This is a genomic window from Bradyrhizobium canariense, from assembly GCF_900105125.1.
Lineage (GTDB): Bacteria > Pseudomonadota > Alphaproteobacteria > Rhizobiales > Xanthobacteraceae > Bradyrhizobium > Bradyrhizobium canariense_A.
The window spans coordinates 617747-674988 of the sequence record NZ_LT629750.1 but is presented as its reverse complement, the minus strand read 5'-3'; the positions used below and the strand labels follow the sequence as shown (position 1 = coordinate 674988).

The 57242-nt window shown below is 60.3% G+C and carries 50 protein-coding genes and 1 tRNA gene (2 of these 51 running past the window's edge); 10 read left to right on the top strand and 41 right to left on the bottom strand.

The features are described from left to right. From rplD to rpsL, 7 genes are all read right to left on the bottom strand, one after another. On the bottom strand, positions 1–420 hold the 5' portion of the coding sequence (rplD, locus tag BLV09_RS03285) for a 50S ribosomal protein L4 (protein ID WP_100382417.1). 201 nt of this gene lie to the left of the window's left edge; the window shows 420 of its 621 coding nt (coding positions 1–420); its start codon is at positions 418–420; the stop codon falls past the left edge of the window. 1 nt (position 421) lies between these two features. Further along, positions 422–1147 (bottom strand): 50S ribosomal protein L3, encoded by a 726-nt coding sequence (gene rplC / locus BLV09_RS03280; protein WP_146686302.1) that lies wholly within the window; start codon positions 1145–1147, stop codon positions 422–424. Between the two features lie 93 nt (positions 1148–1240). Next, positions 1241–1549: a 30S ribosomal protein S10 gene (rpsJ, locus tag BLV09_RS03275; RefSeq protein ID WP_002712302.1), complete on the bottom strand. Its 309-nt coding sequence runs from the start codon at positions 1547–1549 to the stop codon at positions 1241–1243. 93 nt (positions 1550–1642) lie between these two features. After that, the gene (gene tuf, locus BLV09_RS03270) at positions 1643–2833 is read right to left on the bottom strand and encodes an elongation factor Tu (RefSeq protein ID WP_100382419.1); all 1191 of its coding nucleotides are present in this window, start codon (positions 2831–2833) and stop codon (positions 1643–1645) included. A gap of 39 nt (positions 2834–2872) precedes the next feature. Continuing rightward, complete coding sequence (gene fusA, locus BLV09_RS03265; protein ID WP_146686301.1) at positions 2873–4945, bottom strand: elongation factor G; 2073 nt, start codon at positions 4943–4945, stop codon at positions 2873–2875. A 32-nt stretch (positions 4946–4977) separates the two neighbouring features. Continuing rightward, positions 4978–5448: a 30S ribosomal protein S7 gene (gene rpsG / locus BLV09_RS03260; protein WP_100382421.1), complete on the bottom strand. Its 471-nt coding sequence runs from the start codon at positions 5446–5448 to the stop codon at positions 4978–4980. A gap of 15 nt (positions 5449–5463) precedes the next feature. Next, positions 5464–5835, bottom strand: a complete 372-nt coding sequence (gene rpsL / locus BLV09_RS03255) for a 30S ribosomal protein S12 (RefSeq protein ID WP_011473880.1) — start codon at positions 5833–5835, stop codon at positions 5464–5466. A gap of 659 nt (positions 5836–6494) precedes the next feature. Here rpsL and BLV09_RS03250 point away from each other — a divergent pair. Next, a complete protein-coding gene (locus tag BLV09_RS03250; RefSeq protein WP_146686300.1) occupies positions 6495–7706 on the top strand; it encodes an FAD-dependent oxidoreductase in 1212 nt (403 codons plus the stop codon). On the opposite strand, the gene BLV09_RS03245 is transcribed toward BLV09_RS03250, so the two are convergent. The 13 genes from BLV09_RS03245 to BLV09_RS03185 form a co-directional block, all read right to left on the bottom strand. Beyond that, positions 7661–9676, bottom strand: coding sequence for an ABC transporter ATP-binding protein (locus tag BLV09_RS03245; protein ID WP_146686299.1), 2016 nt, complete (start codon positions 9674–9676; stop codon positions 7661–7663). The genes BLV09_RS03250 and BLV09_RS03245 overlap by 46 nt on opposite strands. Before the next feature lie 146 nt (positions 9677–9822). Beyond that, positions 9823–11877, bottom strand: a complete 2055-nt coding sequence (locus BLV09_RS03240; protein WP_146686298.1) for an FAD-dependent oxidoreductase — start codon at positions 11875–11877, stop codon at positions 9823–9825. A 186-nt stretch (positions 11878–12063) separates the two neighbouring features. Beyond that, on the bottom strand, positions 12064–16263 hold the full coding sequence (rpoC, locus tag BLV09_RS03235) for a DNA-directed RNA polymerase subunit beta' (protein ID WP_100382424.1): 4200 nt from the start codon (positions 16261–16263) through the stop codon (positions 12064–12066). Positions 16264–16420: 157 nt separating this feature from the next. Further along, a complete protein-coding gene (gene rpoB, locus BLV09_RS03230) occupies positions 16421–20545 on the bottom strand; it encodes a DNA-directed RNA polymerase subunit beta (RefSeq protein ID WP_100382425.1) in 4125 nt (1374 codons plus the stop codon). Positions 20546–21005: 460 nt separating this feature from the next. Then, positions 21006–21383, bottom strand: coding sequence for a 50S ribosomal protein L7/L12 (rplL, locus tag BLV09_RS03225; protein ID WP_100382426.1), 378 nt, complete (start codon positions 21381–21383; stop codon positions 21006–21008). Between the two features lie 53 nt (positions 21384–21436). After that, positions 21437–21955, bottom strand: a complete 519-nt coding sequence (gene rplJ / locus BLV09_RS03220; RefSeq protein WP_100382427.1) for a 50S ribosomal protein L10 — start codon at positions 21953–21955, stop codon at positions 21437–21439. A 571-nt stretch (positions 21956–22526) separates the two neighbouring features. Next, complete coding sequence (locus tag BLV09_RS03215) at positions 22527–23480, bottom strand: 2-hydroxyacid dehydrogenase (RefSeq protein WP_146686297.1); 954 nt, start codon at positions 23478–23480, stop codon at positions 22527–22529. A gap of 78 nt (positions 23481–23558) precedes the next feature. Further along, a complete protein-coding gene (gene rplA / locus BLV09_RS03210; RefSeq protein ID WP_100382429.1) occupies positions 23559–24251 on the bottom strand; it encodes a 50S ribosomal protein L1 in 693 nt (230 codons plus the stop codon). Between the two features lie 6 nt (positions 24252–24257). Then, a complete protein-coding gene (gene rplK / locus BLV09_RS03205; protein WP_100382430.1) occupies positions 24258–24686 on the bottom strand; it encodes a 50S ribosomal protein L11 in 429 nt (142 codons plus the stop codon). 153 nt (positions 24687–24839) lie between these two features. Beyond that, positions 24840–25370 (bottom strand): transcription termination/antitermination protein NusG, encoded by a 531-nt coding sequence (gene nusG / locus BLV09_RS03200; protein WP_100386935.1) that lies wholly within the window; start codon positions 25368–25370, stop codon positions 24840–24842. A gap of 23 nt (positions 25371–25393) precedes the next feature. Further along, entirely contained in the window at positions 25394–25585 is a 192-nt protein-coding gene (gene secE / locus BLV09_RS03195) for a preprotein translocase subunit SecE (RefSeq protein WP_079603871.1), read from the bottom strand. Between the two features lie 264 nt (positions 25586–25849). Beyond that, on the bottom strand, positions 25850–26221 hold the full coding sequence (locus tag BLV09_RS03190) for a hypothetical protein (protein WP_146686296.1): 372 nt from the start codon (positions 26219–26221) through the stop codon (positions 25850–25852). Positions 26222–26292: 71 nt separating this feature from the next. Then, positions 26293–26368, bottom strand: a tRNA-Trp gene (locus tag BLV09_RS03185). A 209-nt stretch (positions 26369–26577) separates the two neighbouring features. Between BLV09_RS03185 and BLV09_RS03180 the strand changes: the two genes are divergently transcribed. Further along, complete coding sequence (locus BLV09_RS03180) at positions 26578–27801, top strand: serine hydrolase domain-containing protein (protein WP_146686295.1); 1224 nt, start codon at positions 26578–26580, stop codon at positions 27799–27801. Between the two features lie 104 nt (positions 27802–27905). On the opposite strand, the gene BLV09_RS03175 is transcribed toward BLV09_RS03180, so the two are convergent. After that, positions 27906–28673, bottom strand: coding sequence for an SDR family NAD(P)-dependent oxidoreductase (locus tag BLV09_RS03175; RefSeq protein WP_100382433.1), 768 nt, complete (start codon positions 28671–28673; stop codon positions 27906–27908). Between the two features lie 84 nt (positions 28674–28757). Continuing rightward, positions 28758–29498 (bottom strand): histidine phosphatase family protein, encoded by a 741-nt coding sequence (locus BLV09_RS03170; RefSeq protein WP_146686294.1) that lies wholly within the window; start codon positions 29496–29498, stop codon positions 28758–28760. Between the two features lie 121 nt (positions 29499–29619). Here BLV09_RS03170 and BLV09_RS03165 point away from each other — a divergent pair, with 121 nt between their 5' ends. The 3 genes from BLV09_RS03165 to BLV09_RS03155 all read left to right on the top strand — a co-directional run bounded on the left by BLV09_RS03165 (position 29620) and on the right by BLV09_RS03155 (position 33342). After that, positions 29620–30405: an SDR family NAD(P)-dependent oxidoreductase gene (locus tag BLV09_RS03165; RefSeq protein ID WP_146686293.1), complete on the top strand. Its 786-nt coding sequence runs from the start codon at positions 29620–29622 to the stop codon at positions 30403–30405. Between the two features lie 964 nt (positions 30406–31369). Continuing rightward, positions 31370–31831 (top strand): SRPBCC family protein, encoded by a 462-nt coding sequence (locus tag BLV09_RS03160; RefSeq protein WP_100382436.1) that lies wholly within the window; start codon positions 31370–31372, stop codon positions 31829–31831. Positions 31832–32022: 191 nt separating this feature from the next. Then, positions 32023–33342 (top strand): serine hydrolase domain-containing protein, encoded by a 1320-nt coding sequence (locus BLV09_RS03155; protein WP_146686292.1) that lies wholly within the window; start codon positions 32023–32025, stop codon positions 33340–33342. 189 nt (positions 33343–33531) lie between these two features. Here BLV09_RS03155 and BLV09_RS03150 read toward each other — a convergent pair whose 3' ends face one another. The 4 genes from BLV09_RS03150 to BLV09_RS03135 form a co-directional block, all read right to left on the bottom strand. Beyond that, positions 33532–34497, bottom strand: a complete 966-nt coding sequence (locus BLV09_RS03150) for an NAD(P)H-dependent flavin oxidoreductase (RefSeq protein WP_146686291.1) — start codon at positions 34495–34497, stop codon at positions 33532–33534. A 41-nt stretch (positions 34498–34538) separates the two neighbouring features. Continuing rightward, a complete protein-coding gene (locus BLV09_RS03145; RefSeq protein WP_146686290.1) occupies positions 34539–35192 on the bottom strand; it encodes an HAD family hydrolase in 654 nt (217 codons plus the stop codon). 516 nt (positions 35193–35708) lie between these two features. Beyond that, the gene (locus tag BLV09_RS03140) at positions 35709–36203 is read right to left on the bottom strand and encodes a DoxX family protein (protein ID WP_146686289.1); all 495 of its coding nucleotides are present in this window, start codon (positions 36201–36203) and stop codon (positions 35709–35711) included. A 109-nt stretch (positions 36204–36312) separates the two neighbouring features. Then, positions 36313–36768, bottom strand: a complete 456-nt coding sequence (locus BLV09_RS03135) for a VOC family protein (RefSeq protein ID WP_146686288.1) — start codon at positions 36766–36768, stop codon at positions 36313–36315. A 483-nt stretch (positions 36769–37251) separates the two neighbouring features. On the opposite strand from BLV09_RS03135, the gene BLV09_RS03130 reads away from it, so the two are divergent. Continuing rightward, positions 37252–37662, top strand: a complete 411-nt coding sequence (locus tag BLV09_RS03130) for a DoxX family protein (RefSeq protein WP_146686287.1) — start codon at positions 37252–37254, stop codon at positions 37660–37662. Between the two features lie 408 nt (positions 37663–38070). On the opposite strand, the gene BLV09_RS03125 is transcribed toward BLV09_RS03130, so the two are convergent. From BLV09_RS03125 to BLV09_RS03115, 3 genes are all read right to left on the bottom strand, one after another. Then, a complete protein-coding gene (locus BLV09_RS03125; protein WP_146686286.1) occupies positions 38071–39201 on the bottom strand; it encodes an FAD-dependent monooxygenase in 1131 nt (376 codons plus the stop codon). A gap of 38 nt (positions 39202–39239) precedes the next feature. After that, the gene (locus tag BLV09_RS03120) at positions 39240–39977 is read right to left on the bottom strand and encodes an SDR family oxidoreductase (RefSeq protein ID WP_146686285.1); all 738 of its coding nucleotides are present in this window, start codon (positions 39975–39977) and stop codon (positions 39240–39242) included. A gap of 642 nt (positions 39978–40619) precedes the next feature. Further along, positions 40620–41495 (bottom strand): aldo/keto reductase, encoded by an 876-nt coding sequence (locus tag BLV09_RS03115; RefSeq protein ID WP_146690965.1) that lies wholly within the window; start codon positions 41493–41495, stop codon positions 40620–40622. A 441-nt stretch (positions 41496–41936) separates the two neighbouring features. Here BLV09_RS03115 and BLV09_RS03110 point away from each other — a divergent pair, with 441 nt between their 5' ends. Continuing rightward, positions 41937–42692 carry a hypothetical protein gene (locus BLV09_RS03110; protein WP_146686284.1) on the top strand — a complete coding sequence of 252 codons (756 nt, stop codon included), beginning with the start codon at positions 41937–41939 and terminating at the stop codon, positions 42690–42692. 653 nt (positions 42693–43345) lie between these two features. Here the strand turns inward: BLV09_RS03110 and BLV09_RS38705 are convergent. The 3 genes from BLV09_RS38705 to BLV09_RS36960 all read right to left on the bottom strand — a co-directional run bounded on the left by BLV09_RS38705 (position 43346) and on the right by BLV09_RS36960 (position 44826). Next, positions 43346–43969: a GFA family protein gene (locus tag BLV09_RS38705; RefSeq protein WP_433994375.1), complete on the bottom strand. Its 624-nt coding sequence runs from the start codon at positions 43967–43969 to the stop codon at positions 43346–43348. Between the two features lie 128 nt (positions 43970–44097). Beyond that, positions 44098–44292 carry a hypothetical protein gene (locus BLV09_RS03100; RefSeq protein ID WP_100382449.1) on the bottom strand — a complete coding sequence of 65 codons (195 nt, stop codon included), beginning with the start codon at positions 44290–44292 and terminating at the stop codon, positions 44098–44100. A gap of 153 nt (positions 44293–44445) precedes the next feature. Beyond that, positions 44446–44826 (bottom strand): hypothetical protein, encoded by a 381-nt coding sequence (locus tag BLV09_RS36960; protein WP_167558611.1) that lies wholly within the window; start codon positions 44824–44826, stop codon positions 44446–44448. Between the two features lie 400 nt (positions 44827–45226). Here BLV09_RS36960 and BLV09_RS37675 point away from each other — a divergent pair, with 400 nt between their 5' ends. After that, complete coding sequence (locus BLV09_RS37675; protein WP_174556520.1) at positions 45227–45658, top strand: hypothetical protein; 432 nt, start codon at positions 45227–45229, stop codon at positions 45656–45658. 523 nt (positions 45659–46181) lie between these two features. Here the strand turns inward: BLV09_RS37675 and BLV09_RS03090 are convergent. Together BLV09_RS03090 and BLV09_RS03085 are read right to left on the bottom strand one after the other, a co-directional pair. Further along, positions 46182–47258: a phosphotransferase family protein gene (locus BLV09_RS03090; protein ID WP_146686283.1), complete on the bottom strand. Its 1077-nt coding sequence runs from the start codon at positions 47256–47258 to the stop codon at positions 46182–46184. 60 nt (positions 47259–47318) lie between these two features. After that, the gene (locus tag BLV09_RS03085; protein WP_100382453.1) at positions 47319–48557 is read right to left on the bottom strand and encodes an acyl-CoA dehydrogenase family protein; all 1239 of its coding nucleotides are present in this window, start codon (positions 48555–48557) and stop codon (positions 47319–47321) included. Positions 48558–48776: 219 nt separating this feature from the next. Here BLV09_RS03085 and BLV09_RS03080 point away from each other — a divergent pair, with 219 nt between their 5' ends. Then, positions 48777–49436, top strand: coding sequence for a TetR/AcrR family transcriptional regulator (locus BLV09_RS03080; protein WP_146686282.1), 660 nt, complete (start codon positions 48777–48779; stop codon positions 49434–49436). Between the two features lie 9 nt (positions 49437–49445). On the opposite strand, the gene BLV09_RS03075 is transcribed toward BLV09_RS03080, so the two are convergent. The 6 genes from BLV09_RS03075 to BLV09_RS03050 form a co-directional block, all read right to left on the bottom strand. Next, the gene (locus BLV09_RS03075) at positions 49446–49838 is read right to left on the bottom strand and encodes a RidA family protein (protein WP_100382457.1); all 393 of its coding nucleotides are present in this window, start codon (positions 49836–49838) and stop codon (positions 49446–49448) included. Between the two features lie 86 nt (positions 49839–49924). Then, positions 49925–51154 (bottom strand): CaiB/BaiF CoA transferase family protein, encoded by a 1230-nt coding sequence (locus tag BLV09_RS03070; RefSeq protein ID WP_146686281.1) that lies wholly within the window; start codon positions 51152–51154, stop codon positions 49925–49927. Between the two features lie 167 nt (positions 51155–51321). Then, a complete protein-coding gene (locus BLV09_RS03065; RefSeq protein ID WP_146686280.1) occupies positions 51322–52209 on the bottom strand; it encodes a 3-keto-5-aminohexanoate cleavage protein in 888 nt (295 codons plus the stop codon). A gap of 102 nt (positions 52210–52311) precedes the next feature. After that, entirely contained in the window at positions 52312–53073 is a 762-nt protein-coding gene (locus BLV09_RS03060) for an MBL fold metallo-hydrolase (RefSeq protein WP_146686279.1), read from the bottom strand. Continuing rightward, a complete protein-coding gene (locus tag BLV09_RS03055; protein WP_146686278.1) occupies positions 53063–53836 on the bottom strand; it encodes an N-acyl homoserine lactonase family protein in 774 nt (257 codons plus the stop codon). Before BLV09_RS03055 ends, BLV09_RS03060 begins: the two co-directional genes overlap by 11 nt. 3 nt (positions 53837–53839) lie before the next feature. Further along, positions 53840–55168 (bottom strand): MFS transporter, encoded by a 1329-nt coding sequence (locus BLV09_RS03050; protein WP_146686277.1) that lies wholly within the window; start codon positions 55166–55168, stop codon positions 53840–53842. 183 nt (positions 55169–55351) lie between these two features. Between BLV09_RS03050 and BLV09_RS03045 the strand changes: the two genes are divergently transcribed. Further along, on the top strand, positions 55352–56281 hold the full coding sequence (locus BLV09_RS03045) for a LysR family transcriptional regulator (protein ID WP_100382463.1): 930 nt from the start codon (positions 55352–55354) through the stop codon (positions 56279–56281). Between the two features lie 109 nt (positions 56282–56390). On the opposite strand, the gene BLV09_RS03040 is transcribed toward BLV09_RS03045, so the two are convergent. Then, positions 56391–57242, bottom strand: partial view of a TAXI family TRAP transporter solute-binding subunit gene (locus BLV09_RS03040; protein WP_146686276.1) — the 3' portion only. The gene runs 633 nt beyond the window's last position; the window shows 852 of its 1485 coding nt (coding positions 634–1485); the start codon falls outside the window, past its right edge; its stop codon occupies positions 56391–56393.

The window sequence follows — 57242 nt, the reverse complement described above, 5'->3', positions numbered from 1 at the left end:
CCCGACCAGAGACTTGGTCTTGGCGTCCTTGATCTGGGCGTTGTCGATCACGATCAAGCCGCCGTCCTTGGCCTTCGCCGACAGCGCATGCTTGAGCGCAAGCGCCCGCACCTTCTTCGGCAAATCGGTGGCATGGGAACGAACCACCGGACCGAAGGCGCGACCGCCGCCACGGAACTGCGGCACACGAGCCGAGCCGTGACGCGCACCGCCGGTGCCCTTCTGCTTGTACATCTTCTTGCCGGTGCGCCACACATCGGCGCGACCTTGCGTTTTGTGGGTGCCGGACTGGCGCTTGTTGAGCTGCCACTGCACACAGCGCTGGATGATGTCCTTGCGCGGCTCGAGACCAAAAATCTCGTCCGAGAGCTGGACCGAACCGGCTTCCTTGCCTTCAAGGGTCGTGACTTTCAGTTCCATCTCACGCGCCCTCCTGCTCGGCCGGCGCTTCAGCCGCCTGCTCGCTGCCGCCAGCGACCTTGAACTTGCCGGGCTTGGGAGCTTCCTTCGGCAACGGCTTCTTCACGGCGTCACGCACCGAGATCCATCCGCCCTTGGAGCCGGGAACGGCGCCTTCGACCAAGATCAGGCCGCGCTCGACGTCGGTCTGAACCACGCGCAGATTGAGCGTGGTGATGCGATCGACACCCATATGGCCAGGCATCTTCTTGTTCTTGAAGGTCTTGCCGGGATCCTGACGGCCGCCGGTCGAACCGATCGACCGATGCGAGACCGACACACCGTGGGTGGCGCGAAGACCGCCGAAATTCCAGCGCTTCATGCCGCCGGCAAATCCCTTACCCTCGGAGGTGCCGGTGACATCGACGAATTGCCCGACGACGAAATGGTCGGCCTGAATCTCGGCGCCGACCGGGATCAGCGCGTCCTGCGACACGCGAAATTCCGTGACCTTGCGCTTGGGCTCGACCTTGGAGACCGCGAACTGGCCGCGTTCTGCCTTCGGCATATAGACCGACTTGCGGGAGCCCGAGCCGAGCTGAAGGGCGACGTAGCCGTTCTTCTCGGTCGTGCGGTGACCTAACACCTGGCAATTGCCCAGCTTCAGCACGGTCACAGGGATATGTTCGCCAGTCTCCGTAAAGACCCGCGTCATCCCGACCTTTTGTGCGATCACTCCGGAGCGCATCGGCGTGCTTCCTGTTCTTTCTGTCCCGAGGGACTAGCTAATCTTCTTCGTGGGCATGATCCGGTCCGAAAACCGGTGCCCACTTTCGGGGGCTCAGAGCTTGATTTCGACGTCGACGCCGGCAGCGAGATCGAGCTTCATGAGGGCATCGACGGTCTGCGGGGTCGGATCGACAATGTCGAGAAGACGCTTGTGCGTGCGCATCTCGAATTGCTCGCGGCTCTTTTTGTCAACGTGCGGTGAACGGTTGACGGTGAACTTCTCGATGCGGGTCGGCAGCGGAATGGGTCCGCGAACCTGAGCACCGGTCCGTTTCGCCGTGTTCACGATCTCACGGGTCGACGTATCGAGGATTCGATGGTCGAACGCCTTGAGACGGATGCGAATATTCTGGCCGTTCATTGCCGTGTCTCTTTCTTCGTCGCGTGTCGCGAGCAGTGGGTAGCGAACAGCGAATGGATTTGATCCACTCGCTACTCGCCATTCCCTATTCGCTTATTCAATGATGGCGGCGACGACGCCGGCGCCCACGGTGCGGCCACCTTCGCGGATCGCGAAGCGCAGCTTTTCTTCCATCGCGATCGGCACGATCAGGTGCACTTCCATCGCGATGTTGTCACCCGGCATCACCATTTCGGTGCCTTCGGGCAGATGCACGACACCGGTCACGTCGGTGGTGCGGAAGTAAAACTGCGGCCGGTAGTTGGTAAAGAACGGGGTGTGACGACCGCCCTCTTCCTTGGTCAGGATGTAGGCCTCAGCCTTGAACTTGGTGTGCGGCTTGACCGAACCCGGCTTGCACAGAACCTGACCGCGCTCGACTTCCTCGCGCTTGGTGCCGCGCAGCAGTGCGCCGATGTTGTCGCCGGCCTGGCCCTGATCGAGCAGCTTGCGGAACATTTCAACGCCGGTGACGATGGTCTTCTGCGTATCGCGCAGACCGACGATCTCGATTTCCTCGCCGACCTTGATGATGCCGCGCTCGACACGACCGGTGACGACCGTACCGCGGCCCGAGATCGAGAACACGTCTTCCACCGGCATCAGGAACGGCTGGTCGATCGGGCGCTCCGGCTGCGGAATGTATTCGTCGACATTCTTCATCAGCTCGAGGATCGCGTCGTGACCGAGCTTCTTGTCCTTGTCTTCAAGGGCGGCAAGCGCCGAACCCTTGACGATCGGAATCTTGTCACCCGGGAAGTCGTACTTCGAAAGCAGTTCGCGAACTTCGAGCTCAACCAGCTCGAGCAGTTCCGGATCGTCGACCATGTCGCACTTGTTCAGGAATACGACGAGCGCCGGCACGCCGACCTGACGGGCAAGCAGGATGTGCTCGCGGGTCTGCGGCATCGGGCCGTCGGCAGCCGACACAACCAGGATCGCGCCGTCCATCTGCGCGGCACCCGTGATCATGTTCTTCACATAGTCGGCGTGGCCGGGGCAGTCGACGTGAGCATAGTGACGGTTCGCGGTTTCGTATTCGACGTGCGCGGTCGAGATCGTGATGCCACGCGCCTTCTCTTCCGGCGCCTTGTCGATCTGGTCGTACGCCGTGAACGTCGCACCGCCGGTTTCCGCCAGCACCTTGGTGATCGCTGCGGTCAGCGAGGTCTTGCCATGGTCGACGTGACCGATGGTTCCGATGTTGCAGTGCGGTTTATTACGTTCAAATTTTGCTTTGGCCATTTGACTCTCCGTTCAGTCGTTAGTTGTCGCCAACGACAATCAGGCAAACTTCTTCTGGACTTCTGCCGACACGTTCGCCGGCGCTTCAGCGTAGTGATCGAATTGCATCGTAAAGGTCGCGCGACCCTGGCTCATCGAGCGCAGGTTATTCACGTACCCAAACATGTTCATGAGCGGCACCATCGCATTGATGACGTTGGCGTTGCCGCGCATGTCTTGACCCTGGATCTGGCCGCGCCGCGAATTCAGGTCGCCGATGACCGAACCGGTGTAATCTTCCGGGGTCACCACTTCGACCTTCATGATCGGCTCGAGCAGAACAGACTTGCCCTTCTGCAGCGCTTCGCGGAACGCCGCGCGCGATGCGATTTCGAAGGCCAGCGCCGAGGAGTCGACGTCGTGATACTTGCCGTCGACCAGTTGAACCTTGACGTCGACCACCGGGAAGCCGGCAACGACGCCCGAACCCATGACGCTGTTGAGGCCCTTTTCGACGCCGGGGATATATTCCTTTGGCACCGCGCCGCCAACGATCTTGGACTCGAACTCATAGCCCTTGCCGGGCTCGTTCGGCTCGACCACGATCGACACTTCGGCAAACTGACCGGTACCACCGGTCTGCTTCTTGTGGGTGTACTTGACCTCGGCGCGCTTGGTGACGCGCTCACGGAACGCCACCTGCGGCGCGCCGATATTGGCATCGACCTTGTAGGTACGCCGAAGGATATCGACCTTGATGTCGAGATGGAGTTCGCCCATGCCCTTGAGAATGGTCTGGCCAGACTCCTGGTCGGTCGACACCCGGAACGACGGATCTTCGGCGGCAAGCTTCGCCAGCGCGACGCCGAGCTTTTCCTGGTCGGCCTTCGACTTCGGCTCGATCGCGATTTCGATCACCGGCTCCGGGAATTCCATCTTTTCAAGGATGACCGGCTTGTTCGGATCGCACAGCGTGTCACCGGTGCGCGCTTCCTTCAGGCCTGCCAAGGCGACGATATCGCCGGCATAGGCTTCCTTGATGTCTTCGCGGTTGTTCGCATGCATCAACAGCATGCGGCCGATGCGCTCTTTCTTGTCGCGGGTCGAATTGACGACGCCGGTGCCGCTGGCAAGAATGCCGGAATAGATGCGGCAGAAGGTGATGGTGCCGACAAACGGGTCGTCCATGATCTTGAACGCGAGCAGCGCCAGCGGTTCCTTGTCGTCAGCCCTGCGGATCACTTCGTTGCCGTCTTCATCGACACCCTTGATCGCAGGCACATCGACCGGCGACGGCAGATAGTCGACGACGGCGTCGAGCAGCGGCTGCACGCCCTTGTTCTTGAACGCCGAACCGCACAGCACCGGATAGAACGCGCCAGTCAGCACCGCCTTGCGGATCAGCCGCTTCAGCGTCGCCTCGTCCGGCTCCTTGCCGTCGAGATAGGCAGCCATCGCGTCGTCATCGAGTTCGACGGCGGCTTCGATCATCTTCTCGCGATATTCCTTGGCCTGATCGACCAGGTCAGCGGGAATGTCGACATAGTCGAACTTCGCACCAAGGGATTCGTCGTTCCAGATGATGCCCTTCATGACCACGAGGTCGACGAGGCCCTTGAAATTGTTCTCGGCGCCGATCGGAAGCTGGATCGCGATCGGCTTGGCGCCGAGGCGGTCAACGATGTCGGCGAGGCACTTGAAGAAGTCGGCGCCGGTCTTGTCCATCTTGTTAGCGAAGACGATGCGCGGCACCTTGTACTTGTCGCCCTGGCGCCAGACGGTCTCGGTTTGGGGCTCAACGCCCTGGTTGGAATCGAGCACGCATACCGCGCCGTCGAGCACGCGCAGCGAACGCTCGACTTCGATGGTGAAGTCGACGTGGCCGGGGGTGTCGATGATGTTCAGACGCTTGCCGTTCCAGAACGCGGTCGTCGCGGCCGACGTGATGGTGATGCCGCGCTCCTGCTCCTGCTCCATCCAGTCCATCGTCGCGGCACCTTCGTGCACTTCCCCGATCTTGTGGCTCTTGCCGGTATAATAAAGGATGCGCTCGGTGGTCGTGGTCTTGCCGGCATCGATATGCGCCATGATACCGAAGTTGCGGTAGTTCTCTATGGCATGAACGCGGGGCATGGGTTGTTCCTCAAAGATCCGTTGTTTCGCCGTTACCAGCGATAGTGCGAGAAGGCGCGGTTGGCTTCCGCCATCCGATGCACGTCTTCACGCTTCTTGACGGCGTTCCCCCGGTTATTTGACGCATCGAGCAGCTCTGCCGAGAGCCGCTCCGTCATTGTCTTTTCATTGCGCTCGCGCGCAGCCGCGATCAGCCAGCGAATCCCCAGCGCCTGCCGGCGCACCGAACGCACTTCGACCGGCACCTGATAGGTGGCACCGCCGACGCGGCGGGAGCGCACTTCGATGGTCGGCATCACGTTCTCAAGCGCTTGCTCGAAAACCGGCAGCGGACCCTGCTTGGTCTTGTTCTCGATCATTTCGAGCGCACCGTAGACGATGCCTTCGGCGACCGACTTCTTCCCGGCGTACATCACCGAGTTCATGAATTTCGTAATGATGATGTTTCCGAATTTCGGATCCGGAAGCACTTCACGCTTTTCAGCAGAATGACGACGAGACATCGATCAGGTTCCCGCTTATTTCGGACGCTTCGCGCCGTACTTCGAACGACGCTGCTTACGGTTCTTGACGCCCTGGGTATCGAGGACGCCGCGGAGGATGTGGTAGCGCACGCCGGGCAAGTCCTTGACGCGGCCGCCACGGATCATGACCACCGAGTGCTCCTGAAGGTTATGGCCTTCACCCGGAATGTAGCCGATGACTTCGAAGCCATTGGTCAGGCGCACCTTGGCGACCTTACGAAGCGCCGAGTTCGGCTTCTTCGGGGTCGTGGTATAGACGCGCGTGCAAACGCCGCGCTTCTGCGGCGACTGCTGCAGCGCCGGCACCTTCTTGCGCGACTTCTGTACGACGCGCGGACTTGCGATCAGCTGGTTGATCGTCGGCATGTCAGCCTTCACCCTTTAGTTCATGCGAAACCGATAATCGGCTCCGCAAATTCTTGTCGGAACTAGCCGTCCCGTTTGGCCGTTTTGCGAAAACGACCACGCAAAACGAAATCGCGCCAACCACTCATCGCTGAGTGGAAAGCGCTTCGACGCCACAGAGGACCGCGAGTTAGAGCCGATCGGCTTGTCGCCGTTCGGTCAGACACCGAGGTCATGCATCCGAATTCAATCTCAAGAGAACGTGCTCAAGAGAAATAAAATCGCACTGGCATTGCCTAGCTATGATCGACAGCGTTTGAGCGGCATTCGTCGAGGTTGGTGCCCGTCCCTGCCCGAAGGCCGATCAGGGTGTCCCGTTCCGACGCTGGCGATGCTCACCGCCTGTCGTTAAGTGCGCGGTTTGTATCGGCGCTAGATAGTCAAGTCAAGGCGAAACACAATGAGAGAAGCGCTTCTCGCACCTGTGGAATCGGCCCCTCCGGAAGGTTCGCAAAACCCACCCGGGAGCGATTCTACCGGCGGCCACGATCGTCAGCGCATCCTCATTTTACCCGGATATTATATGTCTTCTCGCCCTTTTACGCAAGGCGTCCTCTGAAGCTAAAGGTTTATTTGCCTTTTCGGGCGCATTCATGGGCGTTTCCGAGCGGAATACGTCGATGAAATATACCGACATTGCGATCATCGGAGGCGGCCTCGCCGGCTCGACCGCGGCCGCGATGCTCGGACATGCCGGCATTCCCGCCGTCCTGATCGATCCGCACCCGACCTATCCGCCCGACTTTCGCGTCGAAAAATTGAGCGGCGAGGAGCAACTTGAGCGTTTTCGCAAGACCGGCATCGCCGAATCGGTGCTGCGATCGGCAACCCATGACGGCGAGAACTGGATCGCCCGATTCGGCTACCTGCTCGACAAGAGACCGAGCCGGCAATTCGGCATCATGTACGATTCACTCGTCAACGCCATCCGGGCCGAAATCCCGCCTGGCGTCGAAGCCTTGCAGGCGAAGGTCGTCGCCATCTCGACGGGCGCCGAGCGACAGAAGCTTACCCTGTCCGACGGCGAGGTGATCTCCGCGCGACTTGTGGTGATGGCCAACGGATTGAATGTGGGCTTGCGCCGCAGTCTTGGGATCGAGCGCCAGATCGTCAGCGCCTGCCACTCGATCTCGATCGGATTCGACGTCACGCCGGTCGGCCGCACCGATTTCGACTTTCCAGCGCTGACCTATTTTTCGGAGCGGCCCAGCGACCGGATTCCCTATCTGACGCTGTTTCCGGTCGAAAGCCGGATGCGGGCGAATCTGTTCACCTATCGCCAGATCGACGACCCCTGGCTGCGGCAGATCCGCAATTCACCTGTCGAGACGCTGAATGCTGCGCTGCCGAGGCTCCGCCGCATTGTCGGCGAGTTCAAGGTCAGCGGCGAGATCAAGATCAGGCCGGCGGATCTCTGTGTCAGTACGAATTATCTCAGGGCGGGCGTGGTGCTGGTCGGCGACGCCTTCGAGACCACCTGCCCTGTCACCGGGACCGGCACGGACAAGGTGTTCACCGACGTCGAGCGGCTGTGCAACGTCTATATTCCGACCTGGCTTGCGACCGACGGCATGGATACCGAGAAGATCGCGGCGTTTTATGACGATCCGGTCAAGAAGGCCTGCGACGCCTGGGCCGCGGCCAAGGCCTACGACTTCCGCTCGCTGTCGATCGAGAACGAGATTTACTGGAGCGCACAGCGCTGGGCGCGGTTCCTGGCCTGGTTCGGAGAAGGCATTTCGCGGCGGATGCGACACCGGCTCAGCGCCGCATCGGCCTTCCCGCTTCACTCCTCGTCATCGTCGTCATCATCGCTATCGTCATCGGCCTGACCGGCCCCGTGATGCGGCGTGTGGCCCTGGTCGTCCCAGAGCTTGCGGTATATGCCGTTGGCGGCGAGCAGCTTGGCGTGTGAGCCGCGTTCGATCGCCTTGCCGCCTGAAATCACGATGATCTCGTCCATCTCGACCACCGAGGTCAGGCGGTGGGTCGAAAAGATCATGGTGCGGCCCTTCGCGACCTTGAGCAGCGTGCGATTGATCGCGGCTTCGGTGGTCTGGTCGAGCGCCGAGGTCGCCTCGTCCAACAGCAGCACCGAGGGATCGCGGACGATCGCGCGCGCAATCGCAATGCGCTGGCGCTGTCCGCCCGACAGCGTATCGCCGCGCTCGCCGACCTGGGTGTCGTATTTCTGCGGAAGGCTCATGATATAGCGGTGGATTTCGGCCTTGCGCGCCGCCTGCTCGACCTCCTGGTCGGTCGCGCCTTCCTTGCCGAGCCGGATGTTCTCGCGGATCGACATGTTGAACAGCATGTTTTCCTGGAACACAACGGCCATGCTTCGGCGCAGCGACTCGCGGGTCACCTTGCGGATATCGACGCCGTCGATGGTCACCCGCCCCTCGTCCGGCACGTAAAGGCGAAGGATCAGGTTGAGTAGCGTGCTCTTGCCGGAGCCGCTCGGGCCGACAATGGCAATGCTCTTGCCGACATTGAGCTTGAGGCTGAGATTGTCGAGAACCGGGGTCTCGCTGCCTTCATACTGGAATGTGACACGGTCGAAGGTGATGTCGTTGGTGATGCGCGGCAGGTCGGGAGCCCCCGGGCGATCGGCGCCGCGGGTCGGCTCGTCCAGCAGTTCCTGGATGTGGCGCACCGCCGCCGCCGACTGGATCGACACCGGGATGAAATGCATGATGTGGGCGATGTTGTAGGACACCTCCCAGAACGCGCTCTCGAATGTCACGAACGTCCCGATGGTGATCTGGCCCTTGGTCGCAAGATAAGCGCCGAGCGCCAGCACCACGAGGTGCAACAGCAGGACCGAGATGGTGACGGTGCGCTCGACCATGGTGGACAGAAACATCGCGGATGCGATTTTCCGGCGCGCATCGTCGTTGCGCATCGTGAACCAGCCAAAAGTCCGGCGCTGCAGGTTGAACGCCTTGACCACGGCCTGGGCCGCGACGTTCTCCTGCACCATGCCGAGCAGTGCCGATTCATTGAGCTTCTGTTCGTAATTGGCCTGCACCGCTTTCGGCGTCAGGATGCGCGGGCCGATCAGCGTGATCGGGAACACCAGCAGCGCGACTGCGGCGAGCTGCCAGTTCAGGAACAGCATCAGAACGATGCCGGCGATCAGTTCCAGGAACGGCAAAGCCGCACTGTTGGCAACACTCTTGATCGAACCCTCGAAGGCCGACAGGTCGATGGAGAAGCGCGAGAGGATCTCGCCGCGCTTGGTGCGGCCGAAATAGGCTGACGGCAAATTCTGGACATGCTCGAACAGCTGCGCCCGGACGTCCGAAATCACCGAAGCCGCGAGCTTGGCGTCCCACCGCTCGTACCAGACCGCGACGATCGAGGTGAAGATTCCTGCCGCCGCCAGCACCGAGAGAATTCGCACTAGCGCTTCGAAATCCTCCTCGCCGAGCGCGTCGTCGATCAGGAATTTCAGGCTCAGCGGCATGATGACGTTGAACAGCGTCTCGACCACGACGCCGAGGCCGACAAATGCCAGGACCCTCTTGTAGTTTTTCAGGAACGGCTTGACGAACGCATAGACCGTTGCAAGCGCGCCGGCGGCTTCCTTCGCCGTAAAGACCACGAGGTCCTCATCATCCTCGTCATCCTCGAGATCAAGCTCGTCCTCGTCGTCATCATCCTGGTCTTCGTCATCCGGCGGCAATGGCTTGCCGCCAACGAGGCGATTCGCGGCCAGCTTCTTGTCGCGTTCCGATGCCGCAGGATCACCCGCGGCAGCGGCGGTCAGATCGTCCGACGATGGAAGCTTGGGCGCCATGAGACCATGCGATGCTATACGGCCGGCATGACCGCAAAACGAGGATAGTGGGCGAAAGCGCCACCGCGCCAATCCTATGCGATTGGCGCACGTTCAGCAAAATAATTGGCGAGAACAATTCGGGCTGGTGGCGTCACCGAAAGGCTCTAGTCGTCGTCCTTGATCTTGTCGAAGAACGAGTAGCGCAGGCTGTCGGAATCCGCGTACCACTGGCCCGGCCCCTTGTTGGCCGCCAGGGTCGCCGCCCACAGCGCATCGGTGCAGTCGTGCCGATGCATCGACAGGTCGAACCCGTTGGTGAAGAACAGTTCGGACCATTCCCACCAGGTGCCGAGCTTCTTGACCCCGCGCAGCAGATCGTAGCGGTCGATCACCGCCGGCGACATGTCCGACGTCACCGATCCGAACACCAGACCGGACTTCACAACACGGTTCAATTCGCGAATCGCGCGGGCGACCTGCTTTTCAGCGACATGGCACAGGCTGGTCTCGAACACGAAATCGAATTCGCCGTCCTTGAACGGCATGTCGGCGATCGATCCGAGCTTGTTGAACTTCTTCAGCGCTTTTGGCGTCCTGGCATGGATGGCGCGATTGTTCTCGATCCCCCATGCATCGATCCCGCGCGCGCGCAACGCCCCTAACAGCTCGCCGCTCGCGGAGCCCGCGACCAGCAGCTTGTAACCCTTGGCCCGGTTCCAGACGATCTTGATGAGGTCGGTCAGGTAGACCGGATCGGTAAACCGGCTCCAGACCTCGCTGTACGGGCCAAGTCCGCGGTAATTCTCGAAATAATCGCGATCGATCTTGTCGGACACGGTATCGCCGCCCTCGCTCCGCGCACGGCGCAGCCGCATCATCTCGGTCAGGATGATGTCGGTGGCGGCATCGGAAGAATCGAGCAGCCCGTTCAAGGTCGAGTCGAACAGATAGTCTCCGACCACGACGATGCCCGGATGTTCCTTCGGCTCGGGCCGGTGATTGGTCATGACGTCGCGCGCCGGCAAGCCGCCGGGCAGCGCGTTCACCGATGACAGCCAGCGATGGATCTTGCCTTCGACGAAGTGCGCCCGCGCGTCGCCGAGCGAGGCCGGCAGCGACTTCAAGGCGGCATCGATCAACTCCTGATCGCCGAGATTGGCGAAAGCCAGCGCATCGGAACCGGCGATCAGCCAGTTGAGCACGCCATGGTTGCCGACGTCGTGACGCGCGCCTTCGTTGTAAACGCAGCAGCCGCCGAACGCTTCCGACATGAACCACGCACCCGGAATCTTCTCGCCCCAGAACGGCTGATCGAACAGGATCGAAACCCGCAGATAATGCGCGGGACGGTCGAAATAGGCGACGTGCTTGACCATCGACTTGCGCAATTGCTCGCCGTCCCAGCGCATGGTCGCGAGCCAGGAATGCGGCAGGCACACCAGCACGAGATCGAAATCCCTCGTCTCCGGTCCCTTGCCGTTCATCATGTTGAGCTGATAGCGGCCCCCGGCGGTCTTGCCGACCTTGAGCACCCGATGATTGAGCTGGATGTCGGCATCGACCTCGGACTGCAGGCACTCGATCAACTGTTCATTGCCGTTCTGGATCGAATAAAGGCCGATATAGCCGTCGACATCCATCACGAAGTTCTTCAGCGCATTCAGCCCGTTGGTGTTGTGGCTTTCGGTGGCGAGATCGGAGCGCGCCATCACCTTGAAGAAGCGCTTGGCGGTGGGATCGTCGACTTCGCGGTCGAGCAGCTCCTCGGCGGTGAGGTAGGCCCACGGATGCTCGTTGTCATGCGCGCCGACGCCTTCGTAATATTCGACCGGCGAGACCATCTCGGTGCAGCGCTTGCGGAACGCTTCGATCGCGGCGGCGGTCTTGGCGCCGTATTTGCGGCGCATGCCCGGCACGTCGTTGAGAAGTTCGCCATCGAGCTGGACCTGCTCGGCGTCCATCGGAATGGTCTGCAAGCCGAAATGCTGGATCAGCTCGCGCAGCGGATCGGGCCCTGTCATCGAGTAGTCGTAAATCTCGGCGACGCCGGCCTCGTACGTCGCAGGCGCGGAATCGAACTTGCGCGTCAGTATCTTGCCGCCGACGCGGTCGGACGCCTCGAAGATCGTGACGCGGCAAAGTTCCCCCAGTTTCTTCTTCAGATACCAGGCACTCATCAGGCCGCCGGGTCCACCGCCGACGATTGCAAGATCCAACATTTGTTTTCCGTGGTCTCCGGCCGCCGCCCTGTCGGCGCGAATCCGGTATAAGTCCCATCAGCAAAAGCGCTTTTCACCCTGAAGGAAAGATGAACAAAGCAAGACGATAGTGCCAAAAACGTGGGCAAATGAGAAAAAGGCCGGCTTGCGCCGGCCTTTTTCCTAACATCATGAATCCGCGTGGTTTTATTCGGCAGGCGGAAGCGCCAGCGGCTCGACTTCGGGAGCCGCGGGCACGATCGCGGTCTGCTTCTCGCGTTCGTCGAGGATCAGCTTGTCGCGTTTCACGGCGACTTCGCGGATCTTGGCCATCGAGGCGCCGGTACCGGCCGGGATCAGCCGGCCGACGATGACGTTTTCCTTGAGGCCTTCCAGCGGGTCCACCTTGCCATTGACGGCGGCTTCGGTGAGCACGCGGGTGGTCTCCTGGAACGAGGCCGCCGAGAAGAACGAGCGGGTCTGCAGGCTCGCCTTGGTAATGCCGAGCAGCACCGGCGTTCCGGTCGCGATCTTCTTGCCCTCTTCCTTGGCCTTGGCGTTGAGCACGTCGAATTCGATCTTGTCGACCTGCTCGCCCGAAATCATGTCGGTCTCGCCCTGGTCGGTGATCTCGACCTTCTGCAACATCTGACGGACAATCACCTCGATGTGCTTGTCGTTGATGAGCACGCCCTGCAGCCGGTAGACTTCCTGGATTTCGTTGACCAGATAGGCAGCGAGTTCCTCGATGCCCTTGATCGCCAGAATGTCGTGCGGCGCCGGATTGCCTTCGACGATGAAATCGCCCTTTTCGACGATGTCGCCGTCCTGCAGATGGATGTGCTTGCCCTTCGGAATCAGGTACTCGCGCGGCTCCTCGGTCTTGTCGACAGGCTCGATCGAGATGCGGCGCTTGTTCTTGTAGTCGCGGCCGAAGCGGATCGTGCCCGCGATTTCCGCGATGATCGCCGCATCCTTTGGCTTGCGAGCCTCGAACAGTTCCGCAACACGCGGCAGACCGCCGGTGATGTCACGGGTCTTGGCGCTCTCCGTCGAGATACGCGCCAGGATGTCGCCGGGCTTGACCTTGGCGCCGACGTCAACCGAGAGGATCGCGTCAACCGACAGCATGTAGCGGGCATCGCCACCACGCGCGAGCTTGAGGACCTTTCCGTCCTTGCCCTTGATGACAATGGCCGGACGCAAATCCGCCCCGCCCCGCGTCGTGCGCCAGTCGATGACGACGCGCTTGGCGATACCGGTGGATTCGTCGAGCGTTTCCGAGATCGACTGGCCTTCGACCAGATCCTCGAACCCGATGGTGCCCTCGACTTCGGTAAGAACAGGCCGCGAATACGGATCCCATTCCGCGATGCGCTGGCCGCGCTTGACCATATCGCCTTCATCGACGTGCATGCGCGCGCCGTACTGAATGCGATGGGTCGCACGCTCGGTGCCGTCGGCATCGACGATCGCAACGACCATGTTGCGAACCATCGCGGCCGAATGGCCTTCGCTGTTTCTGGCGATCGCCTTGTTTCTGATCACGACCTTGCCGTCGAAGTTCGATTCCACGAACGACTGCTCATTGATCTGCGCCGCGCCGCCGATGTGGAACGTACGCATCGTCAACTGCGTGCCGGGCTCGCCGATCGACTGCGCCGCAATGACGCCGACCGCTTCGCCGTGGTTGACCGGCGTGCCGCGGGCAAGATCGCGGCCATAGCACTTGCCGCAGATGCCGTTGACGAGTTCGCAGGTCAGTGCCGAACGGATCTTCACTTCCTGGATGCCGGCCTGCTGGATGGCGTCGACATGCGACTCTTCCATCAGAGTGCCGCGCTTCACCACGACCTTGTTGGTCGCGGGATCGCGCAGATCCTCGCCCGCGGTGCGGCCGAGAATACGCGAAGCCAGCGACGCCACGACCGTGCCGGCATCGATGATGGCGCGCATCTTGATGCCGAGCTTGGTGCCGCAATCGTCCTGCGTGATGATGCAGTCCTGCGCCACGTCGACGAGACGACGGGTCAGGTAGCCCGAGTTCGCGGTCTTCAACGCGGTGTCCGCGAGGCCCTTGCGGGCGCCGTGGGTCGAGTTGAAGTATTCGAGCACCGACAGACCTTCCTTGAAGTTGGAAATGATCGGCGTCTCGATGATCTCACCCGACGGCTTGGCCATCAGGCCGCGCATACCGGCAAGCTGACGCATCTGCGCCGGCGAACCGCGCGCGCCCGAATGCGCCATCATGTAGATCGAGTTGATGTCGGCGTCGGCACCCTTGGCGGTCTTCTTGGTCGAGGAGATTTCCTTCATCATCTCCTTGGCGATTTCTTCCGTCGCCTTCGACCAGGCGTCGACCACCTTGTTGTACTTCTCGCCATGGGTGATCAGACCGTCATTGTACTGCTGCTCGAAATCCTTCGCCAGCGTACGCGTGGTATCGACGATCTTCCACTTGCCGTGCGGCACGACCATGTCGTCCTTGCCGAACGAAATGCCGGCCTTGAACGCGTTATAGAAGCCGAGCGCCATGATCCGGTCGCAGAAGATCACCGTCTCCTTCTGACCACAATGACGATAGACTTGGTCGATTACGCCAGAGATTTCGCGCTTGGTCATCAGCTTGTTGATGATGTCGTACGAAATCTTCGGCGATTTCGGCAGCACATTGCCGAGCATCACGCGGCCGGCCGTGGTCTCGATCCAGCGCTTGGCCTGCTTGCCGGTCTCGTCGATGCCGTCCCAGCGATACCTGATCTTGGTATGGAGGTGGATGACCTTCGAGTGCAACGCATGCTCGAGCTCGGCCATGTCGCCGAAGATCTTGCCTTCACCGGGCAGACCTTCACGCATGATCGAGAGGTAATAGAGACCGAGCACGATGTCCTGCGACGGCACGATGATCGGCTGACCATTGGCCGGATGCAGGATGTTGTTGGTCGACATCATCAGCACGCGCGCTTCGAGCTGCGCTTCCAGCGACAGCGGAACGTGCACGGCCATCTGGTCGCCGTCGAAGTCGGCGTTGAACGCCGCGCAAACCAGCGGATGCAGCTGGATCGCCTTGCCTTCGATCAACACCGGCTCGAACGCCTGGATGCCCAGGCGATGCAGCGTCGGCGCGCGGTTCAGGAGCACGGGATGCTCGCGGATCACCTCGTCGAGAATATCCCAGACCTCGGGACGCTCTTTTTCAACGAGCTTCTTGGCCTGCTTCACCGTGGTGGACAGACCCTTGGCGTCGAGCCGCGAATAGATGAACGGCTTGAACAGTTCGAGCGCCATCTTCTTCGGCAGGCCGCACTGGTGCAGCCGCAGCTCGGGACCGACCACGATGACCGAACGGCCGGAATAGTCGACGCGCTTGCCGAGCAGGTTCTGCCGGAAGCGGCCCTGCTTGCCCTTGAGCATGTCGGCCAGCGACTTCAGCGGGCGCTTGTTGGCGCCGGTGATGACGCGACCGCGGCGGCCGTTGTCGAACAAGGCGTCGACAGCCTCCTGCAGCATGCGCTTTTCGTTGCGGATGATGATGTCAGGCGCGCGCAGTTCCATCAGCCGCTTCAGGCGGTTGTTGCGGTTGATGACGCGGCGATAGAGATCGTTGAGATCCGAGGTCGCGAAGCGGCCGCCATCGAGCGGCACCAGCGGACGCAGGTCCGGCGGAATCACCGGCACCACCGTGAGGATCATCCACTCCGGCTTGTTGCCGGAATAGCGGAAGGCCTCGACGATCTTCAGCCGCTTGGCGAGCTTCTTGTGCTTGATGTCGGACTCGGTCTCCTGCATCTCGGCGCGCAGCGACGCCTCGAGCTTTTCGAGCTCAAGTCCCTTGAGCAGTTCGCGGATCGCCTCGGCGCCGATCATGGCGGTGAAGCTGTCCTGGCCGTACTCGTCCTGCGCCTTCAGATACTCGTCTTCCGACAGCAGCTGACGGTCCTTGAGCGCGGTAAGACCGGGCTCGAGCACGACGTAATATTCGAAATACAGAATCCGCTCGAGATCCTTCAGCGTCATGTCGAGCAGAAGGCCGATACGGGACGGCAGCGACTTCAGGAACCAGATATGCGCAACCGGCGCCGCCAGTTCGATATGGCCCATGCGCTCGCGCCGGACCCGCGACAGCGTCACTTCGACCGAGCACTTCTCGCAGATGATGCCCTTGTACTTCATCCGCTTGTACTTGCCGCACAGGCACTCGTAATCCTTGATCGGCCCGAAGATGCGGGCGCAGAACAGGCCGTCGCGCTCGGGCTTGAAGGTGCGGTAGTTGATGGTCTCCGGCTTCTTGATTTCGCCGTAGGACCACGACAGAATCTTCTCCGGCGACGCGATCGAAATCCGGATCTGGTCGAAGACCTGGGCCGGGGTCGTCGGATTGAAAAGATTCATAATTTCTTGGTTCATGGTCTTCTCCGTCTGCCGACTTTCGCCGGCTCAAGCATTCCTGTCTGTCACGCTCCCCCGGAGCATCCAGTAGCCACCGCTGCCGCGGACTGCTGGATCGCCCGCTGCCGCGGACGATGACGGTGGCAAGGGCGGCGCTTCCGCCGCCCTCACAAAATTACTCAGCCGCTTCCGACGTCGACGCCGGGCCGACCTTGGAATTGTGCAGGTCGACGTTGAGGCCGAGCGAGCGCATTTCCTTGACCAGCACGTTGAACGATTCCGGAATACCCGCTTCGAACGTGTCGTCGCCGCGCACGATGGCCTCGTACACCTTGGTACGGCCGGCCACGTCGTCCGACTTCACGGTCAGCATTTCCTGCAGGGTGTATGCGGCGCCGTAAGCCTCCAGCGCCCACACTTCCATTTCGCCGAAACGCTGGCCGCCGAACTGCGCCTTGCCGCCCAGCGGTTGCTGGGTAACGAGCGAGTACGGTCCGATCGAACGCGCGTGGATCTTGTCGTCCACGAGATGGTGCAGCTTGAGCATGTAGATATACCCAACCGTCACCTTGCGATCGAACGCGTCGCCGGTCCGGCCGTCATAGACGGTCGATTGTCCGGATGCGTCGAGACCGGCGAGCTTCAGCATCTCCTCGATGTCGGCTTCCTTGGCGCCGTCGAACACCGGCGTTGCGATCGGCACGCCGTGGCTCAGATTGCGGCCGAGCTCCATCAACTCGTTGTCGTTGAGCGACTTGATGGTTTCGTCATCGCCGTAGATCTTCTTCAAGGTCTCCTTCAGCGGCTTGGTGTCCTGCTTTGCGGTGGCAAGGTAGGCATCGACCGCCTGGCCGATGCGCTTGCCGAGGCCCGCGCAGGCCCAGCCGAGATGGGTTTCGAGAATCTGACCGACATTCATGCGGCTCGGCACGCCCAGCGGATTGAGCACGATATCCGCATGCGTTCCGTCCTCGAGGAACGGCATATCCTCGATCGGAACGATCTTGGACACGACGCCCTTGTTGCCGTGACGGCCCGCCATCTTGTCGCCGGGCTGAATCTTGCGCTTCACCGCGACGAAGACCTTGACCATCTTCATCACGCCGGGCGGCAATTCGTCGCCACGCTGCAGCTTCTCGACCTTGTCGAGGAAGCGCTGTTCAAGGCCCTTCTTCGATTCGTCGTACTGCTTCCGCATCGCCTCGATTTCGGCCATCAGCTTGTCGTTCGGCGAAGCAAACATCCACCATTGCGACCGCGGATGCTCGTCGAGCACCGCGCGCGTGATCTTGGTGTCCTTCTTGAAGCCCTTCGGACCGGCGATGCCCTGGCGATTCTCCAGAAGCTCCGCCAGACGGCTGTAGACGTTGCGGTCAAGAATGGCCTGCTCGTCGTCGCGGTCCTTGGCCAGACGCTCGATCTCTTCCCGTTCGATCGCCAAGGCGCGCTCGTCCTTGTCGACGCCGTGCCGGTTGAAGACACGGACTTCGACGATCGTGCCCTGCACGCCCGGGGGCACGCGGAGCGAGGTATCGCGAACGTCGGAGGCCTTTTCACCGAAGATGGCGCGCAAGAGCTTTTCTTCCGGCGTCATCGGGCTTTCGCCCTTCGGCGTGATCTTGCCGACCAGGATGTCGCCGGCGCGGACTTCCGCGCCGATATAGACGATGCCGGCTTCGTCGAGGTTCTTCAGCGCTTCTTCCGAAACGTTCGGAATGTCGCGGGTGATTTCCTCGGGACCAAGCTTGGTATCGCGGGCCATCACCTCGAATTCCTCGATGTGGATCGAGGTGAAGACGTCGTCCTTCACGATCCGCTCGGAGAGCAGGATCGAGTCTTCGAAGTTGTAGCCATTCCACGGCATGAACGCGACCAGCACGTTGCGGCCGAGCGCGAGTTCGCCGAGATCGGTCGACGGACCGTCGGCAATGATGTCGCCCTTGCTCACGAGGTCGCCAACCTTCACCAGCGGACGCTGGTTGATGCAGGTCGACTGGTTGGAGCGCTGGTACTTCATCAGCCGGTAGATATCGACGCCCGACTTGGTGGGATCGAGATCGTCGGTGGCGCGGATAACGATACGGGTGGCGTCGATCTGGTCGATCACGCCAGTGCGGCGGGCTGCGATCGCAGCGCCGGAGTCACGGGCGACCACGCCTTCCATGCCGGTGCCGACAAACGGCGCTTCGGCGCGCACCAGCGGCACGGCCTGACGCTGCATGTTGGAGCCCATCAGCGCGCGGTTGGCGTCGTCGTTCTCGAGGAACGGAATCAACGCCGCGGCGACCGAGACGAGCTGCTTCGGCGACACGTCCATATAGTCGACCTTGTCCGGCGTGATCGGCAGCACTTCGCCGGCATGACGGCAGACAATCAGGTCTTCGGTGAAGCGGCCGCGGTTATCGAGCGGCACGTTGGCCTGCGCGACGCGGTAACGGCCCTCCTCCATCGCCGAGAGGTAGACCACCTCGTCGGTGACGCGGCCGTCCTTGACCTTGCGATAGGGCGTTTCGACGAAGCCATATTTGTTCACGCGCGCGAACGTCGCGAGCGAGTTGATCAGGCCGATGTTCGGGCCTTCCGGCGTCTCGATCGGGCAGATACGGCCGTAATGGGTCGGATGCACGTCGCGCACTTCGAAACCGGCGCGCTCGCGGGTCAGACCGCCCGGGCCAAGCGCCGAGAGACGGCGCTTGTGGGTGATCTCCGACAGCGGGTTGGTCTGGTCCATGAACTGCGACAGCTGCGACGAACCGAAGAACTCGCGCACCGCGGCCGCCGCCGGCTTGGCGTTGATCAGGTCCTGCGGCATGACCGTGTCGATATCGACGCTGGACATGCGCTCCTTGATCGCGCGCTCCATGCGAAGCAGGCCGATGCGGTACTGGTTCTCCATCAACTCGCCGACCGAGCGCACGCGCCGGTTGCCGAGGTGATCGATGTCGTCGATCTCGCCCTTGCCGTCGCGCAGGTCGACCAGCGTCTTGATGACGGCCAGAATGTCTTCCTTGCGCAGCGTGCGATGGGTGTCGGGCGCGTCGAGTTCGAGGCGCATGTTCATCTTCACGCGGCCGACCGCGGACAGGTCGTAGCGCTCGGAGTCGAAGAACAGCGACTGGAACATGGCCTGCGCCGAATCCAGCGTCGGCGGTTCACCCGGACGCATCACGCGATAGATGTCGAACAGCGCGTCTTCACGCGTCATGTTCTTGTCGGCATGCAGCGTGTTGCGGATGTAGGCGCCGACATTGACGTGGTCGATGTCGAGCAGCGGCAGTTCCTTGTAGCCCTGCTCGTTGAGCGCCTTCAAAAGCTTGTCGGTGATTTCCTCGCCGGCCTCGGCGTAGATTTCACCGGTCTTCGGATTGACGAGGTCCTCGGCAACGTAATTGCCGACCAACTCCTCGTCCGACATCCGCAGCGCCTTGAGGCCCTTTTCCTGGAGCTGACGCGCGCCACGCACGGTCAGCTTCTTGCCGGCCTCGAGCACCACCTTGCCGGTATCGGCATCGATCAGGTCGTTGATGGTGCTGTAGCCGCGGAAACGGGTGGCGTCGAAAGGCACGCGCCAGCCTTCCTTGCCGCGCTTGTAGATGATCTTCTTGTAGAACGTGCTCAGGATGGTTTCGCCATCGAGACCGAGCGCGAACATCAGCGACGTCACCGGAATCTTGCGGCGGCGGTCGATACGCGCAAACACGATGTCCTTGGCGTCGAATTCGATATCGAGCCAGGAACCGCGATACGGAATCACGCGGGCGGCAAACAGCAGCTTGCCCGACGAATGGGTCTTGCCCTTGTCGTGATCGAAGAACACGCCGGGCGAACGGTGCATCTGCGAGACGATGACGCGCTCGGTGCCGTTGACGACGAAGGTGCCGTTCATGGTCATGAGCGGAATGTCGCCCATGTAGACGTCCTGCTCCTTGATGTCCTTGACCGACTTCGCGCCGGTTTCCTCGTCGATATCGAACACGATCAGGCGCAGCGTCACCTTCAGCGGCGCAGCATAGGTCATGCCGCGCTGGCGGCACTCGTCGACGTCGTATTTCGGCGGCTCGAACTCATAGCGGACGAATTCGAGCATCGAGGTGCCCGAGAAATCCGAGATCGGAAATACCGACCGGAACACCGCCTGCAAGCCTTCGTCCAGCCGGCCGCCCTGGGGTTCATCGACCATCAGGAACTGGTCATAGGATGCCTTCTGAACCTCGATGAGGTTCGGCATTTCCGCGACTTCCTTGATGTGTCCGAAGAACTTGCGAACGCGTTTGCGACCGGTGAATGTCTGCTGCGCCATCGTGGCCTCTCATTTCGTCGCCCGAAGGGGCGAACCTTCCGAAGCGCGACTGCCATCGCCCCCGGGTTGAATTTCGATCCATTTCGAAAGTCCGGGAGCCCATTTTCAGGACGTTTAGTCCTGAATTTGTTCTCCAGACTTTCAAAACGCAAAACGACGCGCGGGGCGCATAACCGCTCCCGCCCGTCTAAAGCTCTTTCTTCACGGACTGCAAAAGCCCGAAATCATCTATCTCCCAACGGCTTGCGCAGGAAACGCCGCCGTTCCCGCCACCCACCGTGTTTTCGTGCTGTCGTCCCGATATGGGATGACAGTCGTGGAGATTCGAGGGGTAAGTTCCCGAATCCCCACACATTCTTGTGTACGACATGATCCGGATGGAACCGGACCACATCTTCGGAAATCCGGGATCGCTCGGCTTTGCCTCGCCTGCCCCGGATTTCCCTCAAATAACCCGTGGTTACTTGAGCTCGACCTTGGCGCCAGCCTTCTCGAGCTGGGCCTTGAGCTTTTCGGCTTCGTCCTTGTTGACGCCTTCCTTGACGGGCTTCGGCGCGCCTTCGACGAGGTCCTTGGCTTCCTTGAGGCCGAGACCGGTGATGGCACGGACTTCCTTGATGACTTCGATCTTCTTTTCGCCAGCGGCGGCCAGAACGACCGTGAACTCGGTCTTTTCTTCAACCGGAGCAGCGGCAGCGCCGCCACCGGCCGGACCGGCTACCGCAACGGCGGCAGCGGCGGACACGCCCCACTTCTCTTCAAGGAGCTTTGCGAGCTCGGCAGCTTCGAGCACCGTGAGGCTCGAGAGGTCGTCGACGATTTTCTGTAGGTCAGCCATTGATCTGTTTCCTTAAACGTATTGGTTCGAACCAGGTTGATGTGCGAAGGGCGTCAGGCCGCTTCGCTCTTTGAGGCATAAGCCTGGACGACGCGCGCGAGCTTGGCCGCGGGCGCAGTCGAGAGCTGAGCGATCTTGGTCGCCGGCGCCACAAGGAGGCCGAGGAGCTTCGCGCGCAGTTCATCGAGCGACGGCAACGCGGCAAGCGCCTTGACGCCGTTAACATCCAGGACGGTTTTACCCATCGATCCGCCGAGAATGACGAACTTCTCGTTCGCCTTGGCGAATTCGATGGCAACCTTTGGCGCCGCTACCGGATCGTTTGAAGTCGCGATCACGGTCGGTCCCTTCAGCAGGGAGCCGATGGCAACGACGTCAGTGCCTTCAAGAGCAATTTTGGCGAGACGGTTTTTCGAGACCTTCACCGACGCGCCCGCCTGCTTCATCTGCATGCGCAGCTTCTGCATCTGGGCCACGGTGAGGCCGGAATAGTGGGCGACGACCGCAACGCTGGTGGCCTTGAAGACCTCGTTCAGCGACTCGACCGCGTCCTTTTTTGCCGCTCTTTCCACAGCAAGCTCTCTCCGGTTGGCGATCCCAGCCTTAACGGCAGGACCGCCGGGTTACACCCATCGCCCCGCCCAACACCTGACCTCAAGACACCAGTCCAAAGGACACGCCGGGCAAGACGACATTAAAAAGCCTGCCCTCCCGAACCTGATGGCGCGGGGTGTCGAGGTTCGAACCAAACTACGTTACGCCGCGAGAGGCGACGCAAAGCGAAATCCGGTCTTCACCCGTCTATGCAGGCCATGCGATTAAGCCGTTGGAAAAACTTGCGTTTCACCGCGGGCGCCTGCAGTCTTGGACAGGATCGAGGTTATCCGGCACGCCGGAACACCCCTGCTCGCATTCCACCAAGGCGACGGGTCCCTTCCCTTTCGAGCAATCCATACGGACGTCCTGAAAGGAATGGTCTCCTGTCGTATCGGGTTTTCGGAATGCGAACACAGACGGGCCAGCGAGAGCCAGCACGTCCGGAACGGATCGTTTAACGAGTCTTTTCCGGCTTGCCAAGAGCAAAATTCGCACCAATTTGGCATATCGCCATTTCAGCGAATTTTGTCCTCGAAACAGCCCTTTTTAGCCGCCCTTCACTGCATAAGGCAGCGGGCTACCGGCGAAATACGCCCCGAGATTGGCCATCACGCAATCCTGCATCGCGGTATGCGACTCGAGCGTGTGGCCGCCGATATGCGGGCTGAGCACGACATTCGGAAAAGCGGTCAGCGCATCCGGCGGATGCGGCTCCTTCTCGTAAACGTCGAGGCCGGCGCCGGCGATGGTCTTGCTTTCGAGCGCTGCGATCAAAGCCGCCTGATCGATCACCGAGCCGCGCGCGATGTTGACGACGTAACCGTCCTCGCCGAGCTTTTTCAGAATGTTTGCATCGACGGCGTGATGGGTATCGGCGCCGGCGCGAACCGCAATCATCAGCACGCTGCACCATTCCGCCAACGCGTCGAGGCTCGGGAAATATCGATAGGGCACATCGTGCTGGCTGCGGCTGAAATAGCCGACCTCGCTCTCGAACGCCGCGACGCGGGACGCAATCTTGCGGCCGATTTCACCCATGCCGTAGACGCCGATGCGGCGGCCGGGCATGCCGGGTTGCGGACGCATCATCGGCGATGGTTTTGTGGCGGCCCAGTCGCCGCTCCGCACGTAATTGTCAGCGACCAGCAAACGCCGCGTCGCCGCCAGCATCAGGGTCACCGCGATGTCGGCGACCGAGGATGCATTCGCACCCGGGCTATGGCCGACCGTGATCTTGCGCTTCCTGGCCGCCGCAAGATCGACGCCGTCGTAGCCAGTGCCGTAGCAGACGATCGCGCCCAGCTTCGGCATCATGTCCATCATGTCACCGCCGAGCGGCGTGCCGCCCGCGGTGATCATGGCGCGAATGTCGGAGAGCTGGTCTGCCGCAAAGACTTCGTTCGGCGGCTTGCCGCCGGCGTCCAGAAGCTCAAAACGCTCGCCGATGCGCAGCATCAGGGCCTTGGGAAAACGTGAATAGATCAGGACTTTTTCGGGCATCGGCGGATTTCCCTCAAACGCAAGGGGCGGAACTGGTTGCCCAATTCCGCCCCTGTTCTCATGCTTGTCTCTGAAACCTTAACCGAGCAGCGTGCCCGGCTCAACCTTGACGCCCGGTCCCATGGTCGAGGAAACCGCGACGCGCTGGATGTAGGTGCCCTTGGAGCCGGCGGGCTTCGCCTTGGCGACCGCATCGGCGAGCGCCTTGACGTTCTGCACCAGCTTGTCCTCGGAGAATGACGCCTTGCCGATGCCGGCCTGCACGATGCCGGCCTTCTCGACGCGGAATTCGACCGAGCCGCCCTTGGCGCCCTTGACGGCCGAAGTGACATCCATGGTCACGGTGCCGATCTTCGGGTTCGGCATCATGCCGCGCGGGCCGAGCACCTTACCGAGGCGGCCGACCAGCGGCATCATGTCGGGCGTTGCGATACAGCGATCGAAATCGATCTGGCCGCCCTGCACCTTCTCAACCAGGTCTTCGGCGCCGACGACATCAGCGCCCGCAGCCTTGGCCTCTTCAGCCTTGGCGCCGCGTGCGAACACGCCAACGCGCAGCGTACGGCCGGTACCGTTCGGCAGATTGACGACGCCACGAACCATCTGGTCGGCATGACGCGGATCGACACCGAGATTGATCGCAATCTCGATGGTCTCGTCGAACTTCGACTTGGCGCGCTCCTTGACCATCTTGATGGCATCCACCAGCGGATAGAGCTTTTCGCGGTCAACACCCTCGCGGGCCTTATTCAAACGTTTTCCGATTGCCATGGTCCGTTACCCCGCAACTTCCAGACCCATCGAACGGGCAGAGCCCTCGACCATCTTCATGGCCGACTCGACGGTATCGCAATTCAGATCCTTCATCTTCTTCTCGGCGATCTCGCGCACCTGCGCTTTGGTCACCGCGCCGGCCTTGTCGCGGCCCGGAGCTTTCGAACCGGACTGGATCTTGGCCGCCTGCTTGAGGAAGAAGGACATCGGCGGCGTTTTCATCTCGAAGGTGAAGGAACGATCGGCATAGATCGTGATCACCACCGGAATCGGCGTGTTCTTTTCTTCCTTCTGGGTCTGCGCGTTGAACGCCTTGCAGAATTCCATGATATTGAGACCGCGCTGACCAAGCGCGGGACCGATCGGGGGCGAAGGATTCGCCGCACCGGCCGGCACCTGCAATTTCAGGTATCCGGTCACTTTCTTTGCCATGTATCACTCCTGTTGTGCCGGACGATGCCGGCGGGTTCAGGTTTCGTGGTTCGGATGAAAGCAGTTGGCGACTACCCTACCCTCCCACGGCCTCTCTTGCGAGAAAACGCACTTCGCGCTTTTGCACGAAGCGGCGCTTCACGCCATTCTCGATCAGACCTTTTCGACCTGACCGAATTCCAGTTCGACCGGCGTGGCGCGTCCGAAGATCGACACCGCGACCTTCACGCGTGAGCGCGCCTCGTCGATTTCCTCGACCACACCGGAGAACGACGCGAATGGACCATCGGCCACGCGCACATTCTCGCCGATCTCGAAGGAGACCGAGGCCTTCGGGCGTTCGACGCCTTCCTGCACCTGGTGCAGGATCCGCATCGCTTCGGCTTCCGAGATCGGCATCGGCTTGTTTTCCGCGCCGAGGAAACCCGTCACCTTCGGGGTGTTCTTGATGAGATGGAACGCCTCGTCGGTCAGTTGCATCTTCACCAGCACGTAGCCCGGGAAGAACTTGCGCTCGGCGTCGATCTTGCGGCCGCGGCGCACTTCCGTGACCTTTTCGGTCGGCACCAGCACCTGCTCGAACAAATCCTCGAGCCCGCGTTGCTTCGCCTGCTCGCGGATCGATTCCGAGACCTTCTTTTCGAAGTTCGAATAGGCGTGAACGATATACCAGCGCTTGTCCATCATTCCAGTTCCGGCGCTTGCCATTAATGAATGCCGAGCAAAAAGGTAACGAGATAGCGGATGATCTGATCCGCGGCGAAAAAGAAGATCGAAGCCAGCGCGACCATCACGAACACCATGATCGTGGTGATCGTCGTCTCGCGGCGGGTCGGCCAGGTGACCTTGTTGGTCTCCGAGCGCACTTCCTGCAGGAATTTGAACGGGCTGAAAGCCATCGTTGTGATCCGCGTCCGTCGTGAGACGATTGTTAGATTTCAAGGAAATCCGAACAGCCCTCTAGCGCCCAACCCTCTCTCGAAGGATGAGCCGGCCAGCGGGCTCGATTGTTCGGGGGAATTCAAAGCCGCGCCGGATATCCGCAAAACGGGCCGGCAACAGGTCGCCGCTATCTACTGCCAGAAGGGCAAAACGTCAAGGTACGGGGTCCGCCCAGAAACGGCCCCAGCGCGGGAAGCGCCGGGGTCGCTTACTTCTTTGTTCTAGTGGTGATCGTGGCCGCCGCCGGGGCGTCCGCCACCCGGACGTCCTCCACCGGGCCTGCCAACGGGGCCGGGTCGTCCGACCGGCCGTCCCACGACTCGGCCAGGTCCGCCATGTCCCCAGCCATGCCATCCCACGCCGCCACCCCAGCCCAAGCCGCGGCGGAAGGCGTAGCCACACCAGTAGTAGCCGGGACCGCGCCAGCCGTCGTCATACCAGCAGTAGTTTCGTCCGCTGTAGATGAACTGGGTCTGTTCCACATCACTGGGGATTGCCGACGGCACGAAGCGGTCGAGGGGCATAGCTTTGGCCTGGCCGACCGCGCCTAGCAGGGCAAGCGAAGTCGACACGGCATAGATCCATTGTCGCATGGGTATCTCCGTTTTTTATTATTGAGGCTGGATGGCTTGAGATTGGATGGCTTGAGGCTCGATGACGCGACTGGCAGGGGCGGCAGGGCTCGAACCTGCGACACCCGGTTTTGGAGACCGGTACTCTACCAACTGAGCTACACCCCTACGGAACTAAGCGTCGTCGCCGATCCGCGCCGTTTCAAGCATAGGCAACGCCCCGATTGCAAGGGCGAAGCGGTCAACTCCTGTTCAAGTACCCCGTCAAACACCCAATTCAAGCCCCTATTCAAGAGATGGGTTCTGCGCCAAACTTGGTCACCGCAGCCAATGGGAATTGCCCCTCGCCGCGACAACAAAAGCAAACGGGAGAGACCATGAACCCGCAGATCGCCGCCAAGCAAACCACCGCCCCGCAAACGCCATCCCTCCCCCAGGCCAAGCCGGAATCGATCGGGCTTTCATCCGTCCGCTTGCAGCGGATGTCGGACGCGTTCAAGCGTGAGGTCGACAAGGGAAATACGCCTGGCGTGACCGTGCTGGTCGGGCGCCGTGGCCAGATCGGCTGGTTCGATGCGATCGGACGGCAAAGCCCGGCGGCAAGCGCACCGATGGCGCACAATACGATCTTCCGCGTGTTCTCGATGACCAAGCCGATCGTCTCCATCGGCATCATGATGCTGCTGGAAGACGGCCATCTTCTGCTGAGCGATCCCGTCGCGAAATTCATTCCGGAATTTGCCGACCAGAAGGTCGGGGTGGAGAACAACGGCAAGCTCGACCTGGTTCCGGTCAACCGGCCGATGACGGTCCAGGATCTGTTGCGGCACACTTCCGGCATCACCTACGACCACACCGGTAACAGCCTGGTGCAGCAGCTTTATCAGCAGTCGCGGCTGCGCAGCCGCAAGATCACCAACGCCGAACACGCCGCACTGGTCGCGAGCCTGCCGCTGATCTGCCAGCCGGGCGCGGAATGGAATTACAGCCGCTCCACCGACATCCTGGGCTGCATCCTCGAAGTCGTTTCCGGCAAGACGCTGGGTGCGTTCTTGACCGAACGCATTCTGGCGCCGTTGCAAATGACCGAGACCGCATTTCACACTGGCGAGGAAAATGCCGGCCGCCTTGCCGAGCCGTTCCCGACCGATCCCTGGAACGGCGAGAAGGTGCAGCTCTTCAACATGCTGGAAAAACCGGCGATGGAATCCGGCGGCGGCGGCCTGGTCTCCACCACCATGGATTACGCCCGGTTCTGCCAGATGCTGCTCAATGGCGGCTCGCTCGACGGCAACAGGATCGTCGGCCGCAAGACGCTGGAGCTGATGGCCTCCGATCATCTCGGCCCCAACGTCAAGGTCCAGGGCGCCATGCTGCCGCCCGGCCACAGCTTTGGTCTCGGATTCGCCGTGCGCACCCAGCAAGGTATGGCGCCGTTTGCCGGTTCGGTTGGACAGTTTTTCTGGAGCGGCGTGGCCGGCACGTTCTTCTGGATCGACCCGAAGGAGGACTTGTTTGCCGTGTTGATGTCGCAAGGCCCCGGCCAGCGCGAATATTTCCGCACGCTGGTGCGAAGCCTGGTGTACGCGGCGGTGGAGTGACCGTCATTTCCGGGGCAGCCCATAGGGCTGAACCGGGAATCTCGCGCCGCATCTCCAGATTCCGGGTTCGCATCTGCGATGCGCCCCGGAATGACGCGAAAAACTCAACTGATCGTCGCGCCGCCGTCGATGACCATGGTCTGCCCGGTCATGAAGTTACCGGCCGCCGATCCCAGGAACACCGCGGCGCCCGCGATCTCGTCGGGAATGCCGATGCGCAGCAGCGGCGAGCGCGCCGTCGACGCCTTCAGGTTTTCCGGATTGTCCCACAGCGCCTTTGCGAAATCGGTCTTGATCAAACCCGGCGCGATGCAGTTCACGCGAACATTGTGCTTGCCATATTCGCAGGCGAGATTGCGCGCGAGCTGCATGTCGGCCGCTTTCGAAATCGCGTAGGCGCCAAGGATGGTGGAACCCTTCAGCCCACCGATGGACGACACGATGATGACAGAGCCGTCCTTGCGCTCGATCATCTGCGGCACGACCATGCTGGTCAGCCAATTATTGGCGACGATGTTGTTGTCCAGAATCTTGCGGAACTGGTCGTCGGAAATGCCGGCGAGCGGACCATAATACGGGTTTGATGCGGCGTTGCAGACCAGCACGTCGATCTTGCCGAAGGCGCGATTGCTTTCGTCGACCAGGTGCTGAAGGTTTTCCTTGCTGGAGATATTCGCCGCGATCGATGCCGCGGTCCCCTTCCCGAACTTGTCGTTGATCTCCTTGGTCACCTGATCGCACACATCCTGTTTGCGCGACGAGATCACCACCTTGGCGCCATGTTCGGCCATCCGCTCGGCGATGGCGCGGCCGATGCCGCGCGTGGAGCCGGTGATGACGGCAACCTTTCCCGACATATCGAACAAGCTCATGTCTCCCTCCCACATATTGATCCGGCATCGCCGGTTGTCGTTGCGATCAACTTTAAGCGAACTGGCGATCTCAGGCCAGCTTGCTCAGGCCAGCTTGCTGGCCGTGGCGATCTCCGGCCCTGCCGGCTGATGCATGGCGTTGTGGGCCGCATCCGCCATCCACGGCTGCTGGTTGACCATCGGGATACGCCAGCCGCTGTGGCCGTCGCTGGTAAGATGATCGAGCCGTGTCACCGAGCAATTGTCGATGGTGAAGGCGAGCCCCCGCTCCGGCTGGTTGCCGAGCGCAAGGCCGACGGCGGCCTTGATCGTGCCGCCATGCGCCACTGCGATGATGTCCTTGCCGGCGTGCTCGTTGTTGATCCGTTCGATCACGCCGCGGACGCGGTTGTAGAGATCCATGAAACTCTCGCCGCCCGGCGCCGGATCGTCGATCGGCGCAAACCAGTAGCTGCCGACTTCGATCGGGCGGCTCGCGAAGAACGCCGCGCGATTCAGCCCCTGCCATTCGCCGAGATTTTGTTCGGCAAGCGCCGCCTCCTGCTGCATTGTGGCGGGCTTGGGAAATCCCGCAGCCCAGATCGCATCGGCAGTCTGGTGGGTGCGCTTCAGGTTGCTCGAAAACCAGACCGCATCGCGCGGCAGGATTTTCGCCACCGCCTCGAACACCTCGCGATCGCTGGTATCGCAGGCGAGGTCCTTCTGGCCATAAATGCAGCCGTTGTCTTCGCGGACCGGCGCGTGACGCACCCACCACCATCTGGTCGCGACCACGCCTGTGGGAACGGCATGCTGCAGAACGAATGGCTTGTCTGGATTGGACATCTCGAAAACCCTTCAATAGTGTTTGACGTCCGCTGTACGTGAGACCGGATGCGGTCTCAAGAGAATCCCGAATTCCGTATGACGGCATGCGCTAAAATCAGAAGTAAGCAGGGAGAAACTCATGGGCCGCCTCGAAGGCAAATCCGTCATCATCACTGGCGCGGCAAGCGGCATCGGAAGGGCGGCTTCGCTGCTGTTCACCAAAGAAGGCGCCAAACTGATCGCGGTCGACCGCAGCGAAGCCGTCAAGGAGACGGTCGATCAAGTGCACAAGGCCGGCGGCATCGCGGAAGCCGTGATCGCCGATGCCGGCTCCGAGAATGACGTCAGGGCTTTCATCGACAAGGCCGTGTCGAAATACGGCAGGCTGGACGCGATCTGGGCCAACGCCGGCATCAGCGGCGGGCTGGTGCCGATCGCCGAACAGACCGTCGAACACTGGCAGGAAATCCTCCGCATCAACCTGATCGGTCCGTTCCTCGCGATCAAATATGCCATGCCGCATATGATCAAGCAGCAATACGGTTCGATCGTGTGTACGGCTTCGGTGGCGGGCCTGAAGTCCGGCGCCAGCGGCCACCCCTACGCGGCAAGCAAGGCTGGCGTGATCAGCCTGGTGCAAACCACAGCCTATTCGCTCTCCGGCACCGGCGTGCGGATCAACGCGGTGTGCCCCGGCCTGATCGAGACCGGCATGACCAAGCCGGTGTTCGACCGCGCCAAGGAAAGAGGCACCCAGGACAAGATCGGCCAGCTCAATCCGTTGAAGCGCGCCGGCCAACCGCACGAACTCGCGGCGATGGGATTATTCCTCGCCAGCGATGAGGCGTCCTATGTCAACGGCCAGGCGTTCCCGGTCGATGGCGGCCTCACCGCCTCGATGCCGTACGCGGGAAAGCCGATTTAATCACTCGATGCGTTCCCTCCCCCCTTGTGGGGGAGGGTTAGGGAGAGGGGTAAGCCGCACACACTGGCGCTTGCGGTACCCCCCTCTCCAGCTCTCCCCCACAAGGGGGGAGAGAGCAGAGTGTGCTCCGCGGCAACAGCCGTGTACCTCCGATTTGATTTTCAAAGAGCCGGCGTGAGTCAACATTCTCGCGGCGTGGATAGCGCCCGAGTTGTGCCTGAAGAAGCCCTCTGACAACAGAGGGCGCAGGGCGACCCTTAAGGAAGGGCGCAGGGAAAGCCGGGTGCCCACTGCACCCGCGGCCTCGCGTGCAAAGTAGATAAGCACACGAGTTAGTCACCACAGGTTCACCGGAACACCCGGCTTTCCCTGCGCGATGGTTTTAACGGTTTCCTTCGTGCTCTCCCCGGTGACCGGGCTTTCTTGCCACCGTCATCGGTGTGATGCGAAGCGACATCACTTGCGTGATGCGCAGGCATCATCGACCAACTTGACGCCAGCGTCGGGGCGTCAGGACCACACGACTTCGCCGTCCGCAAAAGTGCCGCCCGTCCGCGCAAGGATTGCGCTCGACACTTTGCGTCCATCGCATCCCGCACCCAACGTCCGTGACGATCGCGATACGCCCCTCTGGCGAGGCGGGACAGCAGGTCAATAAAACTGCGTCTAGCAAGCGGAGAAGCGGAATATTTTTCGCTGAAGGACTGGACACCAAATTCGCGAACAGCCCGTCGGGCAAATCAGTCATCCAAATCAGCCATGGGCCGTAGCCCGCATGAGCGCAGCGAGATGCGGGACCAAAGCGCGCAATTGGTTCCCCGATATCGCTTCGCTCAACCGCCCTACGCTCACCAAATTCGAAGTCGAGTGCTTTGCCGTGTTCAGGTGGAGCGAGACTTGGGATGTGTTGGGTGTAAGATCGCCTAGTTAAAGCATCTGCAAAAAACACATAGGGAGGAGTTTCATGCGTTACACGGCTCTTGCTGCAATAGCGGTGCTCGGCATTTCGACCGCCTCCGCTTTCGCATTGGATTCAAACGTTACCATGACGTCGTCGATGTCGACGGACGCACTTTGGAAAAAAGTAGGCGACTTTTGCGGGATCGCCGCATGGCATCCAGCGATTGAGAAATGCGTCCTCAGTGCGGATGGCAAGCAGCGGACGCTCTCGTTAAAAGGTGGTGGAACCATCGTCGAGGCGCTGGAGAACTGGGACAACGCCAATCGCAGCTACACGTACACCATCCTGTCAAGTCCGCTGCCGGTCGCGAACTATCACTCGACCATTAGCGTGGCTGGAGACCCCAAGGGTTCGGCATTGAAATGGATGGGCACCTATGATGCCAAAGACGCGTCGGACGCCGATGCTAAAAAAGTAATCGACGGCATCTACGAGTCTGGTGCCAAGGTGCTCACCGGCATCTGATCGTCCGATGCGATCGGCACTGTGCTGTCTTGGTGACAGGGCCTCGGAGCAATCCGAGGCCCTGTCATCGATGCACTTACGGCATCTGTCAGGTTCGGCCCGCGCGTCGGTTTTTGTGCCAACAGGAGACATTCCCCCTTGAAGTTTCCGTTAGCCTGAGTTTCTACTTTCAAAGAGCTTCGAGGCATTCGATGTCGGCAGAGCTACTCTCGCGCCGTAAGACTGTTGCAGCGTTGGCCGCTACAGCCGGGTGCGTATTAGCCGGTAGCTCTTCCGCTAGCGCGGAACCGGATTTTCACGGCCCAGCGCAAAACTGTACCGGTCCGAGCTTCTCCGCGACCGGACCGAACGCCGAACTTTACGGTGCAGAGGAGGACTACCCGCTCCCCGATATTGTGGAAGCGCGAAGGCGGGGCGACCCCTGGGAGCCCAAATATCGTGTTGGCGTATTCACCCATCTCGATCAAATCTATCCAACACGGCTCATCGAGCGGGCCGCAGCGCCCTGGAAGTTCAAGTGCTCGACAGCACAGATTTACTACGATTTTCGCGGAAGCCGCTTTTCGGCCATCGACTACGCATCGCGCAATCCGGTCACCGGGCTGTTGATCGCCAAGGACGACCATATCCTCTTCGAGCATTATCAATATGCTCGAACCGATCACGACCGTTTCGTATCTCAGTCGATGGTCAAGTCGATCATTGGGCTGTTGATTGGCATCGCAATCGCCGAGGGAGCAATCAAGTCAGTCGATGACACTCCGGAAGCCTATGTACCCGGCTTCAGGGGAACCGAGTACGGCAGGACGTCGATCCGCGATCTGCTGCACATGTCCTCTGGCGTCGATTTCGGGGAAACCAGAGATGGAGGACGCGACCTCAATCGCCTGTGGAACGGCATGGGGATCGCGTCTCCGACCACGAAGATAGGAACGGTCAATAGCATTGTACAATTCAATCAACGCATAGCCCCAGCGGGAACGAGATTTTACTACGCGAGCATAGAACCCGATGTGCTGGGTATGGTGCTTCAAAGCGCGGTTAACAAATCAGCGTCCGACTATCTGCGCGAGAAGGTGTGGGAGCCGGTTGGTGCGGAAGCGGATGCCAGATGGTTGATAGACGCAGAAGGAATTGAGCTGGCGCACTTCGGCTTCAATGCGGTGCTGCGCGATTATGCCCGTCTCGGTCGTTTGCTGGCCCATAACGGCGCATGGGGAGGCAAGCAGATCGTTCCGGCGCAATGGATGATCGATGCGACGACGGTACGCGCTTCAGACACTTATCTGCTGCCGGGTAGGGCAACGAAGAAGTTCGGCTATGGTTATCTCTTGTGGTTGTTTCCCGGTGACAGGCGTCAGTTCGCATTTATTGGATACAAGGGTCAGTATGTCTGCGTTGACCCGACCTCTAAGCTTGTCATGGTGCAGACCGCCGTTGAGGCTCCCAGCGCCGACGACAACGACGAGACGTGGGCCTTGTGGTCGGCGCTGGTCGATCAATTCGGCTGAACACAATGTTGCTCTGATAAGAGCTCCGCTACTTCCGATATCGGTCAATCGCGTCGGTTCGACAGTTGGTTCGGCGCTTCCGGCCTTCCCCGACAACCGGACATCTTCAGAGTCGGCTGGGGTGTCTCCAACATGCCCAGAACCGGACGGGCCGGGGCCATCACGCAAACCCAACGGCCAGCTAATCGCCTATGGGATTCCTTGCGCGAGTTCTTCGACTATCGTTCGCGCGGGTGCGACTGAGTTCACGAGGCCCACGGCTTCGCCCGCGTAAAGCGCCATCGCGCCGGCATTGCCGACGACCTCGCGCGTAGGTGACCCAAAGTGATAGCGTGGGATTCCGGTCCCGTCGGCGCGTTTTGCGACGATTTCGCCTTCGCCGGGGCGATGTGGCGGGAGCGGACGTCCGGCCGCCTCCCAGCTTCTCGTGGTAGCGTTCTTCAGGCTGCGGAGCGGAGCGTTGGGCCAGCCGACGTCGAAAAGCTGCGAGTAAAGCGTGTCCTCACCTGAAGAAGCCAGAACGCGCTCCAGATAATCGGCGTGAATGTTGGCTTCCTGTGCGGCAAGAAATCGCGTGCCGACCCAGACACCAACGGCGCCGAGATCGACGGCAGCTTTTACGCCTCTGCGATCCGCGATGCCGCCCCCGGCCAGAACCGGCAGTGGGGTCACCGCATCAACCACCTGCGGAACCAGGGTCATCGTACCGAGACTGCCGCGCACGTGACCACCTGCTTCCATGCCCTGAGCGACGATCAAATCGAAGCCTGCGTCAGCGGCTCGCTTGGCATCATCAACCGAACCGATCACTTGTATGGCGACGGCGCCGGCGGCCTTGACGCGGCCAAGGTGGGGGGTCCCATCGCCCCAGAAAAAGGAAATGACGGGCACGCCGTGTTCGAGCGCAATGCCAAGACGCTCGTCGATCGGGAAATCCAGCACGAAGTTCGCTCCGTATGGCCCCGTCGTCAGCGATCGCATCCTGAGCAAGAGCTCACGAAGCTGGTCCGGACTGCGCCAGGTACAAGCGAGATGACCAACGCCACCGGCTTCCGCCACAGCGGCGGCTAGTTCCGCGGAAGCGATGGCGCCGATCGGCGCCTGAAACACCGGACTTCTGATGCCAAGGCGCTGGAACAGTTGGGGTAAGGGCATGAGAATCTCCTTGCCAAGGTAGAAAGCGGGTGGCTCGCCGCTCAGAGCCTCAGGAGCGGCGCGAGCTCCCTCAAGCTGCTCAAGAACATGGTGGCCGGCCACGGTTCGAAGTCGTTTCGCGTTGCCGCACCGGTGAGGACGGCTGCGAACGGAATCCCGGCTACCGCTGCAGCTTCAGCATCCACCGGGTGATCGCCGACGTAGAGGCTGTCACCGCTTTGCACGCCGAGCTTATCGAGGGCCTTCACCAGACCTTCCGGATCAGGTTTGTGGCGCATCACGTCCTCGCCACCGACAATGACGTCGAAGACTTCCGACAGCCCGGCGCGCGTCAGAATGGTTTCGATCCGGTATCTGAATTTAGTGGAAACAATGCCGGTCTTGATGCCGGCGGCCTTCAGTTGATCGAGTGTCTGTGCCACATCCGGAAATACCGACGTCAATTCGACCATCCTGAGGTCCGCCCGCTTCACAAAATTGAGCGAAAAATTTTGCGCGAGCGCCGGGTCGGTCAGACCGGTCAGACTGGCCAGCGTAGCCGGAAGACTAAACCCGATGGTGGCGCGGATGGCTTTCGGCTCCGCATGAGGCAGCGCCATCGCCTCAAGAGCATAGTTGATGCACTCGACCGCACCCAACGTGGAATCGGCGAGGGTCAGATCGAAGTCGAATAAAACAGCTCGCTTACTCATCATTGCACATCTCCGTCCGACATCGCGAACGACAGGTCAAGAGGCGCGGGACACGCAATTCGCTCAAAACGCGGGTTGAGCAAAAGATGGCGAGACTGCACAGCACGCGGCCTGCGACGGTCGGCGCTTTATCGCGGCTCCCACCCGCCACGAGAACGTCTCTGGAATATCGCGAGCGAAAGGCGGTCCGAGAGGCCGAAACCGAAACACAGGAGGCCTACCCGCTACATTATCAATAGCAACGCTACTATTTCAGTAGCACATGTCAAGTCATGTAGAGGTGCGGAACGCCGATGGTCGCCGGGAGCGAGCAAATCAATGACATTTCGCAGTCCATTGAGATCGCAGAAGGGAATAATAATGTCGCTTTTGGGTAGTCGTTGAGCGACCTGCCCTCGCCGCTTTTCCCTCAACAGCAGACATTTGCACGCGCGACGGTTGCGTCAGCCTCGTGCCAAAGGCAGAAGTCGCCACGTTGGCGAGACGCCGCTCGGGAAGTCGCAAGCCGATGTTCTCACTTTAGCCAATCCAGCGCTTCAAAAGCTGATCGACGGAAACCGGGCCAGCGCCGGCCGTAATGAAATAAAACAGCATCAATGCGTAGATCAGTTCCGGCTGGTAAAGCCAATCGTCGACGCGATCTGCCGCGTCAATCGGTTTGTAGCTCGCAACCACCGTCGGAGAGCTCGTCAAGAGGGCTACCGAACAAATGACCAGAAGGCCGAGGGCGGCCAGCGGTGTGAGAAATCCAACCGCGACGCCCAGGCCGCCAAAGAATTCAACTCCCGGAACAAACCATTGCAATATGCCAATATATGGGATGCCAAGGCCCCTCAGCGTCTCTACAAATGTCTTATGTCTTTCCTTATTCGTGAGCTTATGAACTCCGGATAGGACGAAGAACGACCCAAGCGCAAAGCGCATCGCCGCGATCGCAGGCAATGTTCCTCCAATTCCGTCAAGCAAGATGTCTCGCACGGTTGAATGCCCTTGCGCTGCGACGATGCCGGCCACTTGACCAGGGCCTCGCCCGCGCCTGGCTTGGTACCCGGCATATCCTGATATTCATCACTTCCGGAGCGCCGTACGCGGTCACCACAGATGCTTTGATGTGTCGTGCCGTTTAGCCGTAAGCGACGCCCGGATTGCTTTGCCCAACTTCTATAATGTAACCATCAGGATCGCGAATGTAGCAGCGCGTCTCGCCGTACTTGGGCTTCGGCTCCGTGATGAACTCGGCCCCTCGACTTTGCCAAAGTTTATAACACGCTTGAATATCTGCGACGCGGATATTCATAAAGCTGCTGACTAAATCGGGATTGGCGGGGACGCTGAGCGTTACCAATGGTTTGTCGGGTGTCGGACCGCCCCCGGGGTTAACAAGGAGCCACGTGTTCGCGATCTGGATGTACCCCGGCGCGCCGCTGCTGTCGCCTCTGCTCAGAATGCGACCTCCGAAGACCGTTTCGTAAAATCGTAGCGATCGCTCGACGTCGGCGACGGTGAGAAAGTGCGCCACGGTAAACCCATCCTGCGGCGGCATCTGATAGCTTTTCTGCTCGACTTGTACTTGGTTCATAGCCGGCTCCAATTCGGATATGGTATTTCTCCGTTCGCCAGAATACGTCGGGCGGTATGCTTTAGCAGTGAACTGAGCGAGGCAGTGTGGGGACGTCGTTGGCGCAGACGATGCAGAAGCGCCGCGACAATTTCACACCCTGCGACCTGGCGAGTCCGTCGATGCTTTCAACGCCGCTGTGGTTGAGAGTCTGCACCAGCGGCAACCATCGACATTTGCTTATTTCGATGTCTTTTTGATGTTCTGATGAAACCCTCGGTGGCCCGGAAAGGCGCCCGCATCGCTGGCGAATGAGCCGCTGGGGTCAGACGGTACAGCAAGGCGTACTTTTCGGCTCTCGTGTCTCGCGAGCTCAATGACGTAAACTGAGGAATTCAAGTTACATGCATAACCGGTGGGTATCTGGAAACGCATCTCGGAGGCGGCTCTTACGGCCGGTTTCAGCGTCGAAACGACGAGAAAGCAGAGGACGAGGCCAGCGTCATGGAAAACGACATTAACGATGGAGTCATTCTCGCGGCGCGCCTTCTTCTCGCGACACTCTTTTTGATTTTCGGCTGGAGAAAACTGATGGACTATTCCGGCACGGTAAGCCGTATGGTGCAGGACGGCGCGCCGATTCCGGTACTGGCTACTCCCGTAGCGATCTTCATGGAGCTTCCGGTTGCGCTTGCGGTCGCTGTTGGAGCGTTCACGCGTCCTTCATCTGCGCTCTTGGCTTTATACACGCTGGCAAGTGCGCTCATTGCGCATCGCTATTGGACAATGACCGGTGCGAATAAAATCGACAGCATGGAAAGCTTTTACAAAAACCTCAGTATTACGGGAGGCTTTCTGCTGCTTTACATCACAGGTGCGGGGAAATATTCGATCGATGCCCTATTGGGATTGTAAGAGATCTGTTCTCTCCGGGCAAAAGTCTAACTAATTTCTCGCGTGGCGCCGCGTGCGTCTGATCCCTCTGACCGCCGCGATTCCCAGCGACGAGGTCAATCCTGACCTGCCTCTCAAGCTCCAAGCGGAATGGCCCGGTATCTTGGCAAGAACACCTCAGGTCCGAGATGGGGCATTAGCAGAAGTCGTCGAGCGCCCTGCCCTCGTCCGTTTTTCCCTCAACGGCAGACATTTGCCCGCGCGACGGTTACGTCAGCTTGTGCCCAGAAGCGAGCATGGCGGATTTCTTGCATTTACGAAGGCAACGCCGCAATCAGCTCGCGCGTCTTGAGGATGGCGTGAGCATATGTCGGGCCGTTCAGCTCGTGTGCCGCAGCGCTCTGCCTCCGCGATGCGTCGATCAGCGATCTACGCTGCCAGCGGCGTGGTCCATGCGTCGTAAGCGTATACCCAGTCGGTATCCGTCTTGTCCTTGAGCCAGGTATTGGTTCGCGACGTCTGTTGAACCAGCGAAGTCCGCGGTTTCCGGCTCGCTTCAAATCGTCGAAACGCATTCGCGACGCCGTCGCGATCGACGCCTGCGAGGCACCGCGAAAGCACCGCAGCATCCTCGATCGCCATCGCGGCGCCCTGTGCCATATAAGGCGTCATCGGGTGGCATGAATCGCCCAGCAAGGTCACGTTTCCCAGGCTCCAGCGATCAAGTGAATCACGATCGACCAGCGCCCATTTGTGCACATCCGGACATGCGGCCAATACCGTTTCGACCTGGCGGTCGAAGCCTTCGAAGGCCGTTCGTAACTCCCTGACGTCGCCTTTGGCGGACCAGGACTCGATCTTGAAATCAGGCTCCGGCTGGCTGGTCACGAAGTAGACTTCGCTGCGGTCAGGCTTGACGTAATAGATCACGATGTGTCGATCTTCGCCCCACCATTTGGTGCAATCGTCGATCTTGTATCCGTTCAGCAGCGCCGCCGGAAACGTAGTCCGGTAAGCGATGCGCCCGGTATAATTCAATGACGAGGCGCCGAACATGATGTCCTTGGCAATCGAATGCACACCATCCGCAGCAACGACCGCATCCGCGACGGCGGTGGCCCCGTTGGCAAAGGTCAATCTGACGCCTGCCCCGGTTTCGTCCAGCCCGACCAGCTTGTGATCCTGCTTGACGCAATCCGGGGGTACAGCGCTCGCCAACGCGGCATGCAGGTCGCCGCGATGCGCCAGCAGATAGGGTGCGCCGAATTTCTGTTCGGCTGCCTCGCCGAAGATCATGTCGAACTTCACTTCTCCGGTCCGCCAATCCCGGTTGTTCCAGGAGCGCGGGTAGAACGATTGTTGACGCAGCCTCTGCTCGAGGCCCAGGCCTCGCAGAACCTTCATGGCGTTGCAGCCGATCTGGATTCCGGCGCCAAGCCGGCTGAACTGCGCGGCCTGCTCGTATACCGTCACCTTCGTTCCGATACGTCGTAGTGCCGCCGCCGACGCCAGGCCACCCATTCCCGCGCCGATAATTGCTACCGATAGTGATTTTGTCATCGATTTACATCCACCAGAGGGACTTCGGATTGGCCACCCTAGCTGGGCTGCGCAGTAGGCCGTATCAGGATCTCGTTGACGTCTACATTGCCTGGCTGCCCGATGGCATATGCCATTGCGGAAGCTATCGCTTCCGCCGGAATAGCCATCTTTCGATAATCCTCGACCCGCTTTTTGACGGCTGGGTCAGATATCGTCGATGCGAGTTCGGATTCGACTGCGCCCGGCGAGATGATCGTAACCCTGATCTTGTCGCCCGCCTCTTGCCGCAAGCCCTCGGAAATTGCGCGCACGGCAAATTTGGTGGCGGAGTAGACGGCTCCGTTCGGGCCGATCCGATGACCGGCCACGGATGAAACATTGATGAAATGCCCGGAATTCTGCTTCCGAAACACCGGCAGCGCGGCAGCTATGCCATAGAGAACGCCCTTGATGTTGACGTCGATCATCCTGTCCCATTCCTCGACTTTCAATTGATCAAGCGGCGATAACGGCATCAGGCCCGCATTGCTGATCAAGACGTCGAGGCGCCCGAAGCGATCCTGCGCTTTTTTCACCAACCGCTCGAGGTCCTCACGCTTGCTGACGTCGATGACCTGGAGGTCGGCCTCGCCCTGTTTCTTGCGAATGTCCGCTGCGATGATTTCGAGCCGATCTGCCCGGCGCGCTCCGAGAACGACCTTGGCTCCAGCCGCGGCCAATAGTCGTGCGACGGCCTCGCCAATTCCGCTGGATGCTCCCGTGATCGCGACAACCTTTCCTTTGACGTCAAACATTCTTCACCTCTTGAAGCATCTCGCGCTGATTCCACGAAGCCGTATGGTGGTGCGGGGTTGGAGTTTGGCAATTTCCACAATCGCTGTCGTGCGACCGCTCGCAGCAACCATATTCCTTGGCGGCAGCCGTTCTTGTTCTTGCCGCCACTCTCCCTTGGGCCCTCGGTAAAGAGTTCAACCGCAAGCCGTCAAATTGACTCGCTATATTCGCATGAATATAACGTTATCAGTCGATAAATAGCAAGTAGCCGCAGGGTTCGGCCGCGCCGTCCGGTTCGCGTGAGAGCTTCCCTTGGTTTCGCCGGGATGATGGCAAGGTCGGTGCGGATCACGGCACGGCGGTTGGATCATCAGCGGCGAACGTCCCACGCTGAACGATAAGAACGGTGGCGTCGTCCTTCCACGCGCACGACTTGCATCTCGTGCATCCGTCTCCAGCCATATGGACAGAAGTTGTTCGTTTCGCTGCAAGCAGAAAGCGTCGCGAGTTCCATGGTCGCAACAGGCAACATTGATGCTTTCGAAAGCCGCCGATTATCGCGAAGTCAAAGACTTAAAATGGACCACCAACATAGCGACTGCAGATTAAGTCTGCAGCTTGGCGCAGCCGCATGTCCACCGACAAGGAAATTGCGGATTTCGTCAGTGCTCAGCCTGCTTCTTACCTGCTTGATCGAGCGCGACGAACTCGTCGTCAGATAACGTGATGCTTGCAGCCGCGACGTTTTCTTCCAAATGCTTCACCTTTGACGTGCCCGGGATCGGCAACAACACCGAACTGCGCTTCAGCACCCAGGCCAGCGCGATCTGGCTCGGCGTCGCCCGATGCTTGGCAGCCAGGTCATTCAGCAGTGAGCCCGGTTTGGTGAGGTCGCCCGCTGCCAGAGGAAACCAGGGAATGAACCCTATGTTGTGCTTCTCGCAATAATCAAGCACGGCCTCGCTGCCGCGATCGACAAGGTTATAGCGGTTTTGCACCGTCGCAACCTTGAATATCCTGGAGGCCGCTTCAATCTCTGCGACCGAAACTTCGCTTAAGCCTGCATGGCGGATCAACCCTTGCTGAAGCAGCGAACGAATCGCTTCAAACTGCTCTTTGCTCGGCACGCCCGGATCAATGCGATGCAGCTGCCACAAGCCGATCTGCTCGACGCCAAGCTGCTTCAGGCTCTTGTGCAGTTCTCTGACCAGATAATCAGGCCGTCCATTCGGCACCCAATTGTTCGGCCCGGGCCGCTCAAGGCCAGCTTTGGTCGCAACCAGCATGCCCTTGTAGGGATGCAGCGCCTCTCGGATCAGATTTTCCGAGACATCGGGACCGTAGGAGTCCGCGGTGTCGACAAAATTCACGCCAATTTCCGGCAACCGCTTTAGCGTCCGGATCACTTCCGCGCGGTCCCTTGGTTCGCCCCAGATTCCATCACGGGTGATGCGCATCGCCCCAAAACCGAGACGATGTATCGCGATCTCGCCGCCAATTTTAAAGGTACCGGATTGGGAAGCATCGAGTGTATCCATGGCCCCTACTCCTTCGCTTTCCATTCGAATTTCTTATAGCCGCCGGTCATCGCATCGCGCCACTCGAGGGTCGTGCCGCCAGCCGCCGCCAGTGAGCTTATGCGTCTGCAATGCGGTTGACCACCCGGGTCGTCTCAGAGCCATTGACATAATTGTGTGCGCCACAGGCGAAATAGCCGTTCGAACATAACGCCGACGTCCCCGCGAAAGCGCGGACCCATCACCGCCGGCATGATGTGTGGATCGGATTGCGGCCTCAGCAGCACTGACATTCGCGGTCGTGAGTCCGGACCCGCCGCCGAAAGATGATTGTAAAATGCTACTGCAATCTTCGGTAGCAATTCACGATCTTTCAAACTATCGTCTCGAGGATTGGGTGACCTGGCGTTCGTCGCAAGTGCGCCAAGCAACGAACGCATTTTGATGTTGGGGGAAACAAAAATGAGCCAGGCCGAGGGCCCGCCAGACCTGCCCTATCCGAAGCTGCCGTTCTGGGACACCGTCAGCCTCTCTTATTCATCCTATTTTAATCATTTCATCGACGCATTGCGGGCATCTTGGCTGTGGCTGATCGTGGTTGCCGGGCTTATGGGTTTCGCGAGTTGGCACCAATGGTCCTGGATGGCCACCGCCATCGCGGGCCTGAAGCCCGGCCTGCTGCCCCCAAAACCCTTTGAAATGGCGGTGCTTCTGAACCTCGCCAATTTCCTGATGCTGCTTGCCGGCGTGAGCATCGCAGTCGCATGGCACAGACTCATGATTCTGGACGAACGTCCTGGCTTAAGCGGCAGCAACGTCGCGACAAAGAACCTGTGGCGGTACGTCGTCATGGCCATTGCGCTGTTTCTGACCCTGTTCCTGCCTGTGGTAGCGATTATGCTTCCCGCATTCTATTTCCTGTTTCCGGCGTTGGCAGGTCGAACCTCGCTGGCTCCGGGATTTTTGCCGTTAATCCTGATGATCCTTGTGGCTTACGTGGTGGGTACCGCCGTTACCCTTCGCTTGACACTGCTACTCCCGGCACGGGCGATCGGGGACACCGACCTCACCTTCAAGCAGACGTGGAACCGCACCCGCGGAAACATCTGGCGGCTGTTTTGGGGCATCGCGGTCACGACGATACCGCCTTTGCTGATCGCGCAGATTGGCTTCCTCACAATAATCAGGGCCCCTAGTCCCGAACTTTGCGGGCGATGATTTCGTGGCACGAATGACCGCTTCAAGCACAGTCTTTACCGTTTACTATCTGCTCATCGTGCCGATCGGGATCGGCTTTCTCTCTCACGCCTATCGGCATTTCTTCCAGGCGAAGGTACAGATCGCGGAATAGAACGAAAGCCGCGATGCGCAGTATTATGCATCAAATAGCGAGTGCCAACTGGGGGCGCTTTGGTTCACCAAAGTAGGGCTGGGGATTTGTTGTCTGCTGATTACATTTTTGTTGCGGCCATTGCGCTCGTTATCGCGTGCAACTTCTATTTTGGACCACGCATCAAGAGAGAGCGCGTCGCGATGCAATGGGGAAGCGACGGTAAGCCGACATGGTACGCCCCACGACTGGTAGCGATCTGGTGGATGATACCTTTCATGATCGCTGTCCGGTCCGTTATATGGCTGGCTTCGATGTACGATACAAAACGCGTTCACGGAGCCGAATTAGGCGTCGTGCTTTTGTCGGTGATAAGCGCTGCGTCGCACATATTCGTTTTGAAGATGGCGGGAAAAGCGGATTAAGCTGCCAGAAAGTAGTCGGTCATCGTTCGGGCGTTCGTCCGCTTTGGGCCAAACGATGCAGCCGGCATGTCGCAAAAGTGCCAACAAGAGACACGCGCGGCGCAACAAACATATGTCTAGCTTCGTGAGTGCATCAGTTCGAAGAACTCCGATAGCTCTGGCATGGTTTCATACTGCGGGACGCTGGAAGAAGTCGCATCCCACGAAGCCTTGGAGCCGATAAACAAATGTGCTCCAACCTCCAGGCTAACGTTGTCATCGAGTAGACCTGCGGGCACCCAGTAATATGACGTAGTCCTCAGCGGGTTTGGGACCGGAGAACCACATCGCGAGCAGAAGTCAGAACGAAAGCCTGTTGGTTTGACGTAGGAGGAGATTTTCTCTTGTCCGGAAATCCAGCGAAAATTGTTTCCTTCCGCAAGGATTGCTGAATTAGAAGAAGACCCCCCTTGTTTGCGACAAAGTGAGCAATGACACTGATAGATTTTGGTCGGATTACCAATAAGTTGAAACTCAACCTCTCCGCAAAGACAGCTGCCTCGCACGGCTCCCCCCAAAAAAAGTTCGCGGATAGGAGAATAATCTATAGCATAAATATCAAACACGTCATGTGCACTACATCGGAAATGCGGCGTATCGCGACCCGATATGACAAACTCGCCACTAAGTATCTGGCCATCATTGAGCTCCCGCCAATCCGCATTTGGCTGACCGCGACTTCCGTTTCGGGTCAAACGCATCGGTTTGACGATGCGCCGATCACTTCCGTTCTTCCCCTATGAACAGACATCGGCAGCACCGGTCGGCATGTCTCAAAGGTGCCGTACTCGGAAGTCGACACTCCTCATCAATCACCGATCTATCGTGCTCAATCCATGTCCCGAAAGGCGTGCCCGTTGGTTTGGATCGTCTTCACAAGGTCTGGCGGCAATTCCGCTCGCGCTGCAGTGCCATCAAATATCCATTCCTTGGGATCGGCCAGATCGGGGAGACCCGCCCCTTTATTCACGTAGAGGCCAACCGCCGGCTTTTGCGGATTAATGTAAAGATCGTATTCCTGCATTGGGTGTCTCCTCTTCCGACTCGATAGTAACGTGATGCGCGATCAGGCCGTGCAGTGGCCCACCGATTACGACACACGTGGCATTGGTCGTAGCAGCGGTCTATCAGATAGACCTCAAGAGAAGCAGCGACCAGCGCGGCCTGAGCCGTGACCCTACCGCATTTGTCTCGGGAGTTTGCCATCGGCGCTCGTCCGTGTCAGGCGCTTCGCTTGGGTGTCGTACGGATCATGCCAATGGCGACTGATGAATTTAGCCTGCGGCGACGACATGGGCCTCGACTGTTTTGGTTCATCCAGACTTTCGAGACGATCATCAGCAGGAGCGACATAGACTGCATCGACTTTCGCGATTGCGGGAGCGGCATCGTTCGCCGGTACTTTGTTTAGTGGGAGCCGGTCGGACTTGCCGCCCGCACTTACCTGCGTCGTATCGGCTGGGCGCGCTTGTGACACCTTGGCGGGCGCTATCTTCGCCACAGCAACGACGCCCAGGCCAGCCAAGCAAAGCACCCCGAACGCTATCGTTCGGATCATGTTGGGCCCCCCACTCAGCCAAGACGGACCGTCCTTGCTAATCTCGTTCAGATTGAGGCTCGCTTCGGTGAAGCCACAGATCAATTGGCGTGCATCCTGGCAGCCCCGCTGAGCGGTCGGAAGGCTCATTAAGGCAGAAGGCTTTAACGCTGGGATCGGTCTCGGCCATCATCGATAAGCTGAGCGTAACTTATATCTACGGCGCTATAGCTGATGACCGCTTTAGCGCACATTACAGACTCAAGCCAGACATGGCCCGGAATCCTAAAGTGCCAACGGCGGACATATTCGACGTAAATCATTGTTAGCCACAATCGAGACCAGTACGACTTGGGTCGGGCATTTAAGAGGAATGAAAGATAGGTTCGCTTAAAAATTATCTCAGCCTGCGAGGTTTTGAATGCCGACCTTCAAACCGATAGACAGTGGCATCAGCATGAAAACGTCATTGAGTACCCTTGACCGATTGGTGCTGGATAGCGGCGCGCTGGAAGCTGAGTTCTTCATCCCCGAGGATGCAAACAGGCGACTGCAGGTCGCGTTCCCGCATGTAGAGATCATGCGAACTTTGGACGAGATGCCTTTGAGCACCGAAGAAACCGAAAAGTGGGTCGGGCTAAACACTGAGCATTTCGCCTATGAGGTCGTGGGTGCCCATTTCTGGAAGTCACAATCCTGGGCGTTTAAGGAGGTGCACAAAGACCTAAAGCACTACGTGTTCATTACGGGGTGGACTTGCCTCGATGTGATCTCTCGGCATCCGCCAAGGTTCTCCATTGTAGGCGTGCCCGAGGCCCGTCGCCTTGCCTATGCAAGATGGCTTGAACAATAGCCGATGACAAAGTGCGCGCGAGACGCCACAAAATTCGGAGTGGCTGCGTAACCGGAACCAATACTGGCACGCCGGCATGTTTGGAGACGAATGAGAATGCGCACGCTCTAGGTCGCGGTCTCATTAGGTCGGCTTTGGGGTCATTAGCAGAAGTCGTCGAGCGCCCTGCCCTCGTCTGCTTTTCCCTCAACAGCAGGCATTTGCCCGCGCGCGGTTACGTCAACTTTGCGCCAGACTCAGAAGTCCCGATGTGCGCGCGCAGCCGTGGCTATCTGTCTGGGATGTGCGCACGCCGAGCGTGATCCGAAAATGGACAGCGCCCGGAAAAGATGCCGCCCTTTTCACCCGTAATTTCAGGCGCCGTCAGGTGATGAATATCACCACTGATAACGCACAGTGTCGCACGCGGTGATGTCGCGGCTCCAGCGCCGGCGTCTCTCGATAACTGAATCGCCCGCTTCCGTGCGCAATTGAGCACAGAGCGGGCGATAAACCATTTGCTGTTTCGCGAGGGATTGCCTCGCTAAGTCGCGCCGGCCTTCTGCGCGTATTCCCAGGAAGCCTTCGACAGCGGCACGGTGCGCTTCGCCGACTCCATGGCCTTGGCATTCGCCGCGGTGCCGTCGCGAATCCGTCCTGCGATGCCTTGCGTGATGCCAGCGAGACGGAACAGGTTGTAGGAGAAATACCAGTTCAGATCCGGAACGGCCGAGCCGGTGACGTTGCAATAGATCTGTGCGGCCTCTTCCATGCTCGGAATGTTCAGCGCCTTGAGGTCGGCATTGGCGAGACCCGGCATGGTCCATTGCATCAAAAGATAGGTGAAGTCGGCCATGGGATCGCCGAGCGTGGACAATTCCCAGTCCAGCACCGCCTGCACCCGCGGTTCCGTCACATGGAAAATCATGTTGTCGAGGCGATAGTCGCCGTGGACGATCGAAACGCGCGCCTGAGGCGGCACCGTTTTCGGCAGCCACTCGACGAGCTTCTCGAACTCGGGAATGTGCTGCGTCTCGGAGGCGCGGTATTGCTTGGTCCAGCGATCGACCTGGCGCGCGAAATAATTTCCTGGCTTGCCGAAGTCGCCTAACCCGATCGCCTGCGGATCATAGGTGTGCAGCTTCGCCAGCGTTTCGATCTTGCTGGTGAAGATCTGGCGCCGCGCCTCCGGCGTCTGGCTCGGCAGCGTCGGATCCCAGAATACGCGGCCCTCTTCCATCGACATGATGTAGAAGGCGGAACCGATCACGCTATCGTCGGTGCACAGCGCATAGGCCTTCGCGACCGGAAAGCCCTGCTTGCTGAGCGCGGCAATGACGCGGAACTCGCGGTCGACCGCGTGCGCCGACGGCAGCAATTTGCCGAACGGCCTGCGCCGCATCACATAGGATCGTCCGGGCGTATCGAGGCGATAGGTCGGGTTCGACTGGCCGCCCTTGAATTGCAGGACGACCAGCGGTCCCTGATAGCCTTCGACATTGTCGCGCATCCAGCCGTCGAGGCGCAGCTCATCGATCCGATGCCGCTCCTCGACCGGTTTGGTGCCCGAAAATTCCTCGTCTTTCCTGACGCCTTGGTCTTTTTGGACGTCTTCGGCCACGGCGACGCTCCCTTGAATTCTTCTTAGAGCCTTTGGGGAGCGCCTTCAGTGACCCTCCCGTTAGTGCTTGCTCGGTGAGTTTGCATACTTCCGAAGTTCAAGTCTGGCAATGGCGCGGTTATGGACCTCGTCCGGACCATCGGCCAGGCGCATGGTGCGCATGGAGGCGTAGTCCCGCGCCAGACCCGCGTCGTCGGAGACGCCGGCCGCGCCGAACGCCTGGATCGCATGATCGATGATCTTCAGCGCCATGTTGGGCGCCGCAACCTTGATCATGGCGATTTCGAGCTGCGCGGTCTTGTTGCCGACCTTGTCCATCATGTCGGCGGCCTTGAGGCACAACAGCCTGTTCATCTCGATATCGGTGCGGGCTTCGGCAATGCGCTGTTCCCAGATCGAATATTCGATGATCTTCTTGCCGAAGGCGGTGCGTGACGACAGCCGCTTCACCATTTTCTCCAGCGCCTCCTCGGCCTTGCCGATGGTGCGCATGCAGTGATGGATACGGCCGGGGCCAAGACGCCCTTGCGCGATTTCAAAACCTCGGCCTTCGCCGAGCAGAATGTTCTCCTTGGGAACGCGGACATTCTCCAGCAAGACCTGCGCATGGCCGTGCGGCGCGTCATCGAAGCCGAACACCGGCAGCATTTTTTCGACCGTGACCCCTTTGGTGTCGAGCGGCACCAGGATCTGCGACTGCTGCTGGTGACGCGCGGCGGAGGGATCGGTCTTGCCCATCAGGATTGCGATCTTGCAGCGGGGATCGCCGACGCCGGATGACCACCATTTGCGGCCGTTGATCACGTAATGATCGCCGTCACGCTCGATGCGGGTTTCGATATTGGTAGCATCCGAAGAAGCCACCGCCGGTTCCGTCATCAAAAACGCCGAACGGATTTCGCCGTCCATCAGCGGACGCAGCCATTTGCGCTTCTGCTCCTTGGAGCCGTAGCGCATGAATACTTCCATGTTGCCGGTATCCGGTGCGGAGCAGTTGAACACTTCGGACGCCCAGCCGATGTGGCCCATCTCTTCAGCGAGCGGCGCGTATTCCAGATTGGATAATCCCGCGCCACGGAATTCGTCGTCTTCATGCGCGTTCGGCGGCATGAACATGTTCCAGAGGCCTTCGGCCTTCGCCTTCTTCTTCAATTCCTCGAGCACCGGAATCACTTTCCAGCGCGCGCCCTCTTCGTCCTGCTTCTTGTAGACCGGCACCGCAGGCCGGACATGGTTTTGCATGAACGCCTGAACGCGGTTGAGCCATTCTTTCTGGCGGTCTGACATATTGAAGTCCATGTGACGCTCCTCACCTTTGTTTCTCGAAACCTTTGGGCCGCACTGTCTGCCCGCCGCTTGTCCGTCGCAAGACCATTTATCGTGCGGATCGGCACGGCGATCACGACCGGCGAAGCATTGGCTGAATGCTCCGCGCCTCGCATTGACATTTCAGCCTTCAAACTATAGTTTCATACAACTGTTTGAATTGCAACTCCGCCGCCGCATGGGGCTATGACGATGCCGACGGACCAGACGCGAACAGCGATCCTGAGCGCTGCCGAGCGGCTTTATGCCGATCGCGGCTTTGGCGACGTGACGTTGCGCGACATCGTCGCGGCAGCCGACGTGAATCTTGCGGCGGTGAACTATCATTTCGGCTCCAAGGACGAATTGATCGCCGAACTGTTCGTGACTCGAAGCATTGCCACCAATCGCGAGCGGCTCAACGAATTGAAGGCGGCCGAAGAAGCCGGCGGCGGACGCGCAAGTATCGATGCGATCCTGCGCGCTTTGGTCGGACCCACGCTGCGCGGCTGCCTCGGCCCCGATCGCGAGCGCTCGACGGCAGCGCGGTTCATGATCCGCGCCTCGATCGAATCCGTGCCGCCGATCCGCCGCATCAAGAATCGCGAAATCGATCATTTGCGGAAATTCGCCGCCGCGATGAAGCGTTCCCTGCCCGATCGCAGCGATGTCGATATCTATTGGGGACTGCACTTCGCGCTGGCGATGGCGCACCAGACCATTCGCGACAGCGAGCGGCTGACCAAACTGTCGGAAGGATCGTGCGACCTCAACGACGTCGCCAGGATCATCGACCGCGTGGTGGCGGTTGCGGTGATGGCGCTGACCGATCACGAACCACAGAAGATGCACGCGAGATCGGTTGCGCGTTAACTGCCCCGGCTAGACCACGGCAATACAATCGATCTCGATGTCGAAGGGGCCGGTCCATTCCGGAATGCAAACGAAGATGCGTGCCGGCGGCTCGTCCGGGAAGTAGCGCACGTAGATCGCGTTGACGGCCGGAAAATGCTTCGCCGAGGTGCAGAAGATATTGCACTTCATCACATTATCCAGCGAAGCGCCCGCGGTCTCCAGGCACAACTTCATCTGCTCCATGACGAGTTCGGTCTGGCGTTCGATTGGCGCCGGCAAAATCTCGCCGGTTTGCGGATCGAACGGCGGCAATCCTGAAACGAAAACCATATTGCCGGCGCGCGTAACCGGTGACGCCGGCGCTTTCCACCTTTCGAGATAGGTTGAAATCGGTTCGACGCGCAGCACTTCTCGTTTCATGGCAAGCCTCCTTCGATTTGAGATCGACGGAAGACTAGTACCATTCACCTCCATCATGCTTCGGAAACGATCGAAGTGTCCGCGTCCTAGATGATCCCCTGCTTCTTCAACGTATCGAGCTTGGCATCATCATAGCCGAGCTTGCCGCTCAGCACTTCCCTGGTGTTGGCGCCCAACAGCGGCGGCGCGCGATAATCCTTTACCGGTGTGCCGGAGAACGTCAGGGGATTGCGGATCAGCGACAGCTCAGGCTCGAAGGGATGTTCGACCTTGATCTCCATGCCGCGCGAGCGCACATGCGGATCGGCGAACACCTGCTCGAAATTGTTGATGGGACCGGAAGGCACACCGGCCTTTTCCAGTTCGTCCAGCCAATGGGCCATCGGCTTCTTGAGAAACAGGCCGGCAAAGATCGCCATGATCTCCTTGCCGTGCACGACGCGATCATTGTTCTTGACGAAGCGAGGATCGGTCGCGAGCTCGGGAGCGCCCAGCACCTCGCAGGTGCGGGCGAACTGCCCGTCATTGCCGACCACCAGCATCAACTCGCCGTCGGTGCAGCGGAATACGCCGGCGGGCATGCCACCATTGCCCCAGGTGCCGCGCCGCGGCGGAGCCTTGCCGTTGACGAGATAGATCTGGGCCCAATGCGACAATGAGGCGATCACCGTGTCGAACAAGCAAACGTCGATATGCTGCCCCTCGCCGCCATTGGCGTCACGATGATAGAGCGCGGCGAGAATCCCGATCGAGGTGTTCATACCGGTCATGTAGTCGACGATGGAGGGGCCGACCTTCATCGGCCCGGCGCCGGGTTCGCCGTCGATATGGCCGGTGACGCTCATCAGGCCGCCCATCGCCTGAAGAATCGCATCATAGCCGGCGCGCGGCGCGTAAGGTCCGGTCTGGCCGAAACCGGTCACCGAGCAATAGACGATGCCGGGGTTGATCGCCTTGATCGTTTCATAATCGAGCCCGTAGCGCTTGAGATCGCCGACCTTGTAATTCTCCATCATCACGTCGGCGGTTTTTGCCAGTTCGCGGATGATCTCCTGGCCTTCGGGCTTGGCGATATTCACCGTGACCGATTTCTTGCCGCGGTTGGCGCAGAGATAGAACGAGTTGTTGTTGTTTTCCTTGCCTTCGGGATCGACCAGATAGGGCGGCCCGAACGCGCGCGCATCGTCACCGCCGCCCGGCCGTTCGATCTTGATCACCTCGGCGCCGAGATCGGCCAGCATCTGCGCCGACAGCGGACCCGCCAGCACGCGCGTCAGATCAAGAATTTTGATGCCCGAGAGTGGCAAAGCCGACATGGATGTTTCCTCTGAGGTTCATGGTCTTGTGGCTCGGGAACAATCCCGGCCGCCCTGCATGAGGCATGCGGATACACCATTTTTCAGCGCCCAGCACTGCGTCTATGGCATGAAGCCATCCATCCACGGACTATGCGGCAAATCACACCCGCTGCATCGACATGCAACTAGGAGAGGCCGAGCATTGCCCGCGCTTCGGCCGCAGAGGCAACCGTCGCCCCCACGCTGCGCAAAATACCGGCGGCGTGCGTGACCAGCTCGGCATTGGTTTTGGCCAGCACGCCCTTGGACATATAGAGATTGTCCTCCATGCCCACGCGCACATGACCGCCGAGCAGATAGGCCTGAGCGACCATCGGGAACTCGGAACGGCCGATGCCGAAGCCTGACCAGATCGCACCGGGCGGCAGCAGGTCGCGGGCATAGAGCATGGTTTCGGGCGAAGCGTTGAAGCCGTATTTGACGCCGAGCACGAGCGAGAACAGCCCCGGTCCCTTCAGGGAACCGTCTGCGAACATGTCGCGCGCCAGGTGGCAATCGCCACTGTCGAACAACTCGATCTCGGGCAGAACGCCCACCGCCTTCATGCGCTCGGCCATCTTGCGGACGTTGCGCGGCGTGTTGATCACGACCTCGCCGCCGGAATTCATGGTGTTGAGATCGAGCGTGCAGATATCCGGCCGCAGGATTTCGACATGCTCGACCCGGCGTTCGGGCGCCATCAAGGTCGTGCCGGGCCCTGCTACCTTCGGATCCTCTTCAGAGGGAACAAACCGCCCGCCGGGACCGGTGGTCAGGTTGATGATCAGCCGCGCGTTGCGGGCGCGGATGCGATCCACCACGTCGCGGTACAGATCGATCGACATCGACGGACGGCCGGTTGCGGGATCGCGCACGTGAATATGCGCAATCGCAGCGCCCGCTTCTGCGGCTTCCAGCGCGCTGTCGGCGATCTGCTGCGGGGTGATCGGCAGAAAAGGCGATTGCTCCGGTTTGGTCAGGTTGCCGGTGATCGCGCAGGTGATGATGACCTTTTGCTGCGGAGTGGATGCCATCGGGAATGCCTTCTGCCTTCAACGTGAATGATCGAGCCTGCCATAGCGTAACCGAAGCGCCGAGGCGAGGACCGTTTCGCCCCACGCTGGCCATGCGTGCCGTCAGTTGCCGGGCCAGGTCGCGAACGACTTCGCCGCCGCAGCGCCGAAATGAAGCTCTTCATCCTGCCCCGATGGATCGACGAACAGTCTGATCCTAAGCTCGTAGTCGGAGATGTAGGCGATCGGAGGCCCGACCCGGAATGGCCGGTCATGCCCGGGATAAATGATATCGCTGGTCGCCAGCGCCTTCTTCAGGCTCGTGGCAGCTTCCTGCTCCCTGCCCGCGCATGATGCGATCTGTCCGGCCACGGCCTCTTTCGCACTGCCGACGGCATCGCCGGCCAGAAGCTGCCGCCCCACCATGAGCCCGATCGATCCCGGGGTGTGGCCGGGAAGCTCGACGATGCGCAGGTCGGGAGCCAATTCGATCTCGGCCGCCACGGGGCGAAGCCGCAGCTTTCTGATCGCGCGAACGGTGTATTCGGGAATGGCCGGGTCACGCGCGGCTGCCCGACCCGCCGCTTCCAGTTCGCGTTCATGCACGAGAATATCGGCGTTGCCGAACAGGTCGGCATTCGCCGCGTTGTCCCAATGCAGGTGCGAGAGCACGACCTTGCTCACATCGGCCGGGTCGATGCCGGCGCGGCGCAGACGACCTTGCAGGATCGGCCGGTAGGCATAGGGGCCGGTGTCGAAGAGGATCAACTCGCCCGCGCTGCGAACAAGCGCAACGGTTGACGCGCCGACCAGGAATTTGTCTGCCTCGGCCGCAAGGCCGGTGAAGAGCAGTTCGATTTCCGGCGGTTTGATTTCAGGCGACATGGTCGGATGCCCCTGCTTTCGAGATCATCTGTGGCCGGTCTTCGGTCGAAATCATGGTCCGGATATCGCGCCCGTCGGGCTGAAACGAAAAGCGCAGCTGATAGGTGTACTGAGCCAGATAGTTCACGCGACCATCCTGCAGCGTGAATGGCCTGTCATGCCCCGGATAATACACCGCACCGGCACGGAGCGCCCGATCAAGGCTCTGTTGTCCCTTGGCGGGATCGAAGAAGGCGACGTCCGGGTGTCCGCGAACGGCATCCCGCGCCGACCACAGGGCGTCGCTGGCGAGCACGAGAGCGCCCTGTTCCGCCTGCACCACCAGCCCTTGCAGTCCGACCGAATGGCCCGGCAGCAGCAAAGTTCTCACGCCGGGAAATATCTCCTGCTCGCGATCATCGAGCAGTTCGATCCGCATCCCCTGCAGCATCTCGCGCGCGTAAGGCGGTGTGCCCCAATCGGTGGGACGGATCGCGGCGGCGTATTCGAATTCCAGCCGGGGAACCAGAATTTCGGCATGGCGAAACAGATCGATATTCTCGATGTGATCCCAATGCAGATGCGACACGAACACCGTGTCGATCTGCTCGGGCGTAAGGCCGTGCGCGGCCAGCGCTGCGATCAGCGTCGGCCGCACGCGGAAGGGCCCGGTGTCGAACAATATCGTCCGCTTGCCGTCGCGCAGCAGCAACAGCGAGCAGATGCCGAACAGGAAATGATCGGCCTTGGCCGGCAGGCCCGGTATGAGCAAATCGACGCGCATGATCTATTCCGGCAGCGGCTTGCCGCGCGTCTCGGGCGCAAAGTACACCGCGATCAGTCCGATCGCGTAGCTCAACGCCATGATGGCTCCGGATTTCGGAATGCCGCCGAATGCCACCACCAGCGACCCCGCGATGAACGGCCCGACCGAGGCAAAGATCCGGGCGATGTTGAAGCAGAAGCCGACACCGGTGGCGCGCAAACGCGTCGGGAACAGTTCCGGGAAGTAAGGCGTGAAGGTGCCGAGGATTCCGTTGGTAAACAGGCCCATCAGCGGCAGCAGCATGAACAGCGTCTGATAATTCTGCGGAACCAGGAAGACGATCGGCAACACGATCATGTTGCCGATGCATCCCAACGCGAAGGCCGGCCGGCGGCCGATCAGTTCGGTCAGCCACGCAAACATCAGGAGGCCGACCACCGCCGCGCAGTTGAGAATGATGATGGCGATGCTGATGATCTGCACAGGGCTCGCGCCGCCCGCGACCGCCAATTCGGCAGCACGGGCCGGGATCCATGTCTGCGTGCCCCAGAATCCGACCGTCGCCGCGAACGACATGATCGTCGCCGCCACCGTGTTGCGCAGCCAGGGCGGCTGAAACAGGCCCAGGAACGTGAACTCCGTGAGCTTCTTGTCTTCCTGCGAAGCCGCCCCGCCTGATCGAAGCCGTTGCTGCGCATCGTTGCGGCGGCGCGCCGCGTTTTGCCAACGCTCGGATTCCGGCACCTCGTGCCAGACGAACGCGATCAGGATCGCCGGGATGACGCCGGTGAAGAATACCCAGCGCCAGCCATAGGAGCCGACGGCCAGATTGATGATGCCGGCCAGCAGATAGCCAAAGCCGAACGCCGACATCATGACGCCGCTCGCCGCGACCCGTGACCGCTGCGGCCAGGTCTCATTGATCAAAGCGGTGCCGATCGCCCATTCGGCGCCGACACCCGCCGCCATCAGAAACCTGAAAATAGCGAGCTGCCACCAGGTCGCCGCGAAGCCGGACAGTGCGGTGAACAACGCATAGACCACGATCGAAATGCACAGCGTGCGCGAGCGGCCCCAATAATCGCCGAGGATACCGAAGATCAGTCCGCCGACGCCCCAACCAAGCAGCTGAACCGCCGCGATCACGCCGCCATAATAGCCGATGGTTTGCGGACTGGCCTGCGGACCCAGCAATTCGCGCAGGCTCGGCACCAGCACGACGGTGAAGAGATTGAGGTCCATCGAATCGAGCAGCCATCCCACATAGGTGACGGCCAGGATGATCCACAGCTTGCGGTCGATGCCTTGGTACCAGCGAAGATCGCTGGCGCTCGCTACTGAACTCGACATGATGCCCCTTTTTGTTTCCGGCCGTTATCCCGTTGGATTTCGCCCGCCGCAGCCGGCTGGACCGGCCTGTTTTTGGAAGCCTGAGCAACTCCCCCGGCGCAGTGTGCGCAGAGGTTTCGGGGAAACGGTAGACCTTCCAGGTGAAATGCGCTTATTCGTATTACGAATAACGGTGGCCTTCCGATGAAAACCCTGGACCGTTTCGAATTCATGCGGCTGTTCGTGCGGATCGCCGAGACCAGCTCGCTTTCCGCGGCCGCGCAATCGGTCGGAATATCGCAGCCGACCGCCAGCCGTCAGCTCAGGCAATTGGAGGCGCTGCTCGGCGTTCAGCTGGTGCGGCGATCCACCCATGATCTCGCGCTGACGGACGCAGGCACCCGCTTTCTCGAAGATGCGAGAGCGATGCTGGCCGATTGGGAGACCTCGATCGACACCTTGCGGAACGAGCGCGAGGAACTCACGGGGCCGATCAGGGTCGCGGTGCCCGTCGCCCTGGGCCAGACGATTTTGGCCACCATCGCCGCGCGATTTCTGGTTCGGCATCCCGCGGTCACGATCGATTGGCGCCTGATCGATCAGCCCGGCGATCTCGCCGCTGGCGGCTATGATCTGTGGATCCGCGCCGGACCGGTTCGCCAACTCGGTCTCATCGTTCGCCATCTCTGGAGGATCGATCGCACCATCGTGGCGGCGCCAGGCTTTCGCGCGGTCACCGATCCGAAAACACTCGAGCGGCTGCCTGCCGTGGTTCTGTTTACCTTCGTATCCGAGGAGGTGCTGTTGACAGGCCCGCGGCACCGGAACGTGACGCTGAAAATCCGCGCCGCGTTCAACACCGACAACATCTATGCCGCGATCGAAGCCGTGCGGGAGGGCGTCGGATACGCGATTTTGCCGTTCTGGGCCATTCAGGACGACCTGAACTCGGGCCGATTGATCGAGCTTTGCCCGGAATGGCATCCGCCCTTTCTGATGCTGTCGGTGGCTTACCCGCCGTCGCGCTACCGGCCCGTCCGTATCAGCGCTTTCGTTGATTATTTGTGGACCGAACTGCCGAAAGCAGGCGCGGGAATTGTCGCGGCCGATGCCGACGGCGAGCAACCGGCGTAACAAGCCCAGACCATCCATCCGCGCGATCTTGCCGGCTTGCATACGCGCCTGCGAGATCATCCGGATTTACCTGCCGACTCCCTCACCTCTCCCGTTGGGAGCAAGAACGTCATCGGCCCTGCTCTCTCTTCCACTGCAGAAATTGCTGGTAAAGTACGTCGTTTCTTTGCGGAGCGTCGGGGCTCGCGATGCCGGCTAATGGCATTGCCGTCTGACGCACACCTGGCTGAACATCCGCGCTTGCCTCGGTGCCGGCGCGTTGACTATCGAGCCAGTCTTGCGCCGCCCCGAACCGGGTCCAACCCGGCAGCGTCGCTGCAAGGTTGACTTCACGCCATTTCGGATGACGTGGCGCCTTGTGGAATTCCGCGATCTTGGGGAAGAATGCCTCGACGAAGCGCTGAACCCGCCGATAGCGATCGACGTTGGTCTTCGGCCAATTATACGCGATGAGGACCGCGCCAACCGCAATCGTGTCGACGGATTGACCTGCCGGAACGATGTCGGGGTAATCATTATGCGTGAGCACGGCGGGATAATAGTCATTCATGAGTTGCTGCGGGTACGGAATTGAAACGAAGTGCAGGCCATCCTCGAGGGTCAGCTTGGACATCGACCGCACCGGCTTGCCCGCAATGAGAACGGTCGCCGCTATCTCGCCGCTTTTGACTTTTTCGAAGGCTTCGGTCTGCGACATGCTGACTTCTTCGATCGGAATCCCAAGGGCCTGGAAGACATCGCGCATCGAATAGCTGGTGCCGCTGCCTTTCGCATCGAGATTGACCTTCAGCCCCCGCAACTGATCAATCGAGGTGATGTTGGATCGCGCAACGAGATGCGCCTCCTCGTTGAACAGCTTGGCGATGTAAACGATCTTGTCGTCGTTCTGGCCCATTCGCTCGTTCGATCGACGGAAATTGTTGAGGATGCTGGTTTGCGTGAGGCCGATATCGACACCGCG

What these genes read in the sequence shown, in the direction of transcription:
- rplC (WP_146686302.1), bottom strand. Translation starts at nt 1,147, where the DNA reads ATGCGCTCCGGAGTGATCGCACAAAAGGTCGGGATGACGCGGGTCTTT.
- rpsJ (WP_002712302.1), bottom strand. Translation starts at nt 1,549, where the DNA reads ATGAACGGCCAGAATATTCGCATCCGTCTCAAGGCGTTCGACCATCGA.
- tuf (WP_100382419.1), bottom strand. Translation starts at nt 2,833, where the DNA reads ATGGCCAAAGCAAAATTTGAACGTAATAAACCGCACTGCAACATCGGA.
- fusA (WP_146686301.1), bottom strand. Translation starts at nt 4,945, where the DNA reads ATGCCCCGCGTTCATGCCATAGAGAACTACCGCAACTTCGGTATCATG.
- rpsG (WP_100382421.1), bottom strand. Translation starts at nt 5,448, where the DNA reads ATGTCTCGTCGTCATTCTGCTGAAAAGCGTGAAGTGCTTCCGGATCCG.
- rpsL (WP_011473880.1), bottom strand. Translation starts at nt 5,835, where the DNA reads ATGCCGACGATCAACCAGCTGATCGCAAGTCCGCGCGTCGTACAGAAG.
- BLV09_RS03250 (WP_146686300.1), top strand. Translation starts at nt 6,495, where the DNA reads ATGAAATATACCGACATTGCGATCATCGGAGGCGGCCTCGCCGGCTCG.
- BLV09_RS03245 (WP_146686299.1), bottom strand. Translation starts at nt 9,676, where the DNA reads ATGGCGCCCAAGCTTCCATCGTCGGACGATCTGACCGCCGCTGCCGCG.
- BLV09_RS03240 (WP_146686298.1), bottom strand. Translation starts at nt 11,877, where the DNA reads ATGTTGGATCTTGCAATCGTCGGCGGTGGACCCGGCGGCCTGATGAGT.
- rpoC (WP_100382424.1), bottom strand. Translation starts at nt 16,263, where the DNA reads ATGAACCAAGAAATTATGAATCTTTTCAATCCGACGACCCCGGCCCAG.
- rpoB (WP_100382425.1), bottom strand. Translation starts at nt 20,545, where the DNA reads ATGGCGCAGCAGACATTCACCGGTCGCAAACGCGTTCGCAAGTTCTTC.
- rplL (WP_100382426.1), bottom strand. Translation starts at nt 21,383, where the DNA reads ATGGCTGACCTACAGAAAATCGTCGACGACCTCTCGAGCCTCACGGTG.
- BLV09_RS03215 (WP_146686297.1), bottom strand. Translation starts at nt 23,480, where the DNA reads ATGCCCGAAAAAGTCCTGATCTATTCACGTTTTCCCAAGGCCCTGATG.
- rplA (WP_100382429.1), bottom strand. Translation starts at nt 24,251, where the DNA reads ATGGCAATCGGAAAACGTTTGAATAAGGCCCGCGAGGGTGTTGACCGC.
- rplK (WP_100382430.1), bottom strand. Translation starts at nt 24,686, where the DNA reads ATGGCAAAGAAAGTGACCGGATACCTGAAATTGCAGGTGCCGGCCGGT.
- nusG (WP_100386935.1), bottom strand. Translation starts at nt 25,370, where the DNA reads ATGGACAAGCGCTGGTATATCGTTCACGCCTATTCGAACTTCGAAAAG.
- secE (WP_079603871.1), bottom strand. Translation starts at nt 25,585, where the DNA reads ATGGCTTTCAGCCCGTTCAAATTCCTGCAGGAAGTGCGCTCGGAGACC.
- BLV09_RS03190 (WP_146686296.1), bottom strand. Translation starts at nt 26,221, where the DNA reads ATGCGACAATGGATCTATGCCGTGTCGACTTCGCTTGCCCTGCTAGGC.
- BLV09_RS03180 (WP_146686295.1), top strand. Translation starts at nt 26,578, where the DNA reads ATGAACCCGCAGATCGCCGCCAAGCAAACCACCGCCCCGCAAACGCCA.
- BLV09_RS03175 (WP_100382433.1), bottom strand. Translation starts at nt 28,673, where the DNA reads ATGAGCTTGTTCGATATGTCGGGAAAGGTTGCCGTCATCACCGGCTCC.
- BLV09_RS03170 (WP_146686294.1), bottom strand. Translation starts at nt 29,498, where the DNA reads ATGTCCAATCCAGACAAGCCATTCGTTCTGCAGCATGCCGTTCCCACA.
- BLV09_RS03165 (WP_146686293.1), top strand. Translation starts at nt 29,620, where the DNA reads ATGGGCCGCCTCGAAGGCAAATCCGTCATCATCACTGGCGCGGCAAGC.
- BLV09_RS03160 (WP_100382436.1), top strand. Translation starts at nt 31,370, where the DNA reads ATGCGTTACACGGCTCTTGCTGCAATAGCGGTGCTCGGCATTTCGACC.
- BLV09_RS03155 (WP_146686292.1), top strand. Translation starts at nt 32,023, where the DNA reads ATGTCGGCAGAGCTACTCTCGCGCCGTAAGACTGTTGCAGCGTTGGCC.
- BLV09_RS03150 (WP_146686291.1), bottom strand. Translation starts at nt 34,497, where the DNA reads ATGCCCTTACCCCAACTGTTCCAGCGCCTTGGCATCAGAAGTCCGGTG.
- BLV09_RS03145 (WP_146686290.1), bottom strand. Translation starts at nt 35,192, where the DNA reads ATGATGAGTAAGCGAGCTGTTTTATTCGACTTCGATCTGACCCTCGCC.
- BLV09_RS03135 (WP_146686288.1), bottom strand. Translation starts at nt 36,768, where the DNA reads ATGAACCAAGTACAAGTCGAGCAGAAAAGCTATCAGATGCCGCCGCAG.
- BLV09_RS03130 (WP_146686287.1), top strand. Translation starts at nt 37,252, where the DNA reads ATGGAAAACGACATTAACGATGGAGTCATTCTCGCGGCGCGCCTTCTT.
- BLV09_RS03125 (WP_146686286.1), bottom strand. Translation starts at nt 39,201, where the DNA reads ATGACAAAATCACTATCGGTAGCAATTATCGGCGCGGGAATGGGTGGC.
- BLV09_RS03120 (WP_146686285.1), bottom strand. Translation starts at nt 39,977, where the DNA reads ATGTTTGACGTCAAAGGAAAGGTTGTCGCGATCACGGGAGCATCCAGC.
- BLV09_RS03115 (WP_146690965.1), bottom strand. Translation starts at nt 41,495, where the DNA reads ATGGATACACTCGATGCTTCCCAATCCGGTACCTTTAAAATTGGCGGC.
- BLV09_RS03110 (WP_146686284.1), top strand. Translation starts at nt 41,937, where the DNA reads ATGAGCCAGGCCGAGGGCCCGCCAGACCTGCCCTATCCGAAGCTGCCG.
- BLV09_RS38705 (WP_433994375.1), bottom strand. Translation starts at nt 43,969, where the DNA reads ATGCGTTTGACCCGAAACGGAAGTCGCGGTCAGCCAAATGCGGATTGG.
- BLV09_RS03100 (WP_100382449.1), bottom strand. Translation starts at nt 44,292, where the DNA reads ATGCAGGAATACGATCTTTACATTAATCCGCAAAAGCCGGCGGTTGGC.
- BLV09_RS36960 (WP_167558611.1), bottom strand. Translation starts at nt 44,826, where the DNA reads ATGATCCGAACGATAGCGTTCGGGGTGCTTTGCTTGGCTGGCCTGGGC.
- BLV09_RS37675 (WP_174556520.1), top strand. Translation starts at nt 45,227, where the DNA reads ATGCCGACCTTCAAACCGATAGACAGTGGCATCAGCATGAAAACGTCA.
- BLV09_RS03085 (WP_100382453.1), bottom strand. Translation starts at nt 48,557, where the DNA reads ATGGACTTCAATATGTCAGACCGCCAGAAAGAATGGCTCAACCGCGTT.
- BLV09_RS03080 (WP_146686282.1), top strand. Translation starts at nt 48,777, where the DNA reads ATGCCGACGGACCAGACGCGAACAGCGATCCTGAGCGCTGCCGAGCGG.
- BLV09_RS03075 (WP_100382457.1), bottom strand. Translation starts at nt 49,838, where the DNA reads ATGAAACGAGAAGTGCTGCGCGTCGAACCGATTTCAACCTATCTCGAA.
- BLV09_RS03070 (WP_146686281.1), bottom strand. Translation starts at nt 51,154, where the DNA reads ATGTCGGCTTTGCCACTCTCGGGCATCAAAATTCTTGATCTGACGCGC.
- BLV09_RS03065 (WP_146686280.1), bottom strand. Translation starts at nt 52,209, where the DNA reads ATGGCATCCACTCCGCAGCAAAAGGTCATCATCACCTGCGCGATCACC.
- BLV09_RS03060 (WP_146686279.1), bottom strand. Translation starts at nt 53,073, where the DNA reads ATGTCGCCTGAAATCAAACCGCCGGAAATCGAACTGCTCTTCACCGGC.
- BLV09_RS03055 (WP_146686278.1), bottom strand. Translation starts at nt 53,836, where the DNA reads ATGCGCGTCGATTTGCTCATACCGGGCCTGCCGGCCAAGGCCGATCAT.
- BLV09_RS03050 (WP_146686277.1), bottom strand. Translation starts at nt 55,168, where the DNA reads ATGTCGAGTTCAGTAGCGAGCGCCAGCGATCTTCGCTGGTACCAAGGC.
- BLV09_RS03045 (WP_100382463.1), top strand. Translation starts at nt 55,352, where the DNA reads ATGAAAACCCTGGACCGTTTCGAATTCATGCGGCTGTTCGTGCGGATC.